This window comes from Spongiactinospora rosea, assembly GCF_003315795.1.
Taxonomy (GTDB): Bacteria; Actinomycetota; Actinomycetes; order Streptosporangiales; family Streptosporangiaceae; genus Spongiactinospora; species Spongiactinospora rosea.
The window spans coordinates 57,672-101,614 of the sequence record NZ_QMEY01000030.1; the positions used below are offsets into that span (position 1 = coordinate 57,672).

General features: G+C 68.5%; 41 protein-coding genes and 1 pseudogene (1 of these 42 only partly in view). 24 read left to right on the forward strand and 18 right to left on the reverse strand.

Features of this window, described 5'->3' with window-relative positions:
• The 3 genes from DP939_RS39395 to DP939_RS39405 all read right to left on the reverse strand — a co-directional run.
• Positions 1-1,236 carry the beginning of an AfsR/SARP family transcriptional regulator gene (locus DP939_RS39395; RefSeq protein ID WP_225878771.1) on the reverse strand. 1,629 nt of this gene lie to the left of the window's left edge, so only the first 1,236 of its 2,865 coding nucleotides appear in the window; its start codon is at positions 1,234-1,236; its stop codon lies off the left edge, out of view.
• 537 nt (positions 1,237-1,773) lie between these two features.
• Positions 1,774-2,547 carry an SDR family NAD(P)-dependent oxidoreductase gene (locus tag DP939_RS39400; protein WP_113985948.1) on the reverse strand — a complete coding sequence of 258 codons (774 nt, stop codon included), beginning with the start codon at positions 2,545-2,547 and terminating at the stop codon, positions 1,774-1,776.
• Positions 2,548-2,614: 67 nt separating this feature from the next.
• Positions 2,615-3,193, reverse strand: a complete 579-nt coding sequence (locus DP939_RS39405; protein WP_113985989.1) for a TetR/AcrR family transcriptional regulator — start codon at positions 3,191-3,193, stop codon at positions 2,615-2,617.
• A 238-nt stretch (positions 3,194-3,431) separates the two neighbouring features.
• Between DP939_RS39405 and DP939_RS39410 the strand changes: the two genes are divergently transcribed.
• Genes DP939_RS39410 through DP939_RS39425 form a run of 4 tightly spaced genes read left to right on the forward strand, consistent with a single transcriptional unit; the run spans position 3,432 to position 7,099 of the window.
• On the forward strand, positions 3,432-4,352 hold the full coding sequence (locus DP939_RS39410; RefSeq protein ID WP_113985949.1) for an ABC transporter ATP-binding protein: 921 nt from the start codon (positions 3,432-3,434) through the stop codon (positions 4,350-4,352).
• Positions 4,353-4,380: 28 nt separating this feature from the next.
• Positions 4,381-5,175, forward strand: a complete 795-nt coding sequence (locus DP939_RS39415; RefSeq protein WP_113985950.1) for an ABC transporter permease — start codon at positions 4,381-4,383, stop codon at positions 5,173-5,175.
• 35 nt (positions 5,176-5,210) lie between these two features.
• A complete protein-coding gene (locus DP939_RS39420; RefSeq protein ID WP_113985951.1) occupies positions 5,211-6,449 on the forward strand; it encodes a sensor histidine kinase in 1,239 nt (412 codons plus the stop codon).
• Positions 6,446-7,099 (forward strand): response regulator, encoded by a 654-nt coding sequence (locus DP939_RS39425; protein WP_113985952.1) that lies wholly within the window; start codon positions 6,446-6,448, stop codon positions 7,097-7,099. The genes DP939_RS39420 and DP939_RS39425 overlap by 4 nt, the downstream gene beginning before the upstream one ends.
• Positions 7,100-7,188: 89 nt before the next feature.
• On the opposite strand, the gene DP939_RS39430 is transcribed toward DP939_RS39425, so the two are convergent.
• The 6 genes from DP939_RS39430 to DP939_RS39450 form a co-directional block, all read right to left on the reverse strand.
• Positions 7,189-7,806, reverse strand: coding sequence for a GNAT family N-acetyltransferase (locus DP939_RS39430; RefSeq protein ID WP_158578945.1), 618 nt, complete (start codon positions 7,804-7,806; stop codon positions 7,189-7,191).
• Positions 7,803-9,275 carry an APC family permease gene (locus tag DP939_RS39435; RefSeq protein ID WP_113985954.1) on the reverse strand — a complete coding sequence of 491 codons (1,473 nt, stop codon included), beginning with the start codon at positions 9,273-9,275 and terminating at the stop codon, positions 7,803-7,805. The genes DP939_RS39430 and DP939_RS39435 overlap by 4 nt, the downstream gene beginning before the upstream one ends.
• Before the next feature lie 28 nt (positions 9,276-9,303).
• The gene (locus DP939_RS39440) at positions 9,304-9,942 is read right to left on the reverse strand and encodes a GOLPH3/VPS74 family protein (RefSeq protein WP_158578946.1); all 639 of its coding nucleotides are present in this window, start codon (positions 9,940-9,942) and stop codon (positions 9,304-9,306) included.
• Between the two features lie 797 nt (positions 9,943-10,739).
• Positions 10,740-10,886: a hypothetical protein gene (locus tag DP939_RS46535; RefSeq protein ID WP_158578947.1), complete on the reverse strand. Its 147-nt coding sequence runs from the start codon at positions 10,884-10,886 to the stop codon at positions 10,740-10,742.
• A 202-nt stretch (positions 10,887-11,088) separates the two neighbouring features.
• On the reverse strand, positions 11,089-11,313 hold the full coding sequence (locus DP939_RS39445) for a helix-turn-helix domain-containing protein (protein ID WP_113985956.1): 225 nt from the start codon (positions 11,311-11,313) through the stop codon (positions 11,089-11,091).
• Positions 11,313-11,810, reverse strand: a complete 498-nt coding sequence (locus DP939_RS39450; RefSeq protein ID WP_113985957.1) for a DUF2975 domain-containing protein — start codon at positions 11,808-11,810, stop codon at positions 11,313-11,315. Before DP939_RS39450 ends, DP939_RS39445 begins: the two co-directional genes overlap by 1 nt.
• Before the next feature lie 262 nt (positions 11,811-12,072).
• Here DP939_RS39450 and DP939_RS39455 point away from each other — a divergent pair, with 262 nt between their 5' ends.
• Positions 12,073-12,591 carry a serine hydrolase domain-containing protein gene (locus DP939_RS39455; RefSeq protein ID WP_113985958.1) on the forward strand — a complete coding sequence of 173 codons (519 nt, stop codon included), beginning with the start codon at positions 12,073-12,075 and terminating at the stop codon, positions 12,589-12,591.
• Here the strand turns inward: DP939_RS39455 and DP939_RS39460 are convergent.
• Positions 12,534-13,340, reverse strand: coding sequence for an SDR family oxidoreductase (locus DP939_RS39460; RefSeq protein WP_113985959.1), 807 nt, complete (start codon positions 13,338-13,340; stop codon positions 12,534-12,536). The two genes, DP939_RS39455 and DP939_RS39460, sit on opposite strands and share 58 nt — an antisense overlap.
• 62 nt (positions 13,341-13,402) lie before the next feature.
• On the opposite strand from DP939_RS39460, the gene DP939_RS39465 reads away from it, so the two are divergent.
• Entirely contained in the window at positions 13,403-14,188 is a 786-nt protein-coding gene (locus tag DP939_RS39465; protein WP_113985960.1) for a helix-turn-helix domain-containing protein, read from the forward strand.
• Between the two features lie 543 nt (positions 14,189-14,731).
• On the opposite strand, the gene DP939_RS39475 is transcribed toward DP939_RS39465, so the two are convergent.
• The 5 genes and pseudogenes from DP939_RS39475 to DP939_RS39495 all read right to left on the reverse strand — a co-directional run.
• Positions 14,732-15,532, reverse strand: a complete 801-nt coding sequence (locus DP939_RS39475; protein WP_113985962.1) for an ABC transporter ATP-binding protein — start codon at positions 15,530-15,532, stop codon at positions 14,732-14,734.
• The gene (locus DP939_RS39480) at positions 15,532-16,557 is read right to left on the reverse strand and encodes a branched-chain amino acid ABC transporter permease (protein ID WP_113985963.1); all 1,026 of its coding nucleotides are present in this window, start codon (positions 16,555-16,557) and stop codon (positions 15,532-15,534) included. Before DP939_RS39480 ends, DP939_RS39475 begins: the two co-directional genes overlap by 1 nt.
• A complete protein-coding gene (locus DP939_RS39485) occupies positions 16,554-17,435 on the reverse strand; it encodes a branched-chain amino acid ABC transporter permease (RefSeq protein ID WP_113985964.1) in 882 nt (293 codons plus the stop codon). The genes DP939_RS39480 and DP939_RS39485 overlap by 4 nt, the downstream gene beginning before the upstream one ends.
• A 40-nt stretch (positions 17,436-17,475) precedes the next feature.
• Positions 17,476-18,657: a branched-chain amino acid ABC transporter substrate-binding protein gene (locus tag DP939_RS39490; protein WP_113985965.1), complete on the reverse strand. Its 1,182-nt coding sequence runs from the start codon at positions 18,655-18,657 to the stop codon at positions 17,476-17,478.
• A 104-nt stretch (positions 18,658-18,761) separates the two neighbouring features.
• Positions 18,762-19,421 (reverse strand): annotated as a pseudogene (locus tag DP939_RS39495) (ABC transporter ATP-binding protein); the annotation flags it as partial.
• A gap of 884 nt (positions 19,422-20,305) precedes the next feature.
• On the opposite strand from DP939_RS39495, the gene DP939_RS39500 reads away from it, so the two are divergent.
• From DP939_RS39500 to DP939_RS39585, 18 genes are all read left to right on the forward strand, one after another.
• Complete coding sequence (locus DP939_RS39500; RefSeq protein WP_113985966.1) at positions 20,306-21,001, forward strand: GntR family transcriptional regulator; 696 nt, start codon at positions 20,306-20,308, stop codon at positions 20,999-21,001.
• A 154-nt stretch (positions 21,002-21,155) separates the two neighbouring features.
• Entirely contained in the window at positions 21,156-21,632 is a 477-nt protein-coding gene (locus tag DP939_RS39505; protein WP_113985967.1) for a (2Fe-2S)-binding protein, read from the forward strand.
• Entirely contained in the window at positions 21,629-23,902 is a 2,274-nt protein-coding gene (locus tag DP939_RS39510) for a xanthine dehydrogenase family protein molybdopterin-binding subunit (RefSeq protein ID WP_113985968.1), read from the forward strand. The genes DP939_RS39505 and DP939_RS39510 overlap by 4 nt, the downstream gene beginning before the upstream one ends.
• Positions 23,899-24,834, forward strand: coding sequence for a methylmalonyl Co-A mutase-associated GTPase MeaB (gene meaB / locus DP939_RS39515; protein ID WP_113985991.1), 936 nt, complete (start codon positions 23,899-23,901; stop codon positions 24,832-24,834). The genes DP939_RS39510 and meaB overlap by 4 nt, the downstream gene beginning before the upstream one ends.
• A complete protein-coding gene (locus DP939_RS39520) occupies positions 24,831-26,987 on the forward strand; it encodes a hydantoinase/oxoprolinase family protein (protein ID WP_158578948.1) in 2,157 nt (718 codons plus the stop codon). Before meaB ends, DP939_RS39520 begins: the two co-directional genes overlap by 4 nt.
• 1 nt (position 26,988) lies before the next feature.
• Positions 26,989-28,716: a hydantoinase B/oxoprolinase family protein gene (locus DP939_RS39525; RefSeq protein WP_113985970.1), complete on the forward strand. Its 1,728-nt coding sequence runs from the start codon at positions 26,989-26,991 to the stop codon at positions 28,714-28,716.
• A complete protein-coding gene (locus tag DP939_RS39530; protein ID WP_113985971.1) occupies positions 28,713-30,119 on the forward strand; it encodes a (2Fe-2S)-binding protein in 1,407 nt (468 codons plus the stop codon). Before DP939_RS39525 ends, DP939_RS39530 begins: the two co-directional genes overlap by 4 nt.
• Complete coding sequence (locus tag DP939_RS39535) at positions 30,112-30,393, forward strand: (2Fe-2S)-binding protein (protein ID WP_113985972.1); 282 nt, start codon at positions 30,112-30,114, stop codon at positions 30,391-30,393. The genes DP939_RS39530 and DP939_RS39535 overlap by 8 nt, the downstream gene beginning before the upstream one ends.
• Positions 30,383-31,582 (forward strand): NAD(P)/FAD-dependent oxidoreductase, encoded by a 1,200-nt coding sequence (locus DP939_RS39540; protein WP_113985973.1) that lies wholly within the window; start codon positions 30,383-30,385, stop codon positions 31,580-31,582. Before DP939_RS39535 ends, DP939_RS39540 begins: the two co-directional genes overlap by 11 nt.
• A gap of 40 nt (positions 31,583-31,622) precedes the next feature.
• A complete protein-coding gene (locus DP939_RS39545) occupies positions 31,623-33,122 on the forward strand; it encodes an AMP-binding protein (protein ID WP_158578949.1) in 1,500 nt (499 codons plus the stop codon).
• The gene (locus DP939_RS39550) at positions 33,119-34,756 is read left to right on the forward strand and encodes a methylmalonyl-CoA mutase family protein (protein ID WP_113985975.1); all 1,638 of its coding nucleotides are present in this window, start codon (positions 33,119-33,121) and stop codon (positions 34,754-34,756) included. The genes DP939_RS39545 and DP939_RS39550 overlap by 4 nt, the downstream gene beginning before the upstream one ends.
• A complete protein-coding gene (locus DP939_RS39555) occupies positions 34,732-35,187 on the forward strand; it encodes a cobalamin B12-binding domain-containing protein (protein ID WP_113985976.1) in 456 nt (151 codons plus the stop codon). Before DP939_RS39550 ends, DP939_RS39555 begins: the two co-directional genes overlap by 25 nt.
• Positions 35,188-35,205: 18 nt before the next feature.
• Positions 35,206-36,447 carry an aminotransferase class IV gene (locus DP939_RS39560; protein ID WP_113985977.1) on the forward strand — a complete coding sequence of 414 codons (1,242 nt, stop codon included), beginning with the start codon at positions 35,206-35,208 and terminating at the stop codon, positions 36,445-36,447.
• 19 nt (positions 36,448-36,466) lie between these two features.
• Entirely contained in the window at positions 36,467-37,237 is a 771-nt protein-coding gene (locus DP939_RS39565; protein ID WP_158578950.1) for an SDR family NAD(P)-dependent oxidoreductase, read from the forward strand.
• Between the two features lie 9 nt (positions 37,238-37,246).
• A complete protein-coding gene (locus DP939_RS39570; RefSeq protein WP_113985979.1) occupies positions 37,247-38,110 on the forward strand; it encodes an FAD binding domain-containing protein in 864 nt (287 codons plus the stop codon).
• Between the two features lie 318 nt (positions 38,111-38,428).
• Positions 38,429-40,021, forward strand: coding sequence for a plasmid pRiA4b ORF-3 family protein (locus tag DP939_RS39575; RefSeq protein ID WP_147268317.1), 1,593 nt, complete (start codon positions 38,429-38,431; stop codon positions 40,019-40,021).
• A gap of 365 nt (positions 40,022-40,386) precedes the next feature.
• The gene (locus tag DP939_RS39580) at positions 40,387-40,686 is read left to right on the forward strand and encodes a helix-turn-helix domain-containing protein (RefSeq protein WP_113985981.1); all 300 of its coding nucleotides are present in this window, start codon (positions 40,387-40,389) and stop codon (positions 40,684-40,686) included.
• A complete protein-coding gene (locus DP939_RS39585) occupies positions 40,677-41,633 on the forward strand; it encodes an integrase (protein WP_113985982.1) in 957 nt (318 codons plus the stop codon). The genes DP939_RS39580 and DP939_RS39585 overlap by 10 nt, the downstream gene beginning before the upstream one ends.
• Positions 41,634-41,949: 316 nt before the next feature.
• On the opposite strand, the gene DP939_RS39590 is transcribed toward DP939_RS39585, so the two are convergent.
• The 3 genes from DP939_RS39590 to DP939_RS39600 form a co-directional block, all read right to left on the reverse strand.
• On the reverse strand, positions 41,950-42,345 hold the full coding sequence (locus DP939_RS39590) for a hypothetical protein (protein WP_113985983.1): 396 nt from the start codon (positions 42,343-42,345) through the stop codon (positions 41,950-41,952).
• 279 nt (positions 42,346-42,624) lie between these two features.
• On the reverse strand, positions 42,625-43,395 hold the full coding sequence (locus DP939_RS39595; protein WP_113985984.1) for a transposase family protein: 771 nt from the start codon (positions 43,393-43,395) through the stop codon (positions 42,625-42,627).
• Positions 43,396-43,688: 293 nt separating this feature from the next.
• Positions 43,689-43,943, reverse strand: a 255-nt coding sequence (locus DP939_RS39600) for a group II intron maturase-specific domain-containing protein (RefSeq protein ID WP_199565713.1), incomplete at its 5' end; no start/stop codon positions are given.

Here is a 43,943-nt window from a genome sequence, read left to right on the forward strand (position 1 = left end):
GCCGGGGAGCAACGGACGAATCTGAGCGATATCGCGAGCGTTGTCCAGCACGACGATCATCCGCTTGCCATCGATCAAGGAGCGAAATCGTGCGGCGGCCTCGTCCACCTCTGGGGGGATGGCCGAGTCGGCGACTCCAAGAGAGCGCAGGAAGCGAGCGAGTGCTTCGTGCGGGTCGAGCGGCTTCACATCAGGCGTGGCGCCGTGCAGGTTGACATAGAGCTGCCCGTCGGGGAAATGACTGGAAACGCGGTGGGCGACGTGGGTGGCGAGGGTGGACTTGCCGACACCTCCCACTCCACTGATCGTGATCACTGGAGCTTGACCGTGGGAGGTCAATGTTCGCCTCAGACGCTCCACCTCCGATACGCGTCCGGTGAAGCCGGCGGTGTCGGCAGGCAGTTCGGCCGGGTGAGGCGGCCCGGCAAGGGCGGCTGGAGAAGGTTCTGCCGCCGGGACTTCGGCCCCCGGCATCGAGACGCTGAGCGGTTCGCCGGCGGAGGAGGGAGCGTACGCCGGCAGGAGCAGGGCGGGATCGGCATGGAGGATGGACTGGTGCAGGTGGCGCAGCTCATCCCCCGGGTCCACGCCTAGTTCCTCGCGTAGCAGGCTCCCGATCGTGCGATAGGCCTGGAGCGCTTCGGCTTGGCGGCCGCACCGGTACAACGCCAGCATCAACTGGCCCCACAGGCGTTCGCGCAACGGATGTGACGCCGACGCGGTCTTCAGCTCCCCGACCAGCTGTTCGTGCCTGCCGGCAAGAAGACCGAGTTCGAGCCAGCGTTCCAGCGCCCGCATCCGTTCTTCGTCCAGGCCGTCAGCGTGGACACGGCGCAGCGGCTCCGACGGAACGTCGGCCAGGGCGGGTCCACGCCACAGGGCCAGCGCCTGGTGGAGCAGGCTGATCTCGGTGTCCGCATCCGCCGCCAGTCCTGCGCGGCCGACGAGATCACGGAACTGGACCACGTCGATATCGGCGCCGCCGAGTTCGATCAGGTATCCGTGGTCCCGGGTGCGGATCAGCCCCGCACCGCCCTGGTCATCGCCGAGCACCTGCCTCAGCCGTGCGATATGCGTGCGGAGTGCCGCCTGCGCGTCGCGCGGCATCTCATCCGGCCAGATGTGCTCGATCAGGCGTTCACCGGAGACGTACTGGTTGACGTGCAGCAGGAGGGTGGTCAGCACGATGCGTTGCTTGGTCGCGGTGATGGAGACCTGCCGCCCCCCTATGACCACCGCCAACGAACCCAGGATCCCGAACCAGGCTCCCGAGCCCTCCCCGCCCCTTGGTTCCACCTGCTGGGGCAAGCCTTCTCCCATGGTCAAGATGCCCGCCGTTTCAGCGGCTGGGGATCAGTCGGACAATATCGACAATTCTTCCGCGCTCTCCCGGCCGGCGTCTGGATCACACCAGCGATCACCATGCCGTCGCATCCCCCAACCCCCTGGCAAATCAATACATACGCATAAGAATGATATAGGGCGATGGGCAAATCAAGTCATTTGTACCGATACGCTGTGGCCGTGGCGGGTGAAGGCGGTCGTACGCGCGGCCTGGAGGCCGCCATGAGGTACGACGGCCCCAGATCGCGGAGGCGCTGCCGACGATCATCGACCATCACGGGCTCGACGCGGTGAACCTGCGTGACGTGGCGCCGCCAGGCAGGCCCCAGCCCGTGAGCCGTTCGCCAGGCCACCGGACTTCCCATAACCCGGGGCGGGTGTGGCCCGAAGCGACATCCGCCCCGGCGTTTCGGTTCCCGGCTCGGTCTGTCAGGCGGTCTTGGACTGGCCGCCGTCGATGATGTAGTCGCCACCGTTGATGTTGCGGGCCTGTCCTGAGGCCAGGAACAGTACGAGGGCGGCGACCTCGTCGGGCTCGGTGAGCCGCCCGGTGTTGAAGCCCGCCCTGGCCGGGAATCCGGCCAGAAACTCAGGCACGGTGCTGCCACCGGCTGCGGCGAGCACCGCTCCGATGCCGTGCTCGCCCTCCCAGGCAGGGGTACGGGTCGGGCCGGGTGAGACGGTGTTGACCCGCACCCCGCGCGGCCCGAGTTCCTCGGCCAGAGCCTTGCCCAGGTTGGTCAGCGCCGCCTTGGACGCCCCGTAGTCGACCGTGGCGGGCTGCGGGAAGCGCCCGCGAATGGAGGAGACGTTCACGATCGCCCCCTGGCGTTCCAGCAGGGACGGCAGAGCCGCGCGGATCGCGCGGACCGCGGAGAAGAAGTTGACCTCGAACGTGTGCTGCCATTGAGCGTCAGTGATCTCGCCGAACCCTCCCAGTCGCGCGTCGAACGCGCCCACATTGTTGATCAGGATGTCGATCCCGCCGAGCAGGCCGACGGCCTGGCGCACCGCCTGGCCAGGACCATCGGCGGTCGCCAGATCCACCGCGACGGCATGGGCTCCGACGGCTTTGAGGTCTTCGCTGATCGTGCGGGAGACTCCGACCACCCGGGCTCCCTGAGCGGCCGCTTCCTTGGCGACGGCGAGCCCGATTCCCTGGCTCGCTCCGGTCACCAGCAGCGTCTTTCCCCGTAGGGACATGGCAGACCTCCATCTGTAACGATCGTTTCAAATGACGGGTAAAAAAAATCTCTGTGCGGCCCCGCCCTCACAAAGCGGCCACTGTCGCCTCCACCACCTCCACCAGGTGCCGCCGATCCGTCGCGGTCTTGCCGATCACGCGCAGTCCATAGATGGCGTTCAGGACGAACCGCGCCAGCGCACTCGCACTGCGCTCACGAGTGACCTCGCCCTCCCGCTGGCCTCGCTCCAAGGCCACCGTCAGCGCCTCCTCAACGCGGGCGAAGATGCGCCTGACCGTGGCGGTGACCGCCTCGTCCTTACCGGCCAGCTCGATCGCGGCGTTCACCGCCAGGCAACCGCGCCGTCCCGGATCGCCGAGTTCGGCGTCGACCACCCCGAGCATCAACTCCCTGATCCGCTCCTTCACCGGCCCCGGCTCCTCCAGCAGGGCGATGTCGGACTCGGTGTTGCGCTCCAGGTACCGGCGTAGCGCCAACTCATAGAGCTGATGCTTGCCGGCGAAGGCGTTGTAGAGGCTGCTCCGCCCCAAACCGGTGCAGTCCACGAGGTCCTGCGCCGAAGTCGAGGCGTACCCGCGAGCCCAGAAGGCCTCCATCGCGGCCTCCAGCACCCGCTCGCCGTCGAACTCCCGCCCTCGCGACATGTACATCACGCTACCCCATTCGTAACGATCGTTCCAGATGCATGGGGAGAGTCGAAGATGACAGCGCCCATCGCGGTCTGAGCCTCCCCCCGGTCTCGCCCACCTCATGGGAGTCCGTCGGCCGGCGGACGGCGGTCCACCGATCGGTGGACCGCCAGGCCCCGACCACTGGTCGATGCCGGAAATGCGCTGGTCATAGCAGGCTGAGGAGCCACAGCACATCGCCGGAAGGACAGGCATGCCACCAGTGATCGAGGTACGCGACCTCCACAAGCGCTATGCGGACAAGGTCGCGGTCGAGGATGTCTCGCTCACCGTTCAGGAGGGTGAGATCTTTGGCATCCTCGGCCCGAACGGCGCCGGCAAGACGACGACCGTGGAGTGCATCGAGGGCCTCCGCGTGCCGGATCGCGGCGAGATCAGGATACTCGGGCTCGACCCCCTCCGAGATCGCGCCGAGCTGACCCGGCGGCTCGGCGTCCAGTTGCAGGCCGGTCACCTCCCCGAGCGGCTACAGGTCGCCGAGGCCCTGGAGCTTTACAGCTCCTTCTACCCCGAGCCCGCCGACTGGCGCGCGCTGCTGGACGTCCTCGGCCTGGCGGACAAGGCCAAGACCAGGTACGCCAAGCTGTCCGGCGGCCAGAAACAACGGCTGTCGATCGCGCTGGCGCTCATCGGCGGCCCCCGGGTGGCGATCCTCGACGAGCTCACCACCGGTCTCGACCCGCAGGCCCGGCGCGACACCTGGGGCCTGATCGAGGACGTGCGCTCTCGCGGGGTGACGATCGTGCTGGTCACCCACTTCATGGAGGAGGCCGAGCGGCTGTGCGACCGGCTCGCGCTGATCGACGCCGGCCGCGTCCTCATGGTGGACACCCCGGCCGGTCTGACCGAGCGGGCGCGCATCGAGCAGCGGATCCGGTTCCGCCCGTCCAGGCCGATGGACGACCGCCTGCTGACGAGCCTGCCCGACGTCTCCAGCGTCACTCGCCAGGGCGATCTGGTCATCGTCAGCGGCAACGACAACGTGCTCAACGCCGTCACCACCGTGCTGGCCCGCAACCAGATCGTTGCCGAACGGCTGCGCGTCGAGCAGACAAGCCTGGAGGACGCGTTCGTCCAGCTGACCGGCAAGCGCCTCGAACCCGGCCCCCGGTAGCACATCGCAGAGAAAGGACCGCATACCCATGTCAGCCCTGCGCACCACCGCGGCCACCGCCGCAGCCACCGTCACCGCCGGGCCAGCTTCCGCGACGTGGCGGCTCGTCAAAGCCGAGAGCACGTTGTGCGTCCGGGACAAGGTCGCCCCCCTGTGGGGCATCGGCTTCCCGCTGGTCCTGTTGATCGTCCTCGGTGGCGTCCCCGATCTGCGGGAGCCCGTGGAGGGCGGCGGCCTGACGTACTTCGACCTGTACGTCCCTGTTCTGATCCTGTTCAATCTGGCCATCCTGGCCACGACCTCCCTGCCGACCACGCTCGCGGGATACCGGGAGAACGGCGTGCTGCGGCGCATGCGGACCACGCCGGTCGGCCCGGCCCGCGTGCTCGCCGCCCAGCTCGTGGCCCACTTCGCCATCGCGGTCATCGCGATGGTCCTGTTCCTCGCGGTGGCCGGGTTCGGCTTCGGCGTCGACCTGCCGAAGCACCTTCTCGGTTTCGCCCTCGCCTGGCTGCTCGCGGCGGCCGCGCTGCTCGCGATCGGCCTGCTGATCACCGCGCTCGCGCCCGGGCGTGGCCCGGCCACGGCGATCGGCACGGTGTTGTTCTTCCCGATGATGTTCTTCGCCGGGCTCTGGGTGCCGATCTCGCAGATGCCGCCGCTGCTGGCGAACATCGCCCACCACACCCCGCTCGGCGCGGGCATGGGGGCGTTCCAGGACGCGTACCTGGGTCACTTTCCGTCCGCCGCACCGATGCTGACCCTGGCGGCCTATGCGACGGTGTGCGCGTTCGTCGCGGTCCGCTGGTTCCGCTGGGAATAGGCGCCGGGAATAGAATCTGGCGGGGAGAGGGAATCTTGAGCAGAAAGATCTCGCAACAGCCGCCGTTCCTTCTGGTCAGCGTGGTGCCGTACGCACTGCTGGCGCTCCTCGTCACGATCCTGATGATCGTGGAGAACCGGTCGGGCGGCGCCCTGCTCATCGACCTCGGCCTGTGCGGGCTGGCGGCCGCGTGGATGCTCGGCATGTTCACCCTGCGTCCCGGCTGGTGGGACCGGCCACGGATCATGGCGGTGTTCGTCGCGGGACTGCTCGTGATCACCGCGGTCCTGGTGGCCCGTCACCCGGCTTGCGGACTCTTCACCCCCGCCGCCTACATCTACTCCTTCACAGTCCTGCACTGGCCGTGGCGGCTGCTGGGCGTGGCCACCGCGGCGGTCCTGGCCGGTACGGCGCAGGCATCCGGCATCCCCAAAACGGACGCGCTCGGCCTGGCGATGTACGGGATCATCGTCGCCTTCAACATCGCCATGATGTGCGGCTGCGCCTGGGTCCTGCGGCTCGCCGAGCGGGAGGAGGAGCGGCGCGAGCAGACCCTCGAAGAGCTGAGCCGGACGAACCGGCTGCTGGAGGCGTCGCTCGCCGAGAACGCCGGCCTGCATGCCCAATTGCTCGCCCAGGCCAGGGAGGCGGGCGTACTCGACGAGCGCCAGCGGATGGCCCGCGAGATCCATGACACCCTGGCGCAGGGGCTCACCGGGATCATCGCGCAGTTGCAGGCGGCGGAGCAGATGCACGAGGTCCCGGCGCCGTGGCGGCGGCCCTTCAACGCCGTCAAGAACCTGGCCAGGGAAAGCCTGGCCGAGGCACGGCGCTCCGTCGACGCACTGCGGCCCGAACCGCTGCAGACCGCGCGCCTGAGCGACGTACTCGCCGACGTCACCGACCGGTGGTCGAAGCTGCACGGGGTCACCGCCCAGGTCACGACGACCGGCACGGCGCGCCCGCTGACACCGGAGGTCGAGTTCGCGCTGCTGCGCACGGCACAAGAGGCGCTGGCCAACGTGGCCAAACACGCGCACGCGACCAGAGCCGGGGTGACGCTGTCCTACCTGGAGAACGAAGTGGCACTGGACGTACGCGACGACGGCAAGGGCTTCGACCCGGCGTGCCTTGAGGCCGGCGGGTTCGGCCTGACGATCATGCGGCAGCGCGTGGAAGAGCTGACCGGCAGCCTGCGCGTCGAGTCCGAGCCCGGCGCCGGCACCGGCATCTCGGCCTGCGTCCCCTGTCCGCTGACCGGGAGCGGCGCATGACCGGCACCCCTGTCCGGCTGCTGATCGCCGACGACCACCCTGTTGTCAGAGATGGGCTGAGCGGCATGTTCGCTTCCGCGCCCGGATTCGAGGTACTGGGTGCGGCCTCTGACGGCGCTGACGTGGTACGGCTGGCCCAGGAACTGCGGCCCGACGTGATCCTGATGGACCTGCGCATGCCGCGCATGGACGGGCTGGCCGCGATCAACGAGTTGACCCGGCTCGGCGTCACCGCGCGCGTACTGGTGCTGACGACCTACGATTCCGACACCGACGTCCTGCCGGCGATCGAGGCGGGCGCGACCGGCTACCTGCTCAAGGACTCCCCCCGGGCGGACCTGCTGCGTGGCGCGCGGGCCGCGGCCAGGGGCGAGAGCGTGCTGTCCCCCTCGGTGGCGGCCCGGCTGATGAACCGGATGCGGGCACCCGCGCCGCAGCCGCTCAGCCCCCGCGAGCTGGAGGTCCTCGAACTCGTGGCGGCCGGGAACACCAACCGCGAGGCGGCCGTCCGCCTGTTCATCACGGAGGCCACCGTCAAGTCCCACCTGCTGAACATCTACACCAAGCTCGGCGTGAACGACCGCGCCGCCGCCGTCACCGAGGCTTTCAACCTCGGCCTGCTCGTTCCGCGAACACCCGGAGAGCCGTGACCCGCAGACTCCGCTCAGGTGTTGAATCGGAGAACTCACGGTCGTCGCCGGTCAGGTTCGCCGGCCTCGACGCGGCGGCTCGGCGATGGTCAGGACGTCGGGGGCGCCGAAGCGGTCGATCTGGAGGGGCGCCACATCGGGAACATCGGCGGGCCGTCGGGCATGAAGATCGGGTCGCCGAGGTCCTGATAGCCGTGGCGCAGGTAGAGCCTGCGGCTGCGGGTGCTGCTGGCCTCCAAATATGCGGGTATGCCCGCTTCGTCGAGCTTGCGGTGGTACTCCGCGAGCAGCCGGGTCCCCGTCCTCCGCCCCTGGTGCCCAGGGAGCACCGCGAGGAACGCCAGGTAGTGGTGCGGGTCCTGTGGGTGGCGCTTGTCCATCTCCTCCTCCATCCGCCTGATGCGCTCCGCGTGGGGACCGGCGAACGCCTCCACCCGGGCGTCCCGGTCGGGGATCTCGGGAAGCGGCTCGGCCCCCTTGGGGAACCACACGGCCACGGCGGACATGTCGGCCGTCGCGTGGACCTCGCCGTGGACGAGAGCGTTCTCGGCGGCCATGGAGAACAAGGGGGGCATCACGCGGCGGCGGTCGTCGTCCGGTGGGATCGACCAGGCCGAGATCTCCTGCTCGTGGAAGGAGGTGGCGATGATCGCGCCGATGGTCTCGGCGACTCCGGGACCGTTCTGAACGCGAATGATCTCTGTCATTCGGTCCCTCCCACGGCAGACTGGGCGCCCCTCCCGATGTTCGCGTACACCTGGGGCCGGTTGGCCCGCAGGGCGAGTCCCCATATGACGCCGAGCCCCACGGCGACGACGTAGACGAAGGGCATGATCCAGCGCAGAGGGGAGTCGGGCGCCACCCCGAGCACGACGTCGAAGTTGGCTATGACGAGCGCGATGACCACGATCAGCAGGACCGAGGAGACGCCCGGGGCGATCCTGGCCCGCCAGGCGTTCTCCTCGTGGTGGTTCGTGGCGAAGAAGACCAGCACGGAGATGGAGGTGGCCGCGAGCAGTATGAGCAGGCCCAGGCCGCCGAACGACCCAACGGTGAAGAACAGCTGGACGACCGGATCCAGGCCGAGGACCGCGTATATGACGATCGTGGCCAGCGCGATGACACTCTGCGTCAGCGAGCCGTTGATCGGCGCACCGGTCCGGGGGGAAGTGCGGCCGAAGGCCTCGGGCAGAACCCTCTCCCTGCCGAGGGCGAAGATGTACCGGGAGATCGTGTTGTGGAAGGCGATCAGCGCGGCAAGGAGGCTCGTCACGAAGAGGAGGGAGCCGATGGTGGCGAGGGTCGCGCCCAGATGCTGCCCGGCCAGGTTGAACAACAGGGCCGAACTCTGCTGGCGAGAGGTCTCGGCGATCTTGTCCGAGCCGATCGGCACGGTCATCGCCCAGGACGAAACGGCGTAGAGGCCGGAGATGACGGCGAGTGCGACATAGGTCGCGATCGGCACCGTGCGCCTCGGGTCCTTGGTCTCCTCGGAGAACACCACCGACGCCTCGAAGCCCGCGAAGGACGCCATGCAGATCGCGACCACCGCACCGACCCCGGGGACGAAAAGGCTGGACGGGGCGAAGACGTCCAGGCTGTAGCCCGAGGCCGCCGGGTTGATCAGGTCCGCGATGTCGAACACGACGATGACGGCTATCTCCGTCAGCAGCAGGACCGCCAGGACCTTCCCGTTCACGTCGACCCGCATGAGGCCGAGCACCCCGGTCAGCGCCCAGGCGACCAGTCCGATGACCCACCAGGGCGGAGCGAATCCGAACCAGTCGTCGATCAGCGGCTGGGCTGCCGCACCGATCATGCCGTAGAGACCCACCTGGAGCGGGTTGTAGGCCAGCAACGCGACCCACGCGGTCGCCACCCCCACCGGCCTGCCGAGTCCTCTCGCGGTGTACGCGTAGAACGCCCCGGCGTTGACGACGTAACGGGCCATCGTCACGTAGCCGACGGCGAACAGACCCAGGATGCCCCCGATCAGGAGGTAGGCGAGCGGCACGCCCGTCACGCCGGTCGCGGCGTAGGCGGCGGTCACCGAGCCGCCGATGACGGTCAGCGGCGCCGCCGCCGAGATGACGAAGAACATCACCGATGGGACACCGAGGCGGTCCTCGGCGAGCGCGGCGGAAACGGCGCCGGCCCTTCGTTCTGTCACTGACATTGGCATCCTCCTGATGAGGGGGGCGGGTTCATCGGGGGCTGATGGTGGAGTTGCCTACGGCCGCCTCGGTCTGCGCGATCAGTTCCTGAAGCGGCGCCGGGAGGGCGGCGATCGCATCAGAGACGTATCTCCGGTTCTGCTCCCACAGGACCAACCGGCTGCCTCCGGTCGCGACGAGCAGCCCCAGCAGGACACTGTCCTGAACGTTGAGCGGCTCATCGCGGTCGATCGCCAGGTTGACGCGTCCCCTGGACAGCGCCGCGGTGCTCGCGTTGACCGGTGCCTGCCTCCGCGACAGCCGTCTGACCGCAGACGGGCGCAGCAGCCCGTCGGCGGTCATCCGGGCCGCCACGTCGGTGGCCGCCGTACGGGCGAGGAACTGCAGCCAGGTACGGAATCGATGCGAAGGTTCCGCGATGATGTGGTTCAGGGCGGTCCTGGTGAGCGCGTCGGCGGGCGGCGTCGCGTCGAGAACGACGAGCCGTGTCCGCCCCGCCGCCGATGCCAAGGTCGTCCGCCCGGCGAGCATCAGCTCTCCCAGGATGGCAGCGGCCAACCCCAAGCCGGTCAGGCGGGCATGAAGCCTCATCCGGCCGGACACGTTGTCATGCACGGCGAAGAACAGGTCGTCGGCTAATCGGGTTCTTGAAAGGTCGACTCCGGCCACGAACGGCGATCGTATAGCTAAATCATTAAATCTGTCATTACTCGAACGAGGGTCCGGCATCGGGTAAAGGCCGACCGGCAAGAAGTGAAGAAACGGACAGATAGCCAATGACCTGGAGTTATGCCTTGCGGACATCGCCCTGCTGCGCCATCGCTGTGAAGGATCACGCCGGACCTGTCCAGGTACCGGCATGGCAGGTGTAGTTCTTCAACATTTGCGCCTCCCCCGTGTACGTCTACAACCTGGAGATATCCGTGCCGGTTACGGACGAGCGGATGGATGTGCAGGCGACCCGCCGGTTAGAGGAAGGCCCTGGAGCGCGACGCTCCACTGACGGTGGGAGGCGGAGCTCTTCGCATGGTGGAACGCGCATGGCGGCCCCTCGCTTCGCGACCGGGACTGGACATGACCGATCAAAATGGCAATGGCCTGAACTCAAGAGCGCCGCCGCCGCGTGGCACCAGGTCATGGGCCACGCCGCGCAGGTGTCCGCGCTCGCCGCGAAGGCCGGACACCACGAAGATGACGCTTACCACCGGGTACATGGCGGCGCGGGACAAGCTCCCCGCCGCCGCCGACTAACACGGCAGATGGTACGTCGCTGTCCAAGTCGACGGGCTCAGCGGACGACGCGAACGCTTCCGGCGCGGCGGCTACGCCACCGCCGGCGAGACTCAGCGAGCCTTCCGGACAGTCGGCAACATGAGCTGACAGAAGTCTGGAGGAGGTAGGGACGTGACGAGGCGTCGCAGGCAGTTCTCACCCGAGTTCGAACAAGACGCCTTCTTCGCAGCCGATCATCGATGACGCTCGCCAAATACGAGCTGATCGATGCGGAGAAGGCGCATCAGTCGATCGCGCGGATGTGCCCCGGCGCGTTCGAGCCGGATCAGCTCGATGACCTCTCTCGCCTCCCTCTGGTCGGCGCCGGTCAGCTCGGTCACCGCGCGCTCCAGGTGCGAGAGATGAAGGGTTTTGAGGGGCCTGAAGGGAGGGGGTCTGTGTTTCCCGGACGCGTTGAGCGGAGACCTCAGACCCTTTGGCGGCAAAAGGAACGTCGCGCTAAACCGAGTCGGTGACGGCCACGCTGCCGGGTGGAGGCGTCGCGACCGGCGCCGTAGGCCCCGCCGCTGTCGCGCTTTCCAGTTATTGCCGGTTGACGTCCTCGTCCGGGACATAGCGAAGGATGTCGCCGGGCTGGCAGTCGAGGGCTTTGCAGATGGCGTCCAGGGTGCTGAAGCGGATTGCCTTCCCACGGCCATTCTTCAGGACGGAGATGTTCGCGGCGGAGATGTTCACCGCGGTGACGAACTCGCCGACGGACATCTTGCGTCGGGCCAGCTGGACGTCGATGTCGACGATGATGCTCATCAGATCACCTCGTCGAGTTCGGTGCGCAGCGCGATGGCCTGCACCAGCAGGTGCCGGCCGACAAGGGTGAGGAGGAGCAACACCACGCCCGCCGCGACGCCGCCGGCCGAGCCGAGCCAAAGGCCGAGAGTCTCCATGCCGTCGGTCGGGGAGGGGATGTCGGCGAACGTCACGAACAGAAAGAGGCCGAGGGTGACCACGGTGGCTGCAGCTGCGACCCCGACGCCGACGTTGACCCAGGTCAACGTGGGACCGGCGAACAGGGTGCCGGCACCCGCCCGCCCGAGCAGGAAGATCAGCGCGACGAGCCCGACCTGGACGCAAGCGATGAAGATGATCGCGGCTGTCACCAGGGGCGTCTCCAGCGGCGCGTACGGCGGGAAAGCGGCGACCTCGTCGGCGGCGACGGTTGGGATGATGACGATCTGCGCGTAGAGGCCGACGATCACCGCGAAGCCGAAGCACAGCTGCAGGAGGGAGGCGAGGGTCCGAGACATATATCGATAATCGATGCCTATTTATCGTTTGTCAAGCGCGCACCGGGCATCGGCCTGCCGCAGGGCAACTTCTTCGTGCCGCCTATCGGCATTGGCCGGCCGAACTCTGCCGCAGAGACCGGAGTTTCGCTCGGGATGATGTACCGGCGGCGGTCGAAGCGGTGGACCGACGTTGGTGTGCGCGACGAGCTGCAACGGTGGGACGGGGTTGCATCGCATCGACTGGGTGTCGCGTGGCGGTGGACGGTAGTCACCTCGACGCGTGAGAAAGGGTTCCGGCGCGGGTCGGTCACCGTCGGCCATCCCGGCCACCTGCCCGAGTGGGCCGCCCAGCACGAGCCGCCGCTGGAGCGGGTTCGTCGCGTACGCCATGGTGAACGAGGTGATCCGGCGGGTGGCCGGGCAGTCGTTGCAGCAGGTGTACGACGAGCGCATCCGCATCCCGTACGGACCGCACCTCTACCTGGGGCTGCCCGAGGCCGAGGAGGAGCGGTTCCGGCCGGTCCAGCGGTGGACGGCCACGCCGGAGCAGGAGGCCGCGTTCTGGTCCGATGTGCCCGGCCCGCACAGCCTCCTCGGCGTCAGGTACGGCCTCAACAGCACTCCGCCGCTGGACCAGGTGGCCTTCGCCAACACCCGCACCGCGCACGCGCTCGGGTCGCCCCGCGTGCCTGGTGCCGGACGCGGGACACGCGACCTCCTGTGTCGTGCCGGATCACCGGCTCATGCCTTGGCGGCCAGTGGTCGCCACGCGTTCCAGGTGTCGAGCCGCTGCCGGTAGGCGGCTTCGACGACGGGATAGGGGTAGGTGCCGAGGAAGAGCCGCAGGGGCGGATCGTCGGCGTCGATCAGTTCGAGGATGACGTCGGCGGTGGCCCGGGGGTCCTGTGGTGCGCGGGCGGTCGCGCCGGCCTGGCGGGCGCGGCGGATCGGTTCGTAGGCGGGGAGGGGTTCGGTGTGGACCGCGGACGCGCCGGACCAGTCGGTGCCGTACGGGCCGGGTTCGACGATCGTGACGCGGATGCCGAGCGGGCCGACCTCCTGGGCGAGCGCTTCGCTCATCCCCTCCAGCGCCCACTTGGAGGCGTTGTACAGCCCGAGGGTAGGGAAGGCGGCCAGGCCGCCGAGGCTGGACACCTGCACGATGTGCCCGCCGCCTCGGGCGCGCATCAGCGGCAGCGCGGCCTGGGTCACCCAGAGCGGGCCGAGCAGGTTGGTGTCGAGCTGGGCACGGGCCTGCTCTTCCGTGACCTCTTCGACCATCCCGAACAGGCCGTAGCCCGCGTTGTTCACGACCACGTCGAGGTGGCCGAAGGCGTCGGCGGCCCGCCCTACCGCGGCGGTGGCGGCGGCCCGGTCGGTGACGTCGAGGTGGAGCGGCAGGACGCTGTCCCCGTACGCCTCGACGAGGGGCAGCAGGGCTTCGGGGCGGCGTGCCGTGGCGGCGACGCGGTCGCCGCGGGCGAGGGCGGCTTCGGCCCAGATGCGGCCGAAGCCGCGGGACGCGCCGGTGATGAACCAGGTCTTCATGCCTCCACCCTGCGCGGTCCACCGGCGTCCAGCCAGCACCCCGGCGGGGTTACCCTTCGGATATGGCGAGCGACAACGCCTTGGGGGAATTCCTGAAGGCCAGGCGGGGACGGGTTCCGCCGTCGCGGGCGAACCCGCCCGCCGTCGGCCGGCGCCGGGTGGCGGGGCTGCGCAGAGACGAGCTGGCCGGCTTGGCCGGCATCAGCGAGCCGTACCTGACCCGGCTGGAGCAGGGCATCGACCGGCACCCGTCACCGCAGGTGCTGCGGGCCCTCGCGCGGGCGCTGGAACTGGACGCCGACGCCTCGGCGTACCTGCTGGCCCTCGCCGCCCCCGACCCCGTACGGCCGCCGGAGACCGAGGTCGGCGCGGACGTGCATCGGCTGCTCGACATGTGGGCGGGCACTCCGGCGTACACGCGCAACCGGCGGTTCGACGTGCTGGGCGCCAACAAGTGGGCCCGCGCGCTCGCCCCGATGTACGAGCCCGGGCACAACCTGGCGCGGGAGGTGTTCCTCCGTCCCGAGGCCCACCGGCTGTTCCCCGACTGGCAGCAGATCGCCGCGCAGACGGCCGCGGCCCTGCGTGCCGAGTCCGACCCGCGCGATCCCAGGACCGCGCGGCTCGTGGCCGAGTTGGAGGCCGACGAGGACTTCCGCCGCCTGTGGGCGCTGCACGACGCGCGCCCCGCCCGCGACGAGCTCAAACGGTTCGTCCATCCGGTCGTCGGGGAACTCGCCCTGCGGCGGCAGGCCCTCACCGTCGGCGGCGCCGAGCACCAGGTGATCATCGTCTACCAGGCGACGCCGGGAAGCCCCTCCGAGTCCGCCCTCGCCCGGCTGATCTGACCCTTTGCCCCGTCCGCCAGGGCCGTAGCACCGACCGCCGAGCACGGCACGTGGGGGCCAGTCGGCCACGGCCGTCACGACCTGGAACGGCAGGGGCGTACGGCGCGGCCACGGCGGCTGAAGGTCGCGGAGGACGACGCCACAGCTCACACCTGACCCAGGTGTCGCCGCTTCCTGAAAACTGACCCCCTACAGGCCCTTGGGTTCTAACACTTGTCGGAACATTCCTTGATCAAATAGGGATGTGTTGATGGCGAGGCGGGGCAAGAAGCGCGGGCTGGGACTCGAAGCCGAGTACTGGCGCCTGCTGGAGTCCGGTGTGGGCACAGTCGAGGCGTGCAAGCGGCTGGGGATCTCCCGGAACAGGTTGGCCGTGTCCGTTGACACACTCGCGCCGGAGCCGTTGTCCTTGCGCCCCATGGCCCACCTCGGTAGCCGGCGCCTGGTCGATCGGGTCCGGCACCGCTACCACAATCGAAGAGCGCCCTTTGACCTGGGCCGAACGACCGGTTGAAAAAGGTTCAGCGGCAGGATGTGATCTTCCTATCTGGTATCCTCAAGCGACGCCGGGGGTGACTCCGGTGATTTCCCCTCGTCCTCGCCGAGGTACGCGTCGATGACATCAGGCCGCTGGAAGACTTCCCGCGGCGACCCTTCTGCGAGGATTCCACCGCCGCTGAGCACGGTTATGCGGTCACAGATGTCCGTTACGACCCGCACGTTGTGCTCGACGATCAGCACCGACAGCCCGGATTCGCGCAGCCACTCCAGCCGGGTGCGCAGGAGCTCGATCTCGTGGTCGTTCATACCAGATGTCGGCTCATCCAGGACGAGCAGGCGAGGGCGCACCATCAGCGCCCGGGCGATGTCGATCATCTTCAGGTCGCCGCTCGCGATCGTACCGAGTTCTCGCTCGAGCAGATCGGGGCTGAGGCCGAGCGAAGTCAGTGCCTGTTCACAACGCTTGGCGAACATGTGCCGCTGATGCGCGGCCTTCCAGGGCCGGAACGCCACCGTGTGCCACTGTAGGGTCCTGGTCTGATGCTCGCCCAGCCTGAGCAGATCGGCGACGGTCATGTCGTCGGGGGCCTTTGGATTTTGGAAGGTGCGTCCGAGTCCTTTGCCCACCCTTCGGTGGGCGGCCAGCCCGTTCAACCGCCTGCCGTCCAGTGTGATCGTTCCCGTGCAGTCGACGAATCCACTGATCGCGTTCAGCAGCGTGGTCTTGCCGGATCCGTTCGGTCCGATCAGCCCGTGGATCTGGCCGTGGGTGACCGCGACGGAGACGTCTCGGAGCACGTGGGCACCGCCGAAACGAACATTGAGTCGCGTGATTTCCAGCACTACGCCTCCTCCTGCCTGGTACGAGCGCGACGAATTCGGCCGCCCAGCCTGCCGACCACGGCTTTCCCGACGCCCGCCACGCCACCGGGCAGCAGCAACAGCAACAGCAACGTGGCCAGTCCGTACACCAGGCCGCTCGCCTCGGCGAGATCGAGCATGCCGCGCGAGGCATAGGTGAGCACCACCGCCGCGACCACTGTTCCCATGCTCGACGACGCCCCGCCGAACACCACGATCAACAGCAGCAGGACCGCCGCGCCGAGGCCGAAATCCTGCGGGCCCACATACCCGTTCAAAATGGCCAGCAGCGCACCGGCGAGACCGGCGAGGCCCCCGGAGACGATCGTGGCCAGAGTCCGGCTCCTGTCGATGGCGACGCCCGCGGCCTTGGCCAGGTACTCGTCCGCCGCCGCCGCCTTGAGCGAAAGGCCGAATCTGGATTTCCGCAGGCAGTGCACCAGGTACGCGCACCCGGCGACCAGCGGAACCGCCAGGAGGATGAAGTACTGCGGGTCGGCCAACTGGAGGCCGAACAGCGAGACCAGGGCGACGGGGTGACCGTTCGAACCACCAGTGATCGAACTTTCGTTGACGAGCACCAGCCGCACGCCCTCGGCCAAGGCGAGTGTCGCCAGCGCGAAGTAGTGTGACTTGGTCCGCGCGCCTACGACACCGCTAAGCCCTGAGATGGCCGCGCCTGCCACAACGGCCAGCAGCAGTGCGGGCAGGAGGCCGATCGCGTCCACGGCGATCAGCGCGACGGTGTAACCGCCCACGGCCATGATCGCGGCCTGCGCCAGCGACAGCATGCCGGCGAGTCCGAACACCACGGTGAGGCCGAGTGCCGCGATCGCATAGACGCAGGCGAGCGAGATGGTCATCAGGGTGGTGTCAGGCGCGCCGCTCAACGCGACCATGAAGACGACCGCTGTCACCGCGAAGCCCAGCGGGCCGCGCACCGGCTGTAGCCCCTGGGCCCGCCGCCGCCAGCCGCGGTAGGCGGCCGATCGAGTAATCGAGCTCATACCTGCCGCACCGCCTCGATGTCATCGCCGAACAGTCCTCGTACTCGAACCAACAGCACGAGGGCCATGACGAGGTAGGCGACGCCGAGACCGTACCCGGCGCTGAGGTAGACCTGGGTCATGTTGACGAGCAGCGCGATCAGGAAGCCGCCGACGAGCGCGCCGGGCAGACTGCCGAGGCCACCGAGAACGGCGGCGCTGAAACCGATGGTGCTGAGTTCCAGACCGCCTGTGGGCTTGAGCCCGGTGACCGGTGCGATCAGCACGCCGGCGAGACCGGCCAGGACTCCGCCGAGCACGAACGACAACAGGTACATCCGAGCTGGGCTGACCCCGAACAGGGTGACCACTTCGGGGTCCTGTGCGCAGCCGCGCATCGCCCTTCCCACCTTGGTCGTGGCGATGACCCACAGCAACGGCAGCACGACCGCCCCGGTGATCCCGACGATGACGACCTGGTTCGGTGTGATCGACAGGCCGGAGATCCGCCAGGGCTCGTCGGAGGCGAGGCTTTCGAGGTAGAGTGGCTGGCTTCCCCAGACAAGGCTGATCACGGCCTCGATGACGATCGCGACGGCGACCGTGGCCAAGATCGGCACACTGATGTGGCGGGTACGGAGCGGCGCAAGGACCACCCGGTCCATCACAAAGGCGAACGCCGCCGCGGCGAGCACACCGCCGAGCACCGCGGCGGGCATGACCAGGCCGAGCTTCAGGAGGCTGTAGGACACGTACGGTGCCAGGATCGCGATGCTGCCGTGCGCGAAGTTGACCAGTTTCGTCGTCTGGTAGATCAGTGAGAAGCCCACCGCGATGAGAGCGTAGATCGCACCCGCCGCGACCGCACTGATGATCGTCTGTCCGAAGATCGCCATCATCGACCTGCCCGGATGTCATGCCGCCGCAACGAGACCGCGATCATTCGGCGTCTTCGGGAAGCAGGACGTCGACGAGCTTGCGCTTTCCGTTCTCCCAGGTCCCGGTGAGGACGAGCGGGTTGACCGGGTCGCCGTTCTCGTCGAAGGCGAAGTCGCCCATCGGCAGGTCGGGGATCTTGGCCTTCCGGTAGGCGGCGTTGAACGCCTCCGCGGATCGTCCTGCCCCGGGGTTGCTGCGCAAGGTGCTCAACATGGTGACGGCCATGGTGTAGAAGGATGCGCAGTCCGCGTTCGGCGGGTAGCCGAAGCGGTCCTCCCATTTCTTGCTGAAGCCTCGTGCCGCGTCCGACCATTCGGGGAGGAACGGAGTCGAGTAGGTGATCTTGTTCGCGAGCTCGGGGCCGACGGTCTTCAGGAAGGTGTCGCTGGAGGCGGTCGTCGGGAAGTAGAGCTTGGCGTCCAGGCCGAGCTGATAGGCCTGTTTGGCCAGGCGTGCGGCCTGTAGGTCGTAGCCCTCCATGTAGGCTAGACCGACACCGGCGCGTTTCAGCGCGAGCAACTGCCCGGCGTAGTCGGTGGCGGCGTACTCATAGGTCGAATTCACCGCCGGGGTGACGCCGAGGTCGGCGAAGCCGGCTGTGATCGTCTTGTTGTTGGCCAGCCCGTAAGGGGTCGTGTCGGTGATGACACCGACCTTGCCCTTCTTGTCCGACTTATCATGAATCCACTTTGCGTAGATCTTATTGGTCAGCCCGTCGTGAGTTTGCACGCGGAAGATGTACTTGTTGCCCTCCGCGGTCAGCGACGGATCGAAGCTTCCGGACACAATCGACACTTTCTTGGCTTGGGTGAGCGGTATCGCCGCTCGGGTGTCACCGGAACAGACGGTGATCACAGCGATGGGGTTTTTGGCGAGGACCGTGCGGGTGGCGGCGACCGCGGCGGACGGCTCGCATTTGGCATCGGACTTGGCGAGCGCGATCGGTCTGCCGCCGGCTTCGCGGCCGAGCTCACCGAAAGCGAGCTCCCATGCGTCGTCAAGCCATTCGCCATAATAGGCCGCGTCACCGGAGTAAGGCGCCGCTATTCCCACCGTGATCGGAGCGTCTTCCGCCGCCTCGGTGCCGCTGCCGCACCCGGTCAGGGCGAGGGCGGTGACAGCACCTCCGGCTATCAGCGTCGTGACCCTGCGGGCTGGGTCATGGCCGTGCGTGGTTCTCATCTTTCACTTCCGATTTTCTGAGCCTCGGGCCGGCGGCCATCACCGAACCCCACATCGTTGGTCGTCGCCGCGCCGGCGGGTCGTCATGACCATCCCCGCCGGCGTCACGCCCTCCGGGTGTCGCCCACACCGAGATAGCCGTCCCGAAGTCGATCCGCGGCCAGCAGTTCGGCGGCGGCTCCGGTCATCACTCCTCGCCCCTCGTCGAGAACCATTCCTCGATCCGCCGTGCGCAGGCTCTTGCGGACGTTCTGCTCGACGAGAAGAATCGCGGTGCCACCTTTCGCGATCTTGGTCATTTCCTCGAGTACGTCCTGCTGATAGGCGGGTGACAACCCCGTCAACGGCTCGTCCAACAGCAGCGCCACCGGCCGTGACATGAGCGCCCGGCCTATCGCGAGCAGTTGCTGTTCACCGCCGCTGAGGGTTCCCGCCCGACGCGCGCCCCAGGTCGCGAGGGCGGGCAGCATGGCAAGAACGTCGTCCAACGCCGACGCCAGGGCGGTACGGGAATGCTGATATCCGCCGAGTTTCAAGTTGTCCAGCGCCGTCATTCCGGGTATCACCCGTCGTCCAGCCGGAACATGGGCGATTCCACTGCGGGCGACTCGTTCGGCGGACAGGCCGGTGAAATCCCGCCCCTTCAAACGCACACTCCCTCGCCTGCAGGGCAACAGGCCCGACAGCGCGCGCAGCAACGTGGTCTTGCCCGCCCCGTTGCGACCGACCACCGCGAAGATCTCGCCTGCTCCCACCGTGAGCGACAGGTCGCGCAGAATGGCTGGGCCCCGGTGGTAGCCGACCTCGATCTCGCTGACGACCAAGCCCTGCTCGGCACGATCGGCAGGATCTTCCTTGGGTCGCTCCTTGCCCGCTTTCCCCAGCATCTTCCCCACCTCCGGGGATAGTTCTGTCGATCGATGTATAATACTTTTTATATTCCATAGTCAATGGCGAGAGGTCTCGCCGACTGCCCGTGCCCAGGCGAGATCGCTATCGGGAAGGCGGTTCGGCGGAACGCGTCGACGCCCGCGGGTTTCGCGTCGACGACGAGCGCGTGGATGTCGGCCGTGCCCCCATAGCCCCTTGGGACGGCCTCGCGTCGGCGGGTTCGCCCAAGCCGATGTTGCCGGGGCGTGGCCGGCAGGACTCCTTCATCCGTCCGGGGTGGTGAGCGAGGGGGGTGGCGCGGCTGACTTCGAGTGCCATGGCGGCGAGTTCCTGTTGGGCGAGCGGAAAGGATGCGATCGGCCCGCCGTACCGAGCACGGTCAGCGCCGTGGTCGAATGCGGCCGAGACGCAGGCTCGCGGGTCCGGCGTGGCCTGGTGTTCTTCTGTTCCTCCGAGCTCCGCCGGCGGATCACGCAGATCGATGGTGAGCCCGGCGGCCGCGAGGTCCGCGGGAAACGGTCGCTCCAGCGAACCGACCGCCGACGCGAGGGATCACCCGCTTGGCGAAGTAGGCGCGCACAGTGCCGTGGACGGGGCGCTCCTCATCGCCCAGCGACACGTCAACGGCAAGGAAATGGCTAAGGTCGGTCCGGGCGGGCGCGGGGTGGTGATCATCACCCTCCTGCCATAGTCTGTAAAATATAGAGCTAAGCATGCAAGGTTCACATCCGGCAAGCAAGCCCACCTTGGGGAGAGCATGAGTTTGCCCGAGTTCACGCCGCGGGAGTCAGTGCGGCGCCGTCGGCTCACCGCTCGCGACGTGGTCGCGGAGGAACTGCGGCGCGGGATCGTGAGCGGGCGACTGCCGCCCGGCACCAAGCTGACTCCGCAGGAGGTGGCCGAGCGGCTCGGAGTGAGCCAGACGCCCGCCAGAGAGGCGATCCAGCTTCTGACGAGCGAGGGCCTCATTCAAAACGACGCGTTCCGCGGCGCCCAGGTCTCCCCGTTGACCGTCGAGGAGTACGAAGAGCTCTATCTCATGCGGATCGGGATCGAGGGGTTCGCGGCACGACTCGGGGCCGAGCGCATCGCCCGCGAAGGCGTCGAGCAAATGGCGGAGCTGCTGACCGAGATGGAGCACGCGGCCAGGGCGGCCGACTTCGACCGCTTCTATGAGGCCGATCACCAATTCCACCAGCTGCACTACCGCGCGACCAACCGCGAGTCGCTCGTTCGCCGCATCATGAACCTTCGGGTCGCGACGGAGCGATATGCCCGGGTCGCGTATCGGATGCCCAAGGTCAGCATGGAAGACACCCTGGCGAACCACCGGTCGCTGCTCGAAGCCGTTCGCGCGGGTGACGGTTCCACCTGCGAGGCCGTGCTCAAAGAAGATCTCAGTCGCACGCTCGACGCCTTCACGAAGGGCTTCCCGCTCGACGACGCGCAGTAGCCGGCGGCTCCGGGTCGCTCCCACCCATTGACTTTGGTTCGGAGCGACGCCTAATGTCCAAGATTATAGTCTATAGACTGTTTGATCTGCTGCGGCGAATGCTGTCGCAGAAGGGACGGGGGGCGTGTTGCCTGGCGTCGGAGAGTTCGATGGCATGACCCGGTTCCGCTGCAACGGAGAGGACCGTCAGGTCGGCCGGTTCGACGAGCGTTTGCTGATCGATGTGCTGCGCGAGGACCTCCGGTTGACCGGAACCAAGCTCGGATGCGGCACCGGTGACTGCGGCGCGTGCACCGTGTTGCTGGACGGCCGGCCGGTCAACTCCTGTCTCGTCTACGCGGTCGAGTGCGTCGCGCGCGAGGTCGAAACCGTGGAGCGGGTGTCGCAGGACGACGTTGGGCGGATACTCGCCGAAGAGCTCGTCGCGGCGGGCGCAGTACAGTGCGGAATCTGCACGCCGGGTGTGCTCGTCATGGCGACCAGCCTGGTCAGATCGAATCCCACGCCTGACCGCGCCGACATCGAGACCGCGTTGAGCGGCAACCTGTGCCGTTGCACGGGTTACCTGTCGATCGTGGGGGCCGTGGAAGCCGCGGCGCGACGGGTCGCGGACCAGGGGGAGCCGGCATGACACTGCTGGGTTCGGCGCTGCACCGCCCCGATTCGGCCGCCAAAGCCGATGGAACCGCCCGCTATACCGAGGACTTCCAGCCCGATGGCCTGCTGCACTGCGCGGTGGTGCGATCGCCGCTCGCGTCGGCGCGCATTCTGGGCGTCGATACCGCTCGGGCGGCGGACGTCCCCGGAGTGGTGCGGATCCTGACCGCCGCGGACCTCCCGGACCGGCGGTGGGGAACGGTGATACGTGATCAGCCCGTGCTGGCCCGTGACGTCGTACGGTTCGCGGGCGAGCCGATCGCACTGATCGCGGCCGAGAGCAAGGCGGCGGCGAACCAGGCGGCGGAGCTGGTCGAGTTGCGCCTCGACCCGCTGCCGGCCTCGGTGACGATGGCCGACGCGCTGCGCGAGGACGCTTGGCCGGTACACGAGGGGCAGCCGAACCGCCGAGAGGCGGCGCGGATCCGCCGGGGCGACGTGGACGCGTGCATGCCGGACGCGCCTTTCGTGGTGACCACCCGCATCGAGTCGCATCGCGTGCACCAGGGCTATATCGAGCCGCGGGCCACCCTCGCCGAACCGGACGGCGCGGGCGGGATCGCGGTGACCACCGCCTCGCAGGCGCCCTTCGTGGTCCGTCAGGGACTCGCGGCGCTGCTGGATCTGCCGATGTCGAAGATCTCCGTACGGGTGCCGGCGCTCGGCGGCGGATTCGGCGGAAAACTCCATCTCGGACTCGCCCCCCTGGCGGCGGTGACATGCCTGGCCACCGGCCGGCCGGTGCGGGTGGTCTGCTCCCGCGCGGAGGACATGCGGGCCGGCAATCCGCGGGAGAACTCGATCGTGGAGCTGACCAGCGCCGTCGACCGTTCGGGCCGGATCCTCGCGCGCCGCGCGGTGGTCTATCTCGACTCCGGCGCCTATGCCTTCGACACCCCGATGATCGCCTCGATCGCCGCGCTCATGGGCACCGGGCCCTACCGGGTGGACGCGATCGACCTGGCGGCCGTTCCGGTGGCCACGAACACCTGCCCCACCGGGTCCTTTCGCGGCCCTTCCGGGCCGCAGATGGTATACGCCGTCGAGACGCACATGAACGAGATCGCCGCCGCCGCCGGGCTCAGCCCGATGGAGATCCGACGGCGCAACCTGCTGCGTTCCGGCGATCGCGGACCGTCCGGAGAGCTGCTGCCCGACGTCACCATGGGCGAGTGCCTGGAGCTCGCCGCGCGGCGGCTGGAGGAGTGGCGCCGCGACGAGCCGGCCGCCGGCCGCGGACGCCGCCGTGGCTACGGCCTCGCGTGCGCGTGGTGGCTGACCTCGGGCGCCCCCGCCGGCGCGACGGTGAGCATGAACGAGGACGGCACCGCGACCGTGACCACAGGAGGAACGGAGATCGGCACCGGTGCCGTCGTCGTCGGAGTCGCCGCCCTCGTCGCGGACGCACTCGGCCTGCCTCTCGAACGGGTCACCGTACGCTCGGGCAGCACCGATGTGGGCCCCTACGACTCCGGCTCGAAGGGCAGCCGCACCCTCTTCGGCGTCGGCAACGCGGCGCTCATGGCGGCGGAGGAGGTCGCCGGGCAGTTGCGCGATGAGGCGGCCGAGCAGCTCGAAGCCGCACCAGAGGATCTTGTGCTCGCCGATGGGCGGGTCAGCGTCCGCGGCCTGCCACAGGCGTCGGTGGCACTCGCCGACCTGGTGGTGGGCGCGATCAACCGGACCGGCCCGGTCGTCGGCACCGGGCGGTTCCGCGGTGCGCCCATCCCGCTGGAGGGCTCGATCCTCGACGGCATGCGCTTCGACGCGTTCAACGAGGCCACCTTTCACTGCCATGCCGCCGAGATCGAGCTCGATCCGGAGACCGGCCGTATCGAGGTGCTGCGTTACCTGGCAGTGCACGAGATCGGGACGGTGCTCAATCCCGACGGTGCCCGTGGGCAGGTGGAGGGAGGGGTCGTGCAGGGTCTGGGTTACGCGCTGAGCGAGGTGCTCGACGTCGGCGCGGACGGTACCGTCCGCAATGCCGACCTCGTCGACTACCGGCTGCCCACCATCGCCGACATTCCCCGGCAGATCGAAACCGTTTTCGTCGCGGGGCATCCGGGACCAAGCGGCCCGCACGGCGCGAAGGGCATCGGCGAGGCACCGGTCATCATTCCGGCCGCCGCGATCGGTGCCGCGCTTCGCGACATCCTGGGGGATCAGCCGCGCGGGTTGCCCTTCGACCCGATCCGGGTCGCCGCGTTCCTCGACGGCGTCGACGAGACGCGGCAGCCATGACGCTGCTGGGCACTTTGCTCGCCGGTGAACCCCGCGCGCTGGCGCGCGCGATCTCCCTCGTCGAGCGCGGAGGCCCGGCCGGAGAGAAGCTGGTCGTCCAGGCGAGTGCGCACGCCGGCACGGCCGCGATCACCGGCATCACCGGCCCGCCAGGAGTCGGCAAGTCGACGCTGGTCGGCGCGCTCGTGCGTGAACTTCGGACACGTGACGACCGGGTCGCCGTGCTGTCGGTCGATCCCACGTCCCCTTTCACCGGCGGCGCTCTGCTGGGTGACCGGATTCGCCTGGCCGACCACTTCCTCGACGAGGCGGTGTTCATCCGTTCACTGGCCAGCCGCGGCTCCCTCGGCGGCCTGGCGGCGGCGGTCCGCCCGGCGGCGCTGCTGGCCGATGCCGCCGGCTACTCGCACGTGCTGATCGAGACCGTCGGGATCGGACAGGCCGAGGTGGACATCGCCGGGCAGGCGGATACCACCGTGGTCGTCCTCATGCCCGGCGCCGGCGACACGCTCCAGGCGATCAAAGCCGGACTGATGGAGATCCCGGACGTCCTCGTGGTCAACAAGGCCGACCACCCGCGGGCGGACGACCTGGTCAGGGAGCTCAGGCGCACGGCGAGGTTCCGCGCGCGGAATGCGCCGATCGTGAAGACCAACGCCCTGACCGGCGACGGGGTCGCCGAGCTGGCCGATGTCATCGCCGGGCATCGGAGCCGAGAGCACGGCCGGCGAACTGCGGGCCGGCAGACCGCGGCCCAACGCGAGATCGTCCGCCTCGCGATGGACGGGCTGCGGGTACGCATCGAGCGGCTGCTGCACGGCGGCGACGAAGGCCGTGCGGCGCTCGAAGCGGTCGCCGCCGGGCACCGTACGCCCGAGAGCACCGCACGATGGTTGATCGCGGAACTGACTGGGGAAGGTGGCAATCGTTGACTCCGGAGAGCCATGAGGCATCGGCGGGCACGCGTAAGCGGTACCGCATCGGCTTCGACATCGGCGGCACGTTCACCGACTTCGCGCTGCACGACAGCCAGACCGGTGAACTGCATGTCTGGAAGCGGCTGTCCACGAACACGGACCCGTCGGTCGGCGCCCTGGCGGGGATCGATGACCTGCTCGGGCTGGTCGGCGGCTCGATGGACGAGGTCGGCCAGGTCGTGCACGGGACGACGATCGGGGCGAACATCGTGATCGAGCGCAAGGGCGCCGTGACGGCGCTGCTGGTCACGGACGGGTTCCGCGATCTGCTGATCATGCAGCGGCCGGCCCGATACAGCACCTACGACCTGTGGTTCGACAAGCATGAACCGCTCATTCCACGACATCATGTGGTGCCGGTCCGCGAGCGCATGGCCTATGACGGGACCGTCGTCCGCGAGCTCGACGAGACCGATCTGCGAAGCTCGCTGGAGGAGCTGCGCGCCGCCGGCATCGAAGCGGTCGCGGTCTCCCTGCTGCATTCCTACGCGGCCAACGATCACGAGACGCGGGTCGGCAAGCTCGTCTCGGAACTGCTCCCCGAGGCATCGACGTCGCTCTCGCACGAGGTGGCGCCGATCACCGGCGAGTACGAGCGCACCAGCACGACAGTGGTCAACGCCTATATCCAGCCCGCGTTCCGGCGCTATCTCGATTCCTTGGAGCGCGCGCTGGCCGAGCGCGGCTTCACCGGCCAGGTCTTCATCAACCAGGGCAACGGCGGCCTGACGACGCCGGCCGAGGTCGTCCACCTGCCGATCCGGGCCCTTGAGTCGGGCCCGGCGGCGGGGGTGTCGATGGCCGCGTGGATCGGGCGGGCGCACGGGCGCGGTGACCTCGTCGCCTTCGACATGGGCGGGACCACCGCCAAGGCATGTCTCATCGAGGATGGCGAGCCGAAGATGGAACGCGTCTTCGATGTGGATCAGACCTTGATGCGCGTGGGCACCGGACTCCCCGTGGTGACCCCGTCGGTCGACCTCATCGAGATCGGCGCCGGCGGCGGCAGCATCGCCCGGGTCGGGCTGGGGATCATCGAGGTAGGGCCGGAAAGCGCGGGCGCCGAGCCCGGCCCGATCTGCTACGGGCGGGGCGGAACACGGCCGACCGTGACCGACGCCAACGTCGTGCTCGGATACCTGAACCCGGACTTCTTTCTCGGCGGCCGGATGAGCCTGGACGTCGATGGTGCTCGCGAGGCGATCGCCGCCCAGGTCGGAGCACCGCTCGGTCTCGACGCGGGGGAAGCCGCGTGGGGCGTTCACGAGGCGGTCACCGCGAACATGGAGCACGCCATCCGCGCCGTGTCGATCGAGCGGGGCCGTGACCCCCGGGATCTGACGCTCGTGGCCTTGGGCGGCGCGGGCCCGACCCACGCCGCGCGGCTGGCTCGCAACCTCGGCATCGGTGAGGTGATCTTCCCTGCGGCGGCCGGCATCGCCTCCGCCGTCGGTCTCCTGCAGGCCGCGCCCCGGGTGGACCTGATCCGCACCTTCGTGTCGCCTGTGGACGAGCCGGGGATGGTCCGGCTGGGGTCCGAACTGGCCGAGCTGGACGCCGCCGTGAACCAGCTTCTGGACAACGTGACCCCCGGGGCGGAACGGTCCATCACGTACCGGGCGGACATGCAGTACGCGGGCCAAGGTCACGTCGTCGAGGTCGAGATTCCGCGTTGCCCCGCCGGCGAACTGGCCGGCGCCCTGCGGGAGCGCTTCGACACGGACTACGCCGCGATGTACGGCTATCGCTATCCGGACGCGCAGGCACAGATCACGTCCATCACGGTCGCCGGCAGCGCCGCACCCGCCGCTTTCGAGCTTCCGCCCAACGCCGCGACCGGGGCCAGGGCCAGGGACGAGAGCCGCCGCGTGTACTTTCCCGAGCTGTCCGGCTATGTGCGATGCGCGGTGCACCGGCGAGATGACCTGCCCACCGGCACACAGGTCGAAGGCCCCGCGGTCATCGAGGACGGCCAGTGCGCGATTCTGCTGCTGCCCGGTGACACGGCCACCGTCGACGGTCACCGCAACGTACTCGCCCGCATCGGTAGAAACTCCGACCCCGCGGCGGGCGACCTGACCACGGGCACCACAACAGGAAGAGACTGACATGGACCCGCTCACGCTCGGTGTGATGTGGCGCGGCATGGTCGCACTGACCAATGACGCCGGTACCGTGCTGCGCCGGACAGCGTACTCGGAGGCGGTCCGCGAAGGCCGCGACTTCTCGGTCGGCCTGTTCGACCGGCACGAACGGATGATCGTCCAGGGAGACTTCAGCCCCGGGCACCTCGGGTCCATGCCATCCGCCGTCACGAACTTCCTGCGGTACTACGACGCCGAGGAGCTGCGCCCCGGCGACTGTCTCATCTTGAACGATCCCTGGATGGGCTCCGGGCATCTACCTGACTTCTTCATGCTCAGCCCCTGTTTCGTCGATGGCACGATCGCCGGCTACGCCGTCAACTGCACGCACATGATCGACGTCGGCGGTGCCGCGCCCGGATCGCAGCAGGTCGAGGGGATCAACGATCAGTTTCAGGAGGGGTTGCGCCTGTGGCCGACCCGGGTGTGGAGTGAGGGACAGCCGAACAAGGAGATCCTGCGCATCATCGAAGCGAACGTCCGGGTTCCGGACAAGCTGCTCGGTGACCTCATGGCGATGCGCAACTGCAACCGGATCGTGGAGCAGCGGCTCGCGCACTTGATCGGCAAGTACGGGATGGATCGCTACGACGAGGCCTGCGCGGAGATCCTCGACCGGTCGGAGGAGGCGATGCGGGCCGCGATCAGCGAGATGCCCGACGGCACCTACCACGCGGTCGACTATTTCGACGACTACGGTCCGGGGACCGAGCCGCTGCGGATCGAGGTCACCGTCACCGTGGACGGGAGTTCGGTGACCATCGACTTCACCGGGTCGAGCCCGCAGACCCGGTCAGGGATCAACGCGGTGCTCACGTATGTCCGCGCGTTCTGCTACTACACCGTCAAATGCATCACCAGCGGTGGGACCATACCGCAGAACGGCGGCTGCCTGCGGCCGATCAACTTCGTGGCCGAACCCGGATCGGTGGTGAACGCTCAGCCGCCGGCCGGCTCCGGGGCACGAGCGATCATGCAGCAACGCTTCGTCGACGTACTGATGCAGGCGTTCTCCGAGGTGTTGCCCGACCGGGTCATCGCGCCCAGTTCGCACTGGGCCAACCCCAATCTCGGCGGCTTCGACCCGAGAACCGGGCGCCGCTTCGTGCACTACGACATCATCATCGGGGGTTTCGGCGGCCGGCCGGACTCCGACGGCATGGAGGCCGCCCCCAGCGCGTTCAACATCGACGCCATTCCGGTGGAGGTCAACGAGAACTCCTACCCGGTGCGCGTCGAGCGGCTGGAGCTGATCCCCGACTCGGCGGGAGCCGGCCGCAACCGCGGCGGCCACGGCGTTCGCAAGGACGTCACGGTACTCGGCGAGAGCATGACGTTCTCGAACCTCACCGACCGGCAGCGATTCGCGCCGCCCGGAATCCTGGGCGGCGAAGCCGGCGCCGTCGGGCGGACGGTCCTCAACGCCGACGGCGCGGATCCTGTTGTGCTGGGTTCGAAGGGCACCTACCAGCTCGGCCATGGCGATGTCGTCACCACCTGGCTGTCCGGCGGCGGCGGATACGGTCACCCGTTCGACCGGGAGGTCGAGCGGGTCTCCGCCGATGTGGTCGCCGGTCTGCTGAGTGTGCGGAAGGCGGCGACGTCGTACGGTGTGGTCCTTGACAGCGCCGGTGTCGTCGACCCGGCCGCCACGCGGGATCTGCGCGCCGCGCGGCGGAGGGCGGAGCGATGAGCGGGCGCGATCAGATCGAGTTCTCCTTCAACGGCAAGAAGATCGAGGCCGCGCCGGGGCAGTCGGTGGCCGGGGCGTTGCTGGCCGGCGGCCAGGTGGAACTGAGCCGCAGCGCCAAGTACCGCCGCGCCCGCGGTGTCTACTGCGCGCACGGTCACTGCCCCAACTGTCTGGTGCGTGTGGACGGTGTGCCGCATGTCCGCTCCTGCCTCGTCCCCGCGCGGCCGGGCATGCTGGTGGCGACCGAGGGGGCCACGGGCCGGCGTTTCGACGTCTATCGCTCGATCGGCGCCTTCGGGCGGTTCTTCCCCGTGGGCTTCCAGTACCGCTGGTTCAAGCGGCAGAACCTGGCCTGGCGGTTGTGGGAGGGCCGGCTGCGCGAGCTGGCCGCCGAGACCGAGATTCCGGCTTCCTTCGAAATCCCCGCGGCTGAGCGCCTTCGCGCCGATCTGCTCGTGGTCGGCGCCGGCCCCGCGGGCCTCGGTGCCGCCGCCACGGCGGCCAAGGCCGGGCTCCACGTGGTTCTGGCCGGACGGCGGGCCCGCCTCGGCGGCTCCGCCGCGCCCGCGGTGTCCGACGGCGCCGCGAGCGCGGAGTTGCGCCAGGCCATCGACCTGGTGCGCACCGCCACCAACGTGACGGTGATCGCGCCGGGGACGGTGGTCGCCGGGTTCGGTGATCAGTACCTGGTCGACCGGGGCGACCGGGTCGTCGAAGTGACCGCCGCCGCGAGCGTGCTGGCGACCGGCGCGTACGAGCGAGCCGTGGTCTTCGCCGGCAACGATCGGCCGGGCGTCCTGCTGACCAGTGGCCTGCACCGGCTCGTGCTGGAGGATCGGGTGCTCACCGGCGCCCAGGCCGTGCTGGTGACGGAGAACGACACCGCGTACCGCCTGGCCGGCGATCTCCATCGGGCCGGGCTCGGCGTGCGGGCCATCGTGGACAGCCGCCCGGACGGACCTGGACCGGTCGCGGATCCGCCGCCGGACATCGAAGTGCTGACCGGGGCGCGGGTCACCCGCGTGCGCGGCAGGCGCCGGATCACCGGCGTGGTGGTGGAAACCGCCGGTGGCCGGCGAACGATCAGGTGCGACGTGGTCGGGATGAGCGGTGGCTGGCAGCGAGCCGACGAACTGCGTTACAGCGCGACCAGCAGCGGCGACGCGGTGGTGGACGGACAGCGCGCGACCCGTATCGACCCCGCCGGATGGGAGCACGCCCCGCTGCCGGTGTTGCAGGGGGTCGGCGCGGTGACCGGGACGACGGATCCCGGCACGGCCTTCGCCGAGGGCGCGGTGGCGGGAGCGTGGGCCGCGGCGCGCGTCGCGGGAGGAACGGAGCTGATCGCCGGCGCGCTGGCCGCCCTGCGCGGCGGCGACGTCCTGGGAGGAAGTCATGGCTGACAAGATCATGCTCTGCCTGTGCCTGGACATCACCGAGCACGACCTCGACCGCGCGATCGAGGAAGGCTTCACCGACGCCGAGACGTTCAAGCGCTACACGGCCGGCTTCATGGGGCCCTGTCAGGGAAAGTCGTGCATGGACACGATTCTCGAACGGCTTGCGCACAAGACGGGCGTCGATCCGGAGTCGCTGCGTCGCCCGACGCTGCGCCCGCCGGCGCACCCGGTCCGGCTGGGGCTGGTGGCGGGGCTGGGAGGCTCGGATGCCTCGTAGGATTCTCCCGACCGCGCAACCGCTGCGCGACTGCGAGATCGCGATCGTCGGTGGCGGCGTACACGGGCTCTCGCTCGCCTACAACCTGGCGAAATCCGGGCGGAAGAACATCGCGGTGTTCGAGCGCTCCTATCTCGGCGCGGGCGCGAGCGGACGCAACCTCGCCCTCATCCGGAGCTCGTGGCAGCAACGGGCGTGGGCGGAGCTGGTCTGGTACTGCCGGCAGATCTGGAGTCAGATCTCGGTGGAGCTGGACTACAACGTCATGCTGACCGAGCGCGGCTCCTACCTGTGCATCCGCGACGAGCGTTCGATCGCCGTCGCCAAAGACGCGGTGACGATGCAGAACTCGCTCGGCATTCCCACCCGGTTCGTCTCGCCCGGGGAACTCGCCGAGGCGGTCCCCCAGCTGAACACCCAGGGGATGCTCGGCGGTATCCATGACCCGACTGCCGGTGTCTCGCGGCACGATGCGCTCGTCTGGGCCTACGCGCACGCGGCCGACCGGCTCGGCGTCGCCGTACACCTGGAAACGGCGGTGACCGGCATGCAGGTGATCGGGGGGCGAGTGAACCGGATCGTCACCAATCGCGGGACGATCGCCACGGGCCTCGTCGTCAACTGCGCGGGGTCGGGCTCGGCCGAGGTGGCCGAGATGGCCGGCGTCGCGCTCCCAACCCGCAAGCTGGCGCTGGAGATGTTCGTCACCGAGCCTTACCGCGCCTTTCTCGACCCGATCGTCTCGGTGATCGAGGATCAGGCGTACATCATGCAGACCTCCCGGGGGGAGTTCGTCGGTGGCGCCGAGCCCACCGGCCATACGGGCACCCCCAGACTGACGACGAGCTATGCCGCCCTTCGCCAGTCGGCCGCCGTCATCGCCCGGCTGTTTCCCGATCTACGCGGCGTGAACATCCTGCGCACGTGGGCCGGCTTGATCGACATGACCCCCGACGGGGCCGGTCTGGTGGGTGAGGCGGAGGAACGCCCGGGGTTCTTCCTGGACTGCGGGTGGGGCGGAGAGGGCTACATGGTGTCGGTCGGGACCGGGCGGCTGATCGCCGACTACTTGAACACCGGAGTGCTGGACCGGCGCCTCCGGCCCTTCCACTTCAGCCGGTTCGCCACCGGGGACCGGCTGGACGACGGACTGCTCGTCGTGGACGCGGCGGGCGAGACCCGGGCTTGATGGGAGCAGGATGTACTACCGTCATCTCATAGAGCGGACCGTGCGCATGCACGGTGACCGGGTGGCCGTGGTGTGCGGCGAGACGGCACGAACCTTCACGGTCGTGCACGAACGCGCCAAGCGGCTGGCCAACGCGCTCGCCGCGCGAGGATGCCGGCCCGGTGACCGGGTCGCGGTCCTGCTGCACAACTGCCCCGAATATCTGGAAATCGACATCGGCCTGGCGCTGGCTGGATATGTCCGGGTCTCGCTGAACACCCGTGCCCCGGCGCGTCAGCAGGTGGACGTGGTGACCGACGCCGGCGCGAAGGCGTTGATCTACGCGGAACGCTTCGCCGCGGCGGCCGGGGAGATCCTCCGTACGGCCGACGTGCCGGCGGTGCTGCGCCTCGAGGGGGACACGACCGCCGAGGAGATCTCCGACTACGACGCCGCGCTGGCCGCCGCCCCGGACACACCGCCTCCCGGCGACGCCGAGCCGGGCACGCCGTACTGCCTCTTCTACACCTCGGGCACGACCGGCCGCCCGAAGGGCGTCGTACTCACCCCCTCGGCGTATGTCGCCGTGGCGCACAATCTGCTGCTGGAATTCGGGCCGGTGTGCGCCGGAGACAAGATCGTGCTCACTCAGCCGCTCAGCCACGGTGGCGGCTTCTTCCTGCTGCCATGGTTCATGAGCGGCGCGACCTGCGTCGTCATGGAGAAGTTCGATCCGGTCGGCTGTATCGAACTCACCGAACGCCATGGCGCGCAGACGCTCAAGGTGGTGCCGACGATGCTGCTGCAGATGCTCTCGGCAGGCGTCACCGCGTCCGACCTGCCGGCGCTACAAAAGATTATTTACGGTGCCTCGCCGATGCCGGCCACGCAGCTCCAGGAGCTCATCGGCACGTTCGGAGCCATCTTCGCCCAGTTGTACGGGCAGGCCGAAGCTCCGATGTCCATCACCGTGCTCGACGAGCGAGACCACGCCGCCGGCGGCCGGCTGCTGTCGTCCGCCGGACGTGCCTGGCGCGGCGTGGAGGTGCGGGTGGTCGACGCGGACGGCCGGGACGTCGCCCCGGGTGAGCCCGGTGAGGTGATCGTGCGCGGCCCGCATCTGATGGCCGGATACTGGAAACAGCCGGAAATGACCGCAGAGGTGTTGCGTGGTGGCTACGTCCACACGCGTGACATGGCCGAGCTGGATGATCGCGGCTACCTCTACCTGCTCGGCCGCACCGACGAAATGATCATCAGTGGTGGCTTCAACATCGCGCCCCGCGTCGTCGAGGACGTCCTCAACCGGCACCCGGCGATCCTGGAATCCGCCGTCATCGGCCTGCCGCACGACACGCTCGGTCAGCAGGTCGCCGCCTTCGTGAGCCCGCGGCCCGGCCGGGACGTGAGCGTCGAGGAGATCGTCGCCTACACGAGAGCCGAGCTCGGTTACCAAAGACCGCGCCGGGTCGAGGTCCGGGCGAGCCTGCCGCGCAACGCCTACGGCAAGGTCTCCACACCGGATCTGCTCGCCGGTCTCCGGGAGGTGGACACCCGATGACCGGGACGCGGCTGCGGCCCTGGGGTGTGCCGGCCGATGAGGAGTTCTTCCGGCTCGACGCCGGTCCGGCCGTACAGGCCGCGTATGACCGGGGCGACCTGTCCCGGCGCGACGTCGACGACGAGCGGATCGGGGCCCCTGGGGCATTCCCGTTCACCCGGGGCATCCATCCCGACGGGCAGCGGACCACGCCGACCCTCGTGAAGGTGTACACCGGGCTGGGGACCCCCGATGACACCAATCGCCGGGTGCGCAAGCTGGTCGACTGGGGCGCGGAGATCGTCCAGCTCGCTGTCGACCTGCCGGCGCAGATCGGCTATGACCCGGACCACATCATGTCCGCGGGCGAGGTGGGACGCTCGGGGGTGTCGATCGCGTCGCTGCGCGACCTGGAGTGCGTCTTCGACGGCGTGCCGGTGTCACGGCTCCGCCGGGTCGGCATGCTCGGTAACGCGATCGGGCCGATCGCGCTGGCGCTGTTCCTCGCGCTCGCCGAACGCCAGGGATGCCAGGTCGACGACTTCGTCCTCGACCTGCAGAACGACCCGCTCAAGGAGTACGTCGCCAGGGGAACGCAGTTCCTGCCGGTCGAAGATGCGGTACGGCTGGCCGCCGACGTGGTCGAGTGGTCCGCCCGGCACGCGCCGCACTTCTATCCGCTCGACGTGTGCGTCAACCACCTCAACGCCGCGGGAGCGGGATCGACCTGGGGCACGGCGTTCGCCCTCGGCAACGCGACCTGTTACATCCAGACCCTGATCGACCGCGGCCTTCCGATCGACGCGTTCGCCCCCCAGATCCAGTTGTTCCTCGACGAGCGGGAGGACTTCTTCGCCGCGATCGCCAACGTGCGGGCGACCAGGCGGATATGGGCGGAATTGCTGCGCGACCGTTTCGGCGCGCTCGATCCGAAGTCGATGGCGCTGGAGGTCACCGCGTACGGGCACGGCCGGGAGACTCGCCAGGAACCGTTGAACAACATCGTCCGGATCACGCTCGGGTCGCTTGCCTATTACCTGGCCGGAGTACAGAGCTTGTACACGGCCTCGTACGACGAAGTGATACAGACGCCGTCGGACGAGGCAGTGAAGATCGCGGTCCGGATGCAGCAGATCATGGGCCTTGAGATCGGCCTCGGTCTCACCGCGGATCCGCTCGGGGGGTCGTACTACCTCGAATCGCTCACCAGCGAACTCGAGGCAGGCATCCGCGAGCGATTCGCCGCGGTCGAGGCAGAGGGTGGGGCGCGGGCGTGCATCGACTCGGGCTTCATCCGCGAGATCATCAGCGACGGCGCGGTCCGTCGGCAGGAACGCTACGAGGCGGGAGTCCGGCCGATGGTCGGCGTGGACCGGCTCGCGGTGGCCGACGACGACTCCTGGGCGGTGCGCCCCACCTCGGTGATGTCCGAGGCCGCGGAGGAGCGGCGCCGCACGGACCTGGCCGAATTGCGGCGCGTTCGAGACGGCAGGCGGGTGACCGGCGCCCTGCGTGATGTGGAGGCCGCTGTGCGGCGCGGCGACAACTCCGTCGCGACGGTGCTGGAGGCCGTGCGGGCCTACGCGACGATCGGCGAGATCTCAGACGTGCTCAGGGAGGTGTTCGGCGAATGGGTACCGGACCAGACGTTCTGAGCGGGCGACAGGCAGTGCGCATCGTGGTGGCCAAGGTCGGCCTCGACGGACATGAGGTGGGCGCGCGGGTGGTGGCCCGTGGGCTGGTGGACGCCGGCATGGAGGTCATCTACACCGGTTTGCGCCGTACGCCCGAACAGGTGGTGGCGACCGCGTCGCAGGAGGATTGCGATGTCATCGGGATAAGCATCCTGTCCGGTGCCCATGTGCCGCTGCTGCGCCGCGTCTGCGCGCTCATGAAGGAGCACGGCCTGGACGACGTCCTGCTGCTCGTCGGCGGGGTCATCCCCGACGTCGACGTCCAGCCGCTACGCGAGTTCGGCGTCGATGAAATCTTCCATCCGGCGACGAAGATCGACGAGATCGTACGGTTCATCACCGCCAATGTGCGATCCGGTCCCGGCGATCCGGAACAGGACGGACCCTTATGACACAGCAGGTGGTAGCCGGTGTCGGCATGCACGAGTTCGGCCGGTTTCCGGGTCGACGAGGTGACCCTGCCCTCAACCGGGACGCTGACCTCGTTCGCCACGGCATGGGTGCCGCGTACGGGACTGCTGTGTCCCTATGTGCTCGGACAGGTCGATATCGGCGCCGGGGCGATGGTGTTCGCGCACATCCGTGGGCTACCCGACGACGCCGGCACACCGGTCGCGGTCCGCCTCGCACTGAACCCGAACCGGCCGCCGGACCGCGCTTCTGGTTCGAATACAAGATCCTCCCAGCCGAACAAGAAGGACCATCCGATGTCTGAAAACGTTCCCGAAGCAGCGGTAGCGGAGTACAAACGTGGCTTCGCCTGTGTGGACGGTGAATTCGTGCCCGCGGCCACGGCCTCGGTCTCGATCTTCGATCACAGTTTTCTCTACGGCGACGGAGTGTTCGAGACGATCATTTGCCGCGGCGGGCGGCTGTTCGCGTTGCGCCCGCACCTCGATCGGCTGTGGGCGTCCTGCCAGTACCTGCAGATCACGCCCCCGTACGACCAAGAGCAGATAACCGCGTTCATCACCGAACTGGCGAAGCGCAACGAGCTTTCCGACGGCTACGTGCGGGTGGTGATCAGCCGCGGTGAAGGGTATCCGGTATCCGATCCCCGCAAGGCTCTCAAGTCCAAGCTGGTCATCTCGATGCAGGGTGCCCCGGCGGTGACCCGTCCCCCCGACGTCGGGGTCAAGCTGGCGATCGCCTCCACACGACGGACCCCGCCGATCTGTCTTGAGCCGCGAGTGAAGTCGAACAATTACCTCAACCACATTGTCGCGAAACTCGAGGCGATCGCGGCGGGAGCCGACGACGCGATCATGCTCGATCTCGAAGGCAACGTCGCGGAGCTTCCGGTCGCGAACATCTTCGCGCGCCACGGCGACACCTTGGCGACGCCCCCGTCCAACGGGATTCTCGCCGGGATCACCCGGGAGACGATCCTGCGGCTGGTCGCCGAGGGTGCCGCGGGCCCAGGATTGCGGGTCGTCCAGCGCGTGATGACCGCCTACGACCTCTTCACCGCGGCGGAGGTGTTCATCGTGGGCACCGGAAGCGGGGTCGCGTTCGTCGAGTCGATCGACGGACGCCGGATCGGAGACGGCACCATGGGGCCGGCCACCAAGCGGCTGATGGACGCCTACACCGAACTGCTCGGCCGGGACGGGGCGGAACCCGACCTGCAACTGACCACCAAGGAGGCGTAGTCGGACTATGTCCAGTGATATGCGGTATCCCGAACTGCGTGGCAAGAACGTTCTGGTGACCGGCGGCTCCCGTGGAATCGGCGAGGCGGCCGTCCGGGACTTCGTGGCGACGGGCGCGAACGTCTTCTTCAACTACCGGGCGAGCTCGCGACGCTCCGATGAGCTCGTCGCCGAACTGGGCTCGGAGCGGACGGCCGCGACCCGCGCCGACCTCGCCGAGCTCCGAGATGTCGAACGCCTGTGGGAGGAGGCGGTGGCCTGGAAGGGCGGAATCGACGTGGTCGTGAACAACGCGTCGGTACGCGAGCCCATCGCGCTCGACGTGTCGGCCGAGGAGTGGGACCGCCACTGGATGACCGCACTCCGGGTCAACCTTGTCGCTCCCGCCCACCTGTCGCGGTTCGCGATCCATCACTTCCTCGAACGGGGCTGCCAGGGCATCATCATCGGCTTGACCGGTCGGATCGCGGTGCGTGGCGACTACCCGGACTATCTACAGGACGGCGCCGCGAAGGGCGGCTTGAACTCGTTGCTGCGCGGAGTCGCCCGCGGTTTCGCGAAGGACGACATCCTCACCTATCTGATCTCGGGTGGGATCATCGATACCGAACAGGCTCGGGCGCAGGTCGACAGCCATGGCGGCCCCGACCGGTACCTGGCCGAGATTCCGATGGGAGAGTTCGGTACGGCCCGCGACATCTCTGAACTGATCCTCTTCTTGTCGACGGGCCGGGCACGATATTCCACAGGATCGACCATCGACGCCGGCGGCGCGTCGTTCCTCCACTAGGACCTCGTCATGCCCACCACGGGATTCACGTACCTGCGACCACTCACGGTCGCCGATCTCATTCGTGACCTGGCAGAACCGGGAGCGTTCGCGCTGGCCGGCGGCACCGACCTCGTCCCGCTTCGGGCCGCCGGCGCGATCATCCCTGCGGTCCTGGTCGACGTCAAGCACGTGGCCGAGCTTCGCGGCGTCGAACCCGAAGGCGACGCGATACGGATCGGCGCCGCGACCACGCTGGCCGATCTCGGCGAGCGTGATGACCGGTCGCTGGACGCGATCCTCGACGGGGCGAAGATCGTCGGCGCGGCACAGACCCGCGAACGAGCCACCCTGGGCGGCAATCTCTGCCGCTCATCGCCGGCCGGTGACACATTGTGCGGCCTGCTCGTCCTCGACGCAGTCGCCGAACTACAGTCACTCGACGGCATCCGCCACGTTCCAGTCCGGGACTTTTTCACCGGTCCGAGCCGCAATGTCAGGAAGCCATCGGAGGCGCTGGTCTCCATCCGAGTTCCGGTGCGGGAGGGCGGTTCGGCTTATCGGCGTTTCACCTACCGGCGTTCGATGGACCTCGCGGTCGTCGGGGTGGCCGCGTGGTTGTCCATCGAGAATGGGGTGTGCGTGGATGCGGCGATCGCGATCGGTGCCGTGGCGCCGACACCACGCCTGGTTCCCGCCGCCGCCGAGACGCTGGTGGGCACGACATGTGACGACGAGGCAATCGCTCACGCATGCGAACATGTCGTCGCGGCCTCGTCACCGATCGATGATGTACGCGGCACCCGTGACCACCGCCTCCGCGTGCTGCGCCCCCTCACCCGCGACACACTGCTGCTCGCCCTGACCCGGGCCTTGGGCTCAAGCCCCCCGTAGCACGCCGGCCCCGGCTGCAGGCGGGCGCAACGTGAGCGATCAGGACCGTCTCGCGAGTCGTACAAGACCGTATCGGGCTGCCGACCCGCCCGGCTGGGCATTGTTCATCTTCGCCTTGCCGCCGGCGGCTCGCGAGGTCTTGTCCCCGTCGCGAACCATGTCTTCGAGCTCACGCCCGGCTCCTGCCCGGGTGGCTGGAAACGCGGCAGGCACCGGAGTCGCGGTCCGGCTGTTCACGCATCCGGATCGTGTCCGCCGCGGTCCGCCTGGCACGTTAGGGCTGCCCGCGGTGATGTCCGCGCCGATAGGGTCGTGTTCATGGGCTCTCGACTCTGCTCCGAGATCGAGCGGTGCGGTGCGTTCGCTGCCGCTCGTGCGCTTTCCGTCTGGGTGGGGGATGGCCGGGCGGTCACCGCCGGTGGCGCGCTCAAACCCGCGCTGGTGCCGCAGGCGGCCGAGACGCTGGGGGCACCGTGCCCGCCCAAGGTCCGGCGGCTGAGTGACCTTCCCGCGGTCCACCGCGCCTGGACGGCCGCGCTGGTCGCCGGCCTCATCACCATCTCCGGCAGCCGGGCCTCGCAGCGGAATGCCCCGGCGGAGCCGACCGGCCAGGAATGGCTCGCGGCGCTGGAAGAGGTGCTCTGCGCACAGGTGAGCGATCCGTGTGACGCTGATCCGCGCATCGTGTGCCAGGTAACACTGCTGGTGCTGGACCAGCGGGAGCCGCCACTGGGCGGTGCGCTACGTGAAGCGGTCGCCGAGGTGATGCGCGGGCGCGGAGACTGGGATTGGCGCGCCGTCTACCTGCCCGGCGAGGGCAGGGTGCATCCCGTCGACCGAGTGGTGGAGATCCTGCGCGACTTCGGTGCTCTGGACGAGCGCATGGCACTGACCGGCCTGGGCGAGTACGCGCGGGCCGAGCTGGACCGGAGGGTTCCGCCGCCGGTCACCCCGGATCTGCCCGCCGCTCGTGTGCTGGAGCTGCTGGCCGCACTACCTGAGGAAGAGATCTGGGAGCCGGTGTGGCGCTGGATCGACCCCTTCCTCGCCAAGCCCGGTTCCCGCGACCCGTTGCGGGAGTTGCTGCACGCCGCCGCGGACGCCACTCCGGCCGGGCGGATCACCGCCGTCGAGGTGATCGGCGAACGCGGTGAGTACGCCCTGCCGCTCTGGCGCGAAGTGCGCGACCACCCCGTGCTCGGCGCCCATGCCCGGCGCCTCCTGGCGGATCTGGACTGCGGCCCCATCCCTGAGGGGCGGGACGTGAACTGGGTCGCGGCCGACTACGCGCTGGCCGCTCTGGACCGCTACGGCGCGACCGACGCCCGGTACGTCCTGCTGAACGCCGTCGAGGGAGGTGTCCGCGAAGCCGCGGACGGCAGCGGCCACCCCGAGGCCGAGCGGCTGCTGGCCGCGCTGCCGTCCGTACCGCCGCCGATTCCGGCCTACCAAATCAAGATCTCCCTGTACGGCGGGCCGTGGCGGCGCGTACTGGTGCCGGAGAACCTGAGCTTGGGGGCTCTGCACGAGGTGATCCGGATCCTGTTCGGCTGGGGCGACGATCACCTGCACATGTTCAAGACCGCCAAGCGCCGATACTCCGACCCGTCCTTCGGGCTGGAGGAGTGCGGCGATGAGTACGCCTATCGCATCAACCGGGCCCTGCCGTCACCCCGTTCAAAGATGACCTACGTCTACGACCTCGGTGACTCCTGGACACACGAGATCCTGCTGGAGAAGGTCTGCGGCAACGTCGCCCATCCGGTCTGCGTCGCCGGCAAGGGGGACAACCCGATCGAGCACTACGACCCCGAGTATCCCGAACAACCGGTCCTCTTCGATAAGGACGCCGTCAACGAGCTGCTGGCGGTGCCGCCGGCTCAGACCGAAGCCGGGCTGTGGCACACATGAGGCGAAAGCCCGTACCTCCGCCACGGCGCCCCCTCGCCCTGGCAACAGGCAGGAATCCGAAGGTGATCACCCTTGGCCACTCAAGCATCGTGATGACCGCCGACACCTACACCTTGGTCCTGGCCGAGACTTACCAGCACCCCGCCACATCGACCGCCCAGCTGGTGATCAGCCAAGCACGCAGAACCGCACGCAAGACCACATGCTGACCACCTGACCCCTTCCGCGTCAGAGTCAACGAACCAGTTCCGGTCCGAAACACCTATCAGCCGCGGGTGGTTTGATTACTCCTTGGAAGAGGCCGGAGCGGGTGGCAGGACCCCAAGCCGTCCCCGTCGCGTACGGGTAAGCCAGGTAAGCGTACGTTGCTCGCCCCATCGGTGAAGTACCAGGTGTTCGTCGAGGTGCTCACCGGCCAGTCCACCCAGGGCGAGGCGGCTGACAAGTACGGCGTGAACCGGATGACGGTCAACGTCATCTGCAAGACCGCCAAGCAGGGCGCGCTCGACGCGCTGGCGGGCACCTCCACGAGCGGCCGTCCGGGCAAAAGCCCCGAAGCCGCCGAGCTGGCCGCAGCCCGCCGGGAGATCGAGCGGCTGCGCGCGACGGTGACCGAACAGGCCGTCGCCCTCCACCTCCACCAGGGAAAATCGCTTTGGGGCTGAACGCCGGCCCGGTCCCGCCGCGAGTCGACGCCTACGTCAAGGCCGGTCTGCTGGAGCTCGTCGCGCACGCGGCCCGTGAGGGCGGCTGGTCCACCCGCCGGGCCGCGGCGCTGCTGGGGCTGGATCACGTGCGGGTGCTGCGCTGGCAGGCCCGCGCAGTGGTGGGCCGCCTGGACGATGCCAAGCCGGGCCCGGAGATCGCGCTGCACGCGCTGCTGCCGTGGGAACGCGAGGCGATCGTGAAGATCGCCGAGGAGCGGCTGGAGATCGACCGCTCCCACCGCAAGCCGGCCCATCGCGGCTCGCGTCTGGAGGTGTTCCACGCCTCGGAATCGACGGTGCTGCGGGTGCTGCAAGCGGCCGGGATCAAGGTCGCCGAGCGGCCCGCACGCGAGCGACGGCCACGCCGGGAATGGCCCGAGTGGGTCGAGTGGGTCGAGCTGGTGCCGGACGTGATCACGATCTATGACTTCACGCACTTTCGGGGCGTGAGGCCTTGGTCCGCGATCGCGGTCATGGACGTGGTTTCGCGCTACTGGCTGGCCACGGTGGTCTCCCCGGAGGAGACCTCCACCCAGGTCGAGGTGGCCTCCACGCGTGCCCTGGAGGTGCTAGGCAAGGCGCATCTCCTCGATGACGAGGAGTTCTTGGCCGAGCTGCGCGGCGGGCAGGTGCCCGGCCACGATGCCTTCCCGCTGCCGGCCGTCTCCGACAACGGGCCGCAGATGACCTCCTCGGCGACCAGGACGTTCATGGCCGGAGCGCGGATCGCCCAGCACTTCGGGCCGGAGGAACTACTTGGTGGCGTACTGCGTGCCCGGTCCGTGCCCGCGAGCAACCGGCGAGCGGCCACAGGAGATCAATTGCTGGCCGCAGGCCGCCCTCTGGGGAGGGAGCGCTGGTCAGGTGGGGTGGGAGTGGTGGGGCGCCAGGGGCTCGAACCCTGAACCTACAGATTAAAAGCGCCCTTGATCACTACCGTGCGATGTCGGTACATGCCACACTCTACGATTTCAGCCACTATGACGCCCGCCGGAATATCCAACCGTCACTATTCCTGGCGTGCCGTATCGCGAACACACGAGCAAACACCGAGCAACCACGCCGGCCTGTAGGCGGGCACAACATGATCGATCAGGACCGTCTCGCCAGTCGTACAAGATCGTGTCGGGTTGCCGATCCGCCAGGGTCCAAGACCACACGCCCAAGGCGCGGCTTGGCGCGCGGTGCTCTCCGCCCTTCCGATCAGGCTCGCATGGGGGCTCAGGACGGCACCTCGGCAACCTGGCCACGAGTGACCGGCTTCGTGGAGTGAACTTCCATCGCCCCGCCAGCCCGGCTTGTCAGCCGGCGATTCGTTGCGTTCGGCGAGTTCATCTTCCAACTGCTCAATTCGGTCCGGGCGGTGGCAATCTCCTCCTGGAGCTCCTCCACGCGAAGCCTGCGGTAGAGAGGGGTGTCCTCGTCGAAGCGGGTGATGACCTTGATGTCGTCTCGATGAGACACGACACTGTTGATCAATAACGCCCGGCCGAGATCGGAGAATGCACTGCGATCGCGCGATGAGATAGCACGCCAGGGATTGCGGGCGAACGCGTCCAGCCCGGCGACCACGAACGCACCCTGCCTCTGGATCTCCTGGACCTGTTCCAGTTGCATCACCAGTCGCCTGCGCTGCCGGGCGAGGGGTCTGCCCTGGCTGCACCGATGTGCCCGTCATAGATGTCGATCTACGCCTTCAGGTACTGGGCATAGGCCGCCAGAGATTTGAGGAGACGGCGCCAGTTCAGGGGCGATCGCCCAGCGGGAGCGGTTGTTGATGCGGCGGCGAAGCGCTTTGTCCACTACAGCGTCAATGTCCTCCTTCCGCGCGCGATGGAAGCGGCCGTCCGCATGCCGCTGATCACAGCTGTACGTCAACGGAAGACTGAACCTTTTTCATCCTCGGGTGGTCTCGTAGTTCTGGAGTACCGCGATGGCCTTGCACAGGGGGCCGGCCTTGCAGGGGCTGCACCGGAGCTTGCGGAGGACGGCCCAGTTCTTGAGCTGGGCGTTGGCCCGCTCTCCCGGGCCGCGTAGACGTGCATGAGCCCGGTTGGCCCGCTTCTGCGACTCCGGCTTGCCCTTGCCCCGGTACGGCGTGACCACCACACCGCCTGCTCCCTGGTAGCCCTTGTCCGCCAGGACGAGGATGCCCGCCTGCCCCAGCGCACGCAGGACGCCCCAGATCCGCGCGGCGGAAAGGTCGTGCGTGCTGCCCGGCAAGGCGCCCGAGGTCCACACGATCGTCCCGTCGGGTGAGGCGATCACCTGAACGTTCATCCCATGGACCCGGTGCTTGCCGGAGAAGTAGGGCCGGTCGGCCTTGATCCGGTCGGTGCGGATCAGCGTGCCGTCCAAGACCAGGTAATGCAGCTTGTCATGGCGGGCCTTGCTCAAGGCCCGGTCGAGCTTGGGCGAGCGCGCCGACAGCAGCATCACCGTCTCCTCCACATGCCGCCATGCGGTCGTCGTTGACACGCCGAACCCGGCGCCGGCCATGTGGAAGGTTTCGCCTTTGCGCAGGTAGACCAGGACGAGCAGGGCTTGTCTGCCTGGGTTGAGCCGTCGCCAGGGGGAGCGGATCGCCTTGCGGTGGCGCCGGATGATGCCGGCCACGTAGTTGAGGGTGTGGGAGGACAAATCGACGGCGGCACGATAGAACAGCACCTGGGCCCCTGGTTCAGTTGGATTGTTCTTGGTCGATCAACCCATCTACCAGGGGCTTTCTTGTGTCACCGGCCCTCCGGTAGAACCGCGATCACACCGTGATCAAGCGCCCACAGACATGGATGTAGGGTCGGGAGCTGGCGCGGTGGCTTCTCCTGACGGTAGGGCTCGGAGCCTTTCTTCCGCCGGTTTCCCGGTCGGCTGTGCTCTCCCCGATGACCATGGCCAGGTTCGTGGCTCCGTTTCCAGCTCCCGCCGCATCGAACCGGGCATGCGGTTCTCCCGCACCCGGCTCACCAACGTCGTTCACCGCCGGCATTCGGCCTCACCCGCCAGTCCTTGAAGGGCCAGGGCGAGACGACGATTCCATACATGCCGATCAGGCCGAGTTCATTCGGCGACAAGGCAACCAGTGTTCGCCAGCCGAACCCCTTGCTGGCACGGCGCCGCTTGCTGATGAACAAAGCGAGCCGCATCCGCGCATATTGCCTGATCTTGCTGAAGCGCTCGGCGGAGTGCCCGTACTTGAAGAAGGCCACCCAGCCACG

Bases quoted from the DNA above. Each gene is read 5' to 3' on its own strand.
- DP939_RS39480 (WP_113985963.1), bottom strand. From the start codon at position 16,557: ATGAGCTCGATTACTCGATCGGCCGCCTACCGCGGCTGGCGGCGGCGG.
- DP939_RS39535 (WP_113985972.1), top strand. From the start codon at position 30,112: ATGGCTGACAAGATCATGCTCTGCCTGTGCCTGGACATCACCGAGCAC.
- DP939_RS39485 (WP_113985964.1), bottom strand. From the start codon at position 17,435: ATGATGGCGATCTTCGGACAGACGATCATCAGTGCGGTCGCGGCGGGT.
- DP939_RS39450 (WP_113985957.1), bottom strand. From the start codon at position 11,810: ATGTCTCGGACCCTCGCCTCCCTCCTGCAGCTGTGCTTCGGCTTCGCG.
- DP939_RS39525 (WP_113985970.1), top strand. From the start codon at position 26,989: ATGGACCCGCTCACGCTCGGTGTGATGTGGCGCGGCATGGTCGCACTG.
- DP939_RS39575 (WP_147268317.1), top strand. From the start codon at position 38,429: ATGGGCTCTCGACTCTGCTCCGAGATCGAGCGGTGCGGTGCGTTCGCT.
- DP939_RS39405 (WP_113985989.1), bottom strand. From the start codon at position 3,193: ATGTCGCGAGGGCGGGAGTTCGACGGCGAGCGGGTGCTGGAGGCCGCG.
- DP939_RS39435 (WP_113985954.1), bottom strand. From the start codon at position 9,275: ATGTCAGTGACAGAACGAAGGGCCGGCGCCGTTTCCGCCGCGCTCGCC.
- DP939_RS39410 (WP_113985949.1), top strand. From the start codon at position 3,432: ATGCCACCAGTGATCGAGGTACGCGACCTCCACAAGCGCTATGCGGAC.
- DP939_RS39555 (WP_113985976.1), top strand. From the start codon at position 34,732: ATGGGTACCGGACCAGACGTTCTGAGCGGGCGACAGGCAGTGCGCATC.
- DP939_RS39400 (WP_113985948.1), bottom strand. From the start codon at position 2,547: ATGTCCCTACGGGGAAAGACGCTGCTGGTGACCGGAGCGAGCCAGGGA.
- DP939_RS39540 (WP_113985973.1), top strand. From the start codon at position 30,383: ATGCCTCGTAGGATTCTCCCGACCGCGCAACCGCTGCGCGACTGCGAG.
- DP939_RS39500 (WP_113985966.1), top strand. From the start codon at position 20,306: ATGAGTTTGCCCGAGTTCACGCCGCGGGAGTCAGTGCGGCGCCGTCGG.
- DP939_RS39465 (WP_113985960.1), top strand. From the start codon at position 13,403: ATGGCGAGCGACAACGCCTTGGGGGAATTCCTGAAGGCCAGGCGGGGA.
- DP939_RS39565 (WP_158578950.1), top strand. From the start codon at position 36,467: ATGCGGTATCCCGAACTGCGTGGCAAGAACGTTCTGGTGACCGGCGGC.
- DP939_RS39430 (WP_158578945.1), bottom strand. From the start codon at position 7,806: ATGACAGAGATCATTCGCGTTCAGAACGGTCCCGGAGTCGCCGAGACC.
- DP939_RS39460 (WP_113985959.1), bottom strand. From the start codon at position 13,340: ATGAAGACCTGGTTCATCACCGGCGCGTCCCGCGGCTTCGGCCGCATC.
- DP939_RS39415 (WP_113985950.1), top strand. From the start codon at position 4,381: ATGTCAGCCCTGCGCACCACCGCGGCCACCGCCGCAGCCACCGTCACC.
- DP939_RS39590 (WP_113985983.1), bottom strand. From the start codon at position 42,345: ATGCAACTGGAACAGGTCCAGGAGATCCAGAGGCAGGGTGCGTTCGTG.
- DP939_RS39505 (WP_113985967.1), top strand. From the start codon at position 21,156: ATGACCCGGTTCCGCTGCAACGGAGAGGACCGTCAGGTCGGCCGGTTC.
- DP939_RS39510 (WP_113985968.1), top strand. From the start codon at position 21,629: ATGACACTGCTGGGTTCGGCGCTGCACCGCCCCGATTCGGCCGCCAAA.
- DP939_RS39570 (WP_113985979.1), top strand. From the start codon at position 37,247: ATGCCCACCACGGGATTCACGTACCTGCGACCACTCACGGTCGCCGAT.
- DP939_RS39445 (WP_113985956.1), bottom strand. From the start codon at position 11,313: ATGAGCATCATCGTCGACATCGACGTCCAGCTGGCCCGACGCAAGATG.
- meaB (WP_113985991.1), top strand. From the start codon at position 23,899: ATGACGCTGCTGGGCACTTTGCTCGCCGGTGAACCCCGCGCGCTGGCG.
- DP939_RS39490 (WP_113985965.1), bottom strand. From the start codon at position 18,657: ATGAGAACCACGCACGGCCATGACCCAGCCCGCAGGGTCACGACGCTG.
- DP939_RS39550 (WP_113985975.1), top strand. From the start codon at position 33,119: ATGACCGGGACGCGGCTGCGGCCCTGGGGTGTGCCGGCCGATGAGGAG.
- DP939_RS39425 (WP_113985952.1), top strand. From the start codon at position 6,446: ATGACCGGCACCCCTGTCCGGCTGCTGATCGCCGACGACCACCCTGTT.
- DP939_RS39530 (WP_113985971.1), top strand. From the start codon at position 28,713: ATGAGCGGGCGCGATCAGATCGAGTTCTCCTTCAACGGCAAGAAGATC.